This is a genomic window from Pseudomonas sp. NFACC13-1 (genome assembly GCF_900104425.1).
In the GTDB taxonomy this organism is placed as follows: domain Bacteria; phylum Pseudomonadota; class Gammaproteobacteria; order Pseudomonadales; family Pseudomonadaceae; genus Aquipseudomonas; species Aquipseudomonas fluorescens_AA.
Genome location: NZ_FMXV01000006.1, coordinates 112396 through 167464, shown reverse-complemented (window position 1 = coordinate 167464; position 55069 = coordinate 112396). Strand labels below are relative to the sequence as shown.

General features: G+C 61.8%; 55 protein-coding genes and 2 tRNA genes (2 of these 57 running past the window's edge). 24 read left to right on the top strand and 33 right to left on the bottom strand.

Translation table 11 applies throughout. The features are described 5' to 3' along the window. A protein-coding gene (locus tag BLQ55_RS10610) for a contractile injection system protein, VgrG/Pvc8 family (RefSeq protein WP_092253748.1) crosses the window boundary here: on the top strand, nt 1-279 show its 3' portion. Its footprint begins 738 nt before the window's first position; the window shows 279 of its 1017 coding nt (coding positions 739-1017); the start codon falls outside the window, past its left edge; its stop codon occupies nt 277-279. A 32-nt stretch (nt 280-311) separates the two neighbouring features. On the opposite strand, the gene BLQ55_RS10605 is transcribed toward BLQ55_RS10610, so the two are convergent. Further along, entirely contained in the window at nt 312-1124 is an 813-nt protein-coding gene (locus tag BLQ55_RS10605) for a lipopolysaccharide biosynthesis protein (protein ID WP_256326559.1), read from the bottom strand. Between the two features lie 276 nt (nt 1125-1400). On the opposite strand from BLQ55_RS10605, the gene BLQ55_RS10600 reads away from it, so the two are divergent. From BLQ55_RS10600 to recX, 5 genes are all read left to right on the top strand, one after another. Further along, on the top strand, nt 1401-1946 hold the full coding sequence (locus tag BLQ55_RS10600) for a glycoside hydrolase family 19 protein (protein WP_092253872.1): 546 nt from the start codon (nt 1401-1403) through the stop codon (nt 1944-1946). Then, on the top strand, nt 1943-2458 hold the full coding sequence (locus BLQ55_RS10595) for a lysis system i-spanin subunit Rz (protein WP_092253746.1): 516 nt from the start codon (nt 1943-1945) through the stop codon (nt 2456-2458). The genes BLQ55_RS10600 and BLQ55_RS10595 overlap by 4 nt, the downstream gene beginning before the upstream one ends. A 71-nt stretch (nt 2459-2529) precedes the next feature. Next, entirely contained in the window at nt 2530-3030 is a 501-nt protein-coding gene (locus BLQ55_RS10590) for a CinA family protein (protein WP_092205025.1), read from the top strand. Nucleotides 3031-3113: 83 nt separating this feature from the next. Further along, complete coding sequence (recA, locus tag BLQ55_RS10585) at nt 3114-4166, top strand: recombinase RecA (RefSeq protein ID WP_003198351.1); 1053 nt, start codon at nt 3114-3116, stop codon at nt 4164-4166. Between the two features lie 8 nt (nt 4167-4174). Then, nucleotides 4175-4642, top strand: coding sequence for a recombination regulator RecX (recX, locus tag BLQ55_RS10580; protein WP_053118941.1), 468 nt, complete (start codon nt 4175-4177; stop codon nt 4640-4642). Nucleotides 4643-4689: 47 nt separating this feature from the next. Here the strand turns inward: recX and BLQ55_RS10575 are convergent, their stop codons facing one another. Beyond that, entirely contained in the window at nt 4690-5808 is a 1119-nt protein-coding gene (locus tag BLQ55_RS10575; protein ID WP_092253744.1) for an LOG family protein, read from the bottom strand. A 455-nt stretch (nt 5809-6263) separates the two neighbouring features. Here BLQ55_RS10575 and BLQ55_RS10570 point away from each other — a divergent pair, with 455 nt between their 5' ends. Continuing rightward, nucleotides 6264-6458 (top strand): hypothetical protein, encoded by a 195-nt coding sequence (locus BLQ55_RS10570; protein ID WP_003198357.1) that lies wholly within the window; start codon nt 6264-6266, stop codon nt 6456-6458. Here BLQ55_RS10570 and BLQ55_RS10565 read toward each other — a convergent pair whose 3' ends face one another. Next, nucleotides 6459-6881 carry a quorum-sensing-regulated virulence factor family protein gene (locus tag BLQ55_RS10565; RefSeq protein WP_003198359.1) on the bottom strand — a complete coding sequence of 141 codons (423 nt, stop codon included), beginning with the start codon at nt 6879-6881 and terminating at the stop codon, nt 6459-6461. A 184-nt stretch (nt 6882-7065) separates the two neighbouring features. On the opposite strand from BLQ55_RS10565, the gene BLQ55_RS10560 reads away from it, so the two are divergent. The 3 genes from BLQ55_RS10560 to BLQ55_RS10550 all read left to right on the top strand — a co-directional run bounded on the left by BLQ55_RS10560 (nt 7066) and on the right by BLQ55_RS10550 (nt 9114). Then, nucleotides 7066-7812, top strand: coding sequence for a tRNA-uridine aminocarboxypropyltransferase (locus BLQ55_RS10560; protein WP_092205022.1), 747 nt, complete (start codon nt 7066-7068; stop codon nt 7810-7812). A 213-nt stretch (nt 7813-8025) separates the two neighbouring features. Further along, the gene (gene erdR, locus BLQ55_RS10555; RefSeq protein ID WP_092205021.1) at nt 8026-8679 is read left to right on the top strand and encodes a response regulator transcription factor ErdR; all 654 of its coding nucleotides are present in this window, start codon (nt 8026-8028) and stop codon (nt 8677-8679) included. A 72-nt stretch (nt 8680-8751) separates the two neighbouring features. Continuing rightward, nucleotides 8752-9114, top strand: coding sequence for a diacylglycerol kinase (locus tag BLQ55_RS10550; RefSeq protein ID WP_053118952.1), 363 nt, complete (start codon nt 8752-8754; stop codon nt 9112-9114). A 4-nt stretch (nt 9115-9118) separates the two neighbouring features. Here BLQ55_RS10550 and BLQ55_RS10545 read toward each other — a convergent pair whose 3' ends face one another. After that, a complete protein-coding gene (locus BLQ55_RS10545) occupies nt 9119-10045 on the bottom strand; it encodes a LysR family transcriptional regulator (protein ID WP_176814201.1) in 927 nt (308 codons plus the stop codon). A 121-nt stretch (nt 10046-10166) separates the two neighbouring features. On the opposite strand from BLQ55_RS10545, the gene fpr reads away from it, so the two are divergent. Continuing rightward, complete coding sequence (gene fpr, locus BLQ55_RS10540) at nt 10167-10946, top strand: ferredoxin-NADP reductase (RefSeq protein ID WP_003184787.1); 780 nt, start codon at nt 10167-10169, stop codon at nt 10944-10946. 209 nt (nt 10947-11155) lie between these two features. Here fpr and tsaA read toward each other — a convergent pair whose 3' ends face one another. From tsaA to rimO, 5 genes are all read right to left on the bottom strand, one after another. Further along, nucleotides 11156-11854: a tRNA (N6-threonylcarbamoyladenosine(37)-N6)-methyltransferase TrmO gene (gene tsaA, locus BLQ55_RS10535; RefSeq protein WP_092253740.1), complete on the bottom strand. Its 699-nt coding sequence runs from the start codon at nt 11852-11854 to the stop codon at nt 11156-11158. Nucleotides 11855-11980: 126 nt separating this feature from the next. Further along, complete coding sequence (locus tag BLQ55_RS10530) at nt 11981-12442, bottom strand: YehS family protein (protein ID WP_053182473.1); 462 nt, start codon at nt 12440-12442, stop codon at nt 11981-11983. A gap of 59 nt (nt 12443-12501) precedes the next feature. Then, nucleotides 12502-13212, bottom strand: a complete 711-nt coding sequence (locus BLQ55_RS10525; RefSeq protein ID WP_092253738.1) for an rRNA pseudouridine synthase — start codon at nt 13210-13212, stop codon at nt 12502-12504. A gap of 83 nt (nt 13213-13295) precedes the next feature. Then, nucleotides 13296-13769: a GNAT family N-acetyltransferase gene (locus BLQ55_RS10520; RefSeq protein WP_072410535.1), complete on the bottom strand. Its 474-nt coding sequence runs from the start codon at nt 13767-13769 to the stop codon at nt 13296-13298. 237 nt (nt 13770-14006) lie between these two features. Next, on the bottom strand, nt 14007-15347 hold the full coding sequence (rimO, locus tag BLQ55_RS10515) for a 30S ribosomal protein S12 methylthiotransferase RimO (protein ID WP_003198379.1): 1341 nt from the start codon (nt 15345-15347) through the stop codon (nt 14007-14009). A gap of 335 nt (nt 15348-15682) precedes the next feature. Between rimO and BLQ55_RS10505 the strand changes: the two genes are divergently transcribed. Then, nucleotides 15683-17524: a potassium transporter Kup gene (locus tag BLQ55_RS10505; RefSeq protein ID WP_371128527.1), complete on the top strand. Its 1842-nt coding sequence runs from the start codon at nt 15683-15685 to the stop codon at nt 17522-17524. 258 nt (nt 17525-17782) lie between these two features. Here BLQ55_RS10505 and BLQ55_RS10500 read toward each other — a convergent pair whose 3' ends face one another. The 4 genes from BLQ55_RS10500 to BLQ55_RS10485 form a co-directional block, all read right to left on the bottom strand. Next, nucleotides 17783-19072 (bottom strand): virulence factor family protein, encoded by a 1290-nt coding sequence (locus BLQ55_RS10500; protein WP_092205015.1) that lies wholly within the window; start codon nt 19070-19072, stop codon nt 17783-17785. Further along, entirely contained in the window at nt 19072-21714 is a 2643-nt protein-coding gene (mprF, locus tag BLQ55_RS10495; protein WP_092253736.1) for a bifunctional lysylphosphatidylglycerol flippase/synthetase MprF, read from the bottom strand. The genes BLQ55_RS10500 and mprF overlap by 1 nt, the downstream gene beginning before the upstream one ends. A gap of 153 nt (nt 21715-21867) precedes the next feature. Further along, nucleotides 21868-21944 (bottom strand) — tRNA-Met (locus BLQ55_RS10490). 231 nt (nt 21945-22175) lie between these two features. Then, a tRNA-Met gene (locus BLQ55_RS10485) sits at nt 22176-22252 on the bottom strand. Nucleotides 22253-22535: 283 nt separating this feature from the next. Between BLQ55_RS10485 and dinB the strand changes: the two genes are divergently transcribed. Continuing rightward, nucleotides 22536-23603, top strand: a complete 1068-nt coding sequence (gene dinB / locus BLQ55_RS10480) for a DNA polymerase IV (protein ID WP_092205438.1) — start codon at nt 22536-22538, stop codon at nt 23601-23603. Nucleotides 23604-23755: 152 nt separating this feature from the next. Here dinB and BLQ55_RS10475 read toward each other — a convergent pair whose 3' ends face one another. The 4 genes from BLQ55_RS10475 to BLQ55_RS10460 form a co-directional block, all read right to left on the bottom strand. Continuing rightward, entirely contained in the window at nt 23756-24709 is a 954-nt protein-coding gene (locus BLQ55_RS10475) for a hypothetical protein (protein ID WP_092253734.1), read from the bottom strand. 17 nt (nt 24710-24726) lie between these two features. Continuing rightward, a complete protein-coding gene (locus tag BLQ55_RS10470; protein ID WP_092253732.1) occupies nt 24727-26442 on the bottom strand; it encodes a proline--tRNA ligase in 1716 nt (571 codons plus the stop codon). 129 nt (nt 26443-26571) lie between these two features. Further along, entirely contained in the window at nt 26572-28131 is a 1560-nt protein-coding gene (locus tag BLQ55_RS10465; RefSeq protein WP_092253730.1) for an AmpG family muropeptide MFS transporter, read from the bottom strand. 44 nt (nt 28132-28175) lie between these two features. Further along, nucleotides 28176-28529 (bottom strand): MGMT family protein, encoded by a 354-nt coding sequence (locus BLQ55_RS10460; RefSeq protein ID WP_092205442.1) that lies wholly within the window; start codon nt 28527-28529, stop codon nt 28176-28178. 153 nt (nt 28530-28682) lie between these two features. Here BLQ55_RS10460 and BLQ55_RS10455 point away from each other — a divergent pair, with 153 nt between their 5' ends. Continuing rightward, nucleotides 28683-29690: a DUF481 domain-containing protein gene (locus BLQ55_RS10455; RefSeq protein ID WP_092253728.1), complete on the top strand. Its 1008-nt coding sequence runs from the start codon at nt 28683-28685 to the stop codon at nt 29688-29690. A 201-nt stretch (nt 29691-29891) separates the two neighbouring features. Here the strand turns inward: BLQ55_RS10455 and BLQ55_RS10450 are convergent, their stop codons facing one another. Further along, the gene (locus tag BLQ55_RS10450; protein WP_002554837.1) at nt 29892-30101 is read right to left on the bottom strand and encodes a cold-shock protein; all 210 of its coding nucleotides are present in this window, start codon (nt 30099-30101) and stop codon (nt 29892-29894) included. Between the two features lie 354 nt (nt 30102-30455). Here BLQ55_RS10450 and dcd point away from each other — a divergent pair, with 354 nt between their 5' ends. Beyond that, nucleotides 30456-31022: a dCTP deaminase gene (dcd, locus tag BLQ55_RS10445; protein ID WP_003184751.1), complete on the top strand. Its 567-nt coding sequence runs from the start codon at nt 30456-30458 to the stop codon at nt 31020-31022. A gap of 102 nt (nt 31023-31124) precedes the next feature. Next, on the top strand, nt 31125-31331 hold the full coding sequence (locus BLQ55_RS10440) for a hypothetical protein (protein WP_092253726.1): 207 nt from the start codon (nt 31125-31127) through the stop codon (nt 31329-31331). 36 nt (nt 31332-31367) lie between these two features. Here the strand turns inward: BLQ55_RS10440 and pdeM are convergent, their stop codons facing one another. From pdeM to BLQ55_RS10385, 10 genes are all read right to left on the bottom strand, one after another. Beyond that, nucleotides 31368-32024: a ligase-associated DNA damage response endonuclease PdeM gene (pdeM, locus tag BLQ55_RS10435; RefSeq protein ID WP_092253724.1), complete on the bottom strand. Its 657-nt coding sequence runs from the start codon at nt 32022-32024 to the stop codon at nt 31368-31370. Continuing rightward, entirely contained in the window at nt 32024-34510 is a 2487-nt protein-coding gene (locus BLQ55_RS10430) for a ligase-associated DNA damage response DEXH box helicase (protein ID WP_092253722.1), read from the bottom strand. Before BLQ55_RS10430 ends, pdeM begins: the two co-directional genes overlap by 1 nt. Before the next feature lie 201 nt (nt 34511-34711). Next, nucleotides 34712-35476 (bottom strand): ABC transporter ATP-binding protein, encoded by a 765-nt coding sequence (locus BLQ55_RS10425; protein WP_092205446.1) that lies wholly within the window; start codon nt 35474-35476, stop codon nt 34712-34714. A gap of 13 nt (nt 35477-35489) precedes the next feature. After that, complete coding sequence (locus tag BLQ55_RS10420; RefSeq protein WP_092205447.1) at nt 35490-36608, bottom strand: succinylglutamate desuccinylase/aspartoacylase family protein; 1119 nt, start codon at nt 36606-36608, stop codon at nt 35490-35492. A gap of 27 nt (nt 36609-36635) precedes the next feature. Beyond that, nucleotides 36636-37346, bottom strand: a complete 711-nt coding sequence (locus BLQ55_RS10415) for an ABC transporter permease (protein ID WP_060738926.1) — start codon at nt 37344-37346, stop codon at nt 36636-36638. Then, a complete protein-coding gene (locus BLQ55_RS10410; protein ID WP_092205464.1) occupies nt 37343-38071 on the bottom strand; it encodes an ABC transporter permease in 729 nt (242 codons plus the stop codon). Before BLQ55_RS10410 ends, BLQ55_RS10415 begins: the two co-directional genes overlap by 4 nt. A 57-nt stretch (nt 38072-38128) precedes the next feature. After that, nucleotides 38129-38911, bottom strand: a complete 783-nt coding sequence (locus BLQ55_RS10405) for a transporter substrate-binding domain-containing protein (protein WP_092253719.1) — start codon at nt 38909-38911, stop codon at nt 38129-38131. Between the two features lie 311 nt (nt 38912-39222). Further along, nucleotides 39223-40911 carry an ATP-dependent DNA ligase gene (locus tag BLQ55_RS10395; protein ID WP_092253715.1) on the bottom strand — a complete coding sequence of 563 codons (1689 nt, stop codon included), beginning with the start codon at nt 40909-40911 and terminating at the stop codon, nt 39223-39225. Continuing rightward, complete coding sequence (locus BLQ55_RS10390; protein WP_092205451.1) at nt 40908-41939, bottom strand: ligase-associated DNA damage response exonuclease; 1032 nt, start codon at nt 41937-41939, stop codon at nt 40908-40910. Before BLQ55_RS10390 ends, BLQ55_RS10395 begins: the two co-directional genes overlap by 4 nt. Before the next feature lie 206 nt (nt 41940-42145). Then, nucleotides 42146-44596: a penicillin acylase family protein gene (locus BLQ55_RS10385; protein ID WP_092253713.1), complete on the bottom strand. Its 2451-nt coding sequence runs from the start codon at nt 44594-44596 to the stop codon at nt 42146-42148. 207 nt (nt 44597-44803) lie between these two features. On the opposite strand from BLQ55_RS10385, the gene BLQ55_RS10380 reads away from it, so the two are divergent. Next, on the top strand, nt 44804-45361 hold the full coding sequence (locus BLQ55_RS10380; RefSeq protein ID WP_092253711.1) for a cysteine hydrolase family protein: 558 nt from the start codon (nt 44804-44806) through the stop codon (nt 45359-45361). Between the two features lie 141 nt (nt 45362-45502). Here BLQ55_RS10380 and BLQ55_RS10375 read toward each other — a convergent pair whose 3' ends face one another. The 4 genes from BLQ55_RS10375 to BLQ55_RS10360 form a co-directional block, all read right to left on the bottom strand. After that, nucleotides 45503-45706 carry an SEC-C metal-binding domain-containing protein gene (locus tag BLQ55_RS10375; protein ID WP_003198420.1) on the bottom strand — a complete coding sequence of 68 codons (204 nt, stop codon included), beginning with the start codon at nt 45704-45706 and terminating at the stop codon, nt 45503-45505. A gap of 5 nt (nt 45707-45711) precedes the next feature. Continuing rightward, nucleotides 45712-46197 (bottom strand): LEA/WHy family protein, encoded by a 486-nt coding sequence (locus tag BLQ55_RS10370; RefSeq protein WP_060738920.1) that lies wholly within the window; start codon nt 46195-46197, stop codon nt 45712-45714. Nucleotides 46198-46266: 69 nt separating this feature from the next. Beyond that, nucleotides 46267-46755 carry a YchJ family protein gene (locus tag BLQ55_RS10365; protein ID WP_092205465.1) on the bottom strand — a complete coding sequence of 163 codons (489 nt, stop codon included), beginning with the start codon at nt 46753-46755 and terminating at the stop codon, nt 46267-46269. 2 nt (nt 46756-46757) lie between these two features. Next, nucleotides 46758-47255 (bottom strand): DUF6231 family protein, encoded by a 498-nt coding sequence (locus BLQ55_RS10360; protein ID WP_060738918.1) that lies wholly within the window; start codon nt 47253-47255, stop codon nt 46758-46760. A gap of 192 nt (nt 47256-47447) precedes the next feature. On the opposite strand from BLQ55_RS10360, the gene BLQ55_RS10355 reads away from it, so the two are divergent. From BLQ55_RS10355 to BLQ55_RS10340, 4 genes are all read left to right on the top strand, one after another. Then, a complete protein-coding gene (locus tag BLQ55_RS10355) occupies nt 47448-48146 on the top strand; it encodes a PA1041 family peptidoglycan-binding anchor lipoprotein (protein ID WP_092205454.1) in 699 nt (232 codons plus the stop codon). A 90-nt stretch (nt 48147-48236) separates the two neighbouring features. Beyond that, nucleotides 48237-48962: a PA1041 family peptidoglycan-binding anchor lipoprotein gene (locus BLQ55_RS10350; protein ID WP_092205455.1), complete on the top strand. Its 726-nt coding sequence runs from the start codon at nt 48237-48239 to the stop codon at nt 48960-48962. Between the two features lie 146 nt (nt 48963-49108). Beyond that, nucleotides 49109-49381, top strand: coding sequence for a DUF1145 domain-containing protein (locus BLQ55_RS10345; protein WP_092205456.1), 273 nt, complete (start codon nt 49109-49111; stop codon nt 49379-49381). After that, nucleotides 49374-50132 carry a hypothetical protein gene (locus tag BLQ55_RS10340; RefSeq protein ID WP_092253709.1) on the top strand — a complete coding sequence of 253 codons (759 nt, stop codon included), beginning with the start codon at nt 49374-49376 and terminating at the stop codon, nt 50130-50132. Before BLQ55_RS10345 ends, BLQ55_RS10340 begins: the two co-directional genes overlap by 8 nt. A 125-nt stretch (nt 50133-50257) precedes the next feature. Here the strand turns inward: BLQ55_RS10340 and BLQ55_RS10335 are convergent, their stop codons facing one another. Further along, the gene (locus tag BLQ55_RS10335; protein WP_092253707.1) at nt 50258-50722 is read right to left on the bottom strand and encodes a DUF2269 family protein; all 465 of its coding nucleotides are present in this window, start codon (nt 50720-50722) and stop codon (nt 50258-50260) included. 99 nt (nt 50723-50821) lie between these two features. Here BLQ55_RS10335 and dinG point away from each other — a divergent pair, with 99 nt between their 5' ends. From dinG to BLQ55_RS10320, 3 genes are all read left to right on the top strand, one after another. After that, the gene (gene dinG, locus BLQ55_RS10330; RefSeq protein ID WP_092205459.1) at nt 50822-52966 is read left to right on the top strand and encodes an ATP-dependent DNA helicase DinG; all 2145 of its coding nucleotides are present in this window, start codon (nt 50822-50824) and stop codon (nt 52964-52966) included. Nucleotides 52967-53203: 237 nt separating this feature from the next. Continuing rightward, a complete protein-coding gene (locus tag BLQ55_RS10325; RefSeq protein WP_092253705.1) occupies nt 53204-54349 on the top strand; it encodes a serine hydrolase domain-containing protein in 1146 nt (381 codons plus the stop codon). Between the two features lie 117 nt (nt 54350-54466). Next, nucleotides 54467-55069, top strand: partial view of an OmpA family protein gene (locus tag BLQ55_RS10320; RefSeq protein ID WP_092253703.1) — the 5' portion only. It continues 534 nt past the right edge of the window; the window shows 603 of its 1137 coding nt (coding positions 1-603); its start codon is at nt 54467-54469; its stop codon lies off the right edge, out of view.

Below are 55069 nucleotides of genomic sequence, written 5' to 3'. Positions count from 1 at the left end.
GCGCCGTTCAAGACCCTGCGCCAGCGCTTCCAGAGCGCCGACGATGCCCGCGCCGCCGCTGAAGGAGAGGTACGTCGGATGCTGCGCGAAGCGCTCAAGGTGACGATCGAGTGCCCGGGTAACCCAGGGCTGTCCGCCGAGGGCATCGTACTGCTGGATACCACCTGGCCGGATTTCATGCGCGGTCGCTGGTCGATCGACAAGGTTACCGCCAGTGGCGACCGGGAAAAAAGCTATCGCTGCTTGATTGATGCAACCTGCCTGGATGCCAAGGCGTGACGTCCACCCATGAGGGCGGTTTTGGCCGGTATTTATCTGGACGCAAGCAGTCGCTTCGCATCATCGACGCTGACTTTCTGGATGATGTGCGTGGGAACCCGGGAGGTGGCGGATAAGTTGTAGACCTGGAAGCGTTCGTCGATGACGGCGTCCGCCATCAGCTTCAAGGACGGCAGGATTCGGGTGTGATAGTGCTGGTCCAGGCCGCAGGGGGAACGTTTGCCTTGGGCCGTTTCATAGAATCGGCCTGCGGCCTGGTTCAAGTCGAAGCCTACGAGGAACACCTTGTTGAACCCCAGGTGGTAGGCGATCTGCAGGGCCAGGTACATGACGGTTCGCGCATCGAAGCAGCCGGCGGCGATGTTTTTGCTGAAGCCGATGTCTTTGCTGCGTTTGCTCAGGAAAGATGTTTTCCGGACGAACGACTCCTCTCTGTCAAATAACGTCGCCAGGAAGGAGGCCCTCGGGGCTTTCTTCAGGCTCAGGGTGCGTCCGCGTGGCTGGGTTTCAATGACTTCGAATTGGTCTTCCCATAAGGCAACGTTTTCGCTGAGCCCCATGGCCGTGGCAAACAGCTCGGGTTGCTGACGGGGAAAGTCATTATCGGAGCAGACATAGAAGAACGGTTTTATATCGGTGTCGGCGAACATCGATATGGCGCCATTCATGGTGATCATCGGGATGTCTGCAAACTCACGGATGGGGAAATGCTTCGCCGAATTGCCTGAGGCGATAATAAAGACCGGCCCGCTTTTTGTGTTTCTCAATTCACCAGGTGAGATTCGCCTTGGCAGGGAGGCGGGAGGATCCTTGCTACACGATCTATCTGAAATTTCCTTGCTCATCTGTCTTTCCTTGTTCAGATCATCGTTTGTGCGGTGACTATTCGAGTACGTGGCCTTGCCGTTGAAGGGTAGGGTTGGATGCTGGGAGGTTTCCAGATTTTCCTCGATATCTCAAGGTGTTTGAGGCGGTTACGATCTGCTAATCGACTGAAATCATTGCTTTTTGTTCAGCGCAGCTTCGTGCAGTTTCGCTCTGAATACAGTGCCGGTTCAACATCGCCATCGCCAAGATTGGATTTTTCGACGATGTTCGTCAAACGCGTCAAGGAGAACGCCATGCCCATCACGCCAGCACAACTGCTGCGTATCCTCCCCAATGCCGGCGCGAATGCCGGCATTTTTACACCTGTCCTCAATGTAGCCATGGGCTGTCGCCAGATCGTCGGTCCCAAGCGTGTCGCCGCGTTCCTCGCCCAGGTTGGTCATGAGTCAGGGCAGTTGCGTTATGTACGAGAGTTGGGCAACGCCGCCTACCTGGCGAAATATGACACCGGCCCGCTGGCCCTGCGCCTGGGTAATACGCCCGAGGCAGATGGCGATGGCCTGAAGTACCGCGGCCGGGGTTTGATCCAGATTACCGGCCGGGCCAATTACCAGGCCTGTGGTGAAGCGCTGGGCCTGGATCTGGTCAAGACCCCCGAGCTGCTGGAGCAACCCCAGTGGGCTGCACATTCGGCGGCCTGGTTCTGGTCGATCAATGGGCTCAATGCTCTGGCTGATGCAGGGCACTTCGACAAGATTACCCAGCGGATCAATGGTGGCCAGAATGGCGCGGCAGATCGTCGAGCCCTGTATGCACAAGCGCTGAAGGTGCTCGAATGAGCCCGCTCCTGCTACGGCTCGCTCCGGCGGTCGGGCTGGCGCTTTCGCTGGCGGCCGCTGGTGTGGCGTGGAAAGTCCAGGACTGGCGCTATGGCAACACCTTGGCGGAGCAAGCCAGGCTACAGGCCGAGACCCTGAATCGATTGACCCTCGCAGCGGCCGCTTCGCAGCAGCATGAAGCCGACAGGCGCCTGGCCCTGGAGCGGCAGCTGTCCGCCAGTGAACAAACCCATTACCGAGCCTTGAGCGATGCCCAACGTGACCAGGATCGCTTGCGCGATCGCCTTGCTACTGCCGATGTCCGGCTGTCAGTCCTCCTCGACGCCAACGATGTTGCCGCCGGTTGTGCAGTGCCTGCCGCCACCGGCGCCAGCGGCCTGGATCATGGCGCCCCACGCGCCCGACTTGACCCGGCGCATGCTCAACGAATTATCGCCATCACCGACGCCGGTGATCGCGGACTGATTGCCTTGCAGGCCTGTCAGGCCTATATCAGAGCGCTGGGTCGGTAATCCGGCGAGCCTTGCAAGCGTCGACTGCTCGTGTACGGTAGGCCTCAATCGCGTGGAATCAGGAGAGCACCATGGACGACATTACCGAACTGGCCGCTGAATTGGGCAGACGCCTGCAGTTGCTCAATGCCCACGTCACCACGGCCGAGTCCTGTACGGGCGGCGGGATTGCCGAGGCGATTACCCGGATTCCCGGGAGCTCCGCCTGGTTCGAGGCCGGTTATGTCACCTATTCCAATCGCCAGAAGAGCCAGCAACTGGAGGTGCCAGCCCAGTTGTTCGAGAAGGTCGGGGCGGTCAGCCGAGAAGTGGTCGAGGCCATGGCACAGGGCGCCCAGCGCAAAAGCCTGGCGCGTTTTGCCGTGGCGGTCAGCGGGGTGGCCGGACCGGACGGGGGTTCGCCGAGCAAACCGGTGGGCACCGTATGGCTCGCCTGGGCCGTTGGCCAGACGCTGATCAGCGAGCAGCGCTTCTTTTCAGGCAACCGCGACGAGGTCCGCCGACAAACGGTGAAGGCCGCGCTAGAGGGGCTGCTGCAACATGCCGCTGTAGAAATCTCAAATCAGGGGTAGGCGATCCTCGATCGCTGTGGAATAATACTGGCTACTTATACAGGTGTTGGCCGTCAGGCCTTATTGATTACGTGAGGACTTTAATGGACGACAACAAGAAGAAAGCCTTGGCTGCGGCCTTGGGTCAGATCGAACGTCAATTCGGCAAGGGTGCCGTAATGCGTATGGGCGATCAGGACCGTCAGGCTATTCCTTCCATCTCCACCGGCTCCCTGGGCCTGGACATTGCGCTTGGCATCGGCGGTCTGCCAAAAGGTCGAATCGTTGAAATCTATGGTCCTGAGTCGTCCGGTAAAACCACACTGACCCTGTCCGTGATCGCCCAGGCCCAAAAAGCCGGCGCGACCTGCGCCTTCGTCGACGCCGAACACGCCCTGGACCCGGAATATGCCGGCAAACTGGGCGTCAACGTCGACGACCTGCTGGTTTCCCAGCCGGACACCGGCGAGCAGGCCCTGGAAATCACCGACATGCTGGTGCGTTCCAACGCGGTCGACGTGATCATCGTCGACTCCGTGGCGGCACTGGTGCCAAAGGCTGAAATCGAAGGTGAAATGGGCGACATGCACGTGGGCCTCCAGGCTCGCCTGATGTCCCAGGCCCTGCGCAAGATCACCGGTAACATCAAGAACGCCAACTGCCTGGTGATCTTCATCAACCAGATCCGTATGAAGATTGGCGTGATGTTCGGCAGCCCGGAAACCACCACCGGTGGTAACGCACTGAAGTTCTACGCCTCGGTTCGCCTCGATATCCGCCGTACTGGCGCGGTGAAAGAAGGTGATGAGGTTGTCGGCAGCGAAACCCGCGTCAAGGTCGTGAAGAACAAGGTGGCTTCGCCGTTCCGTCAGGCCGAGTTCCAGATTCTTTATGGCAAGGGCATCTACCTCAATGGCGAGATGATCGACCTGGGTGTGTTGCACGGTTTTGTCGAGAAGTCGGGCGCCTGGTATGCCTACAACGGCACCAAGATCGGTCAGGGCAAGGCCAACTCGGCCAAGTTCCTGGCGGATAACCCGGAAGTTGCCGCTGCCCTCGAGAAGCAACTGCGTGACAAACTGTTGAGCCCGGTTGCAGACGTCAAGTCCGTGGCTAATCGCGAGACCGCTGACGATCTGGCTGACGCTGACATCTGATCGATCCGATGACCGCCGTACTCGATACCCTCGTCGCGGTGCGGCGAACCGCGATGGACCTGCTCGCCAGGCGCGAGCACGGTCGGGTCGAGCTGACGCGTAAACTGCGTCAGCGCGGCGCGCCCGATGAGTTGATCGACACGGCCCTCGACCGTTTGACTGAAGAGGGCCTGCTGTCGGAGTCCCGTTACCTGGAAAGCTTCGTCGCTTATCGCGCCCGCTCCGGCTATGGTCCTTTGCGCATTCGTGAGGAGTTGGGCCAGCGCGGTTTGCAACGCCCGGATATCGAACTCGCCTTGCGCGAAAGCGGTATCGATTGGCAGGAGCAACTGACGGACACCTGGCGTCGCAAGTTCTCAGGGCATTTGCCCATCGATGCACGAGAGCGAGCCAAGCAAGGGCGTTTCCTGGCGTACCGAGGCTACTCCATGGAAATGATCAACCGCTTGTTCAGCGGTCGCGGCATGGATGATTAATTAAAAAACGGCCCGCTATTTCGATAGCGGGCCGTTTTTTTATGGGCTCAGGTTACCTTGATCGGCTCCCAGGTAAGGGGATGGGGCTTTTGGGCGGGTTGGGCCCAGTTTTCCGGCAGGTTGATGTAGTCCACCAATTCCCTCAAACGACCATGATTACGGGCGTTGAAGGTGAACGTCAGACGTGTCAGGTGACTGAACCGGGCCTCGTCGTGCTCTTCACCGCTGTAGTCATGTTGATGAAAACAATCGTTCAGGCACAGGTCGGCGAAATCTACCTGCATCCGCTGCAGTGCCTGTTCGCTTAGCTTGTGATTCATGCGGATCACGAACTGATGCTTGAGCCAGCGACTGGAGTGGAAGTTGCGGTAGAACTGATTGATCTCTTCCACGGCCTCTTCGGCGTTGTACACCAGGCGCATGAGCTTCATGTCGGTGGGCAGGATGTAGCGATTTTCTTCCAACTGCTCGTGGATAAAGTCCAGGGCGCTTTGCCAGAATCTGCCCCCGGGAACATCCAGCAGGACCACCGGTACCAGTGGGCTTTTGCCGGTCTGGACCAGCGTCAGGACTTCCAGCGCCTCGTCTAGCGTGCCGAAACCGCCAGGGCAGAGCACCAGTGCATCGGCCTCCTTGACGAAAAACAGCTTGCGGGTGAAGAAGAAGTGGAATGGCAGCAGGTTCGACGTGCCTTCAACGGTCGGGTTCGCGTGCTGTTCGAAAGGCAGGGTGATATTGAAGCCCAGGCTATGATCACGCCCCGCGCCTTCATGGGCAGCGGCCATGATGCCACCGCCGGCACCGGTGATGACCATCATGTCCGAGCGGGCCAGCGAAGCGCCCAATTCTCGGGCCAGGCCGTACAGTGGATGTTCGATAGGCGTTCGGGCCGAGCCGAAAACCGTGACCTTGCGTCGACCCTTGAATTGTTCGAGCGTACGGAAGGCGTGTTCCAATTCCCTCAGGGTCTGCAGCGTGATCTTGGCATTCCAGCGGTTGTGATCTTCCTGTGCCATGCGTAGCACAGTCAGGATCATGTCACGGTAAATGGGGAGGTTGGGGCTGTTGGGAGACACCAGGTTGAGTTGTTCTTCGACCTTGCGGGTAAGGTCGTGGCCGAGGTTCTCAAAATGACGACTGAGCAGGTCATTCGGTTTATAAGGCATTCAACTTCTCCTTCTTAACAGGACCCTGGCCCGGATGAGAGATTCATCAGGGCCACGACACCTCGTGTGTCGCCGTCAGCCCAGGCAGCGGCCTGGAAGTTGACCTGGCTTGATGCGGTCTGCAGCAAGGCGACCAAGCCATCCAGCGGGTTCTGTTTTTCCCTTTTGATAAAAACAAGCACGCCAAGGTGTTGGGCGGGCAGCCTCTTTCTGCCCGATGCAAATACTCAGAACACTTCTGAATCTAGCCGATCTTTGCTGTCCTGATCATGGCGCTCAAAAGTGACCGTTGGCAACCGCTGGATAAGTGCACCGCCCTATAGCGCCGCTCGTCAGATTGCCGGCCGGGTGCGTGCCGCTCTGATTTACTGATAACAAGCGTGGCAATGCAATTTGGCGCTCAGGGCTGGTGCTACGTGATGGATTGAAGCGGATCGGGCATGGAGGCGGGAGAGATGACCAGGGTGACTCTGGAGCTCGACAGGCAGTTGTACTTGATGCTGTTGGAATCGGCGCAGGCCAATCGAGTGAGTCTTGAGGAGGAATGCTGTCGTCGACTGGGAGGGCGGGCATGGCGCTCGCGCTACCTTCAGGCGCTGGTGGCGGAACTGCGCGCCGACGATGAGCAGCGGCGCGCAAGCTCGGGTTGATTACTTCTTCGTCTTGGCAGGTTTCGGGCAATCCGATTCCTGGAAGCGCTCGGTCGCGACCGGGCGGTTGGTCTTAACCTCGGTGAATTCGTAGCGCATTGTCGCGCCCTTGGCCATCAACTTGCGAAAGCCCGGATTGGTGCACACCGTGGAGCCCAACTGGAAATACACGGCCTTGGGGTCTGCGCGCATTTTCTGGGCATGGCTGCTTTGCACGCTGAGGTGGTTGATCAGCTCGGTGCCTTCGACGGTATACCCCTGGTCGAGAATGTCTTCGTTGATCGCCCGTGGCGTACCGACGCTACTTTCCTTGGCAACGTTCTGCAGCATCTTGTTCAGTTCGAGTTCTTTCAGCGACGCAGCCTGAGCGCTGAAGGACGTCGCCAGCAGAACGGCAACGGTAGGGACGATAAGGCGCAGCATGAAACTCTCCTGGTTCAGTGACTGGTGGTTCGACCGATCACATGACTGTGCGTTCAGTGGCCGGGGATTATAGGTGAGCCTGGGTGGACGGTACAGGCTCGTGCGCTCTGGTAGACTGCCGGCCTTTATTGCCCTGCCGAGTGTTGTTCGTGTCGAGTTTTCCTGTCTGCCGGCGTCGCCCGCGATGAATCACGCCCCTAACGCCGTAGCCCGCCTGCGCGATCAGCGCATCGATGAAGGGATCAAGCCGATCCAGGCCCGAGGCTGGCGCGCGCCCCGGTGCAGCGCCTGCCGGGTGATCGAGAGCCATTGCCTGTGCGCCTGGCGTCCGAGCGTCGAAACCCGTTCCGGGGTCTGCCTGATCATGACCAACAAGGAAGTGTTCAAACCGAGCAACACCGGTTGGCTGATCGCCGATGTGGTGCGCGACAACCATGCGTTCATCTGGTCGCGCACGGAGATCGATGAGCAACTGCTGGCGTTGCTGAACGATCCGCAATGGCAGCCGTACCTGGTGTTTCCGGGTGAATACGTCGAGCCATCGCGGGTCACCCACACGGTGGACCTCGATCAATCCAGGCGCCCGTTGTTCATTCTGCTGGACGCGACCTGGACGGAGGCGCGGAAGATTTTCCGCAAGAGCCCGTATTTCGACCGGCTGCCGATCCTGAGCCTGCTGCCCGACAAACTGTCGCGCTATCGTTTGCGTCGTTCGACCCGCAGCGAGCACCTGTGCACTGCGGAAGTGGCGGCGTTGTGTCTGGAGTTGGCGGGGGACAGCGACGCCGCGTCGGCCCTGGATGCCTATTTCGATGTGTTCAGCCAGCATTACCTGGGCGCCAAGGGGCAGCAGCAGGTCAACGTATCGACCCCGGCCCATGCCGAGTTGCAACCCTTCATTCGTACACCGCACACGGTATTGGCTCAATAGTGGCCCATACTGGACTCAGGGGCGGCCTTGCTGCTTGACCACCCCGGCTTCGCTGGGCATGCTTGGCGCCGACCAGGTCGCCGCCGTGTTTGAAACGTCATGTCTGGCGCTGCACGTGCCCCTGTGGATGGCGCCGCAGGGTGGTGTCTTGAGTTGTCTTGGCGAGGCGCGAATGCATCGAGCCTGCCATAAAAAAACAGGATCATTTGAAAAATGGCCACATACGAAATCCTGATTGCCGATGATCACCCGCTCTTTCGCAGCGCGTTGCATCAGGCAGTGACCCTGGGCCTCGGCCCGGATGTCCGATTGACGGAGGTGGCCAGTATCGCGGAACTGGAGGTCCAGTTGACGGCGAAGTCCGATTGGGACCTGGTGCTGCTGGATCTGAACATGCCCGGTGCCTATGGTTTTTCAGGGCTGGTGCTGTTGCGCGGCCAATACCCGCAGATCCCCGTGGTGATGGTCTCGGCCCAGGAAGAGGCGTCAGTGATGGTCAAGGCCCGGGAGTTCGGCGCCAGTGGCTTCATCCCCAAGTCCAGCTCCCTTGAAATGATTCAAAAGGCCGTGAAGGCGGTCCTGGACGGCGATGTCTGCTGGCCGCCCCAGGCGTTTGAAGCCGTGAGCGTGTCCGAAGAAGCCAAGGCCGCCAGCGCGGGCCTGGCCAGCCTCACGCCGCAGCAGTTTCGAGTGTTGACCATGGTCTGTGAAGGCCTGCTGAACAAGCAGATTGCTTATGAACTGAACGTATCGGAGGCCACTATCAAGGCCCACGTCACGGCGATATTCCGTAAACTGAACGTGCGCACCCGGACCCAGGCGGCCTTGCTGCTGCAACAACTTGAGTCAATTTCGCCGCAGGCTTAAAGCGCCGCTTCACGCTTTTTTGACCGGGTTTGAATTAGTTTCTCCACTCCTTTTCGATCAGTTGCTCACTCTATGTCACCTTTTAAAGGCCAGACCGGCCTGAAACGCATCCTCAACGCCTCCGGCTATTCCTTGGACGGGCTGCGCGCGGCTTTTGTCGGCGAAGCGGCTTTCCGTCAGTTGGTGTTGCTCAACGTCGTATTGATTCCGTTGTCCTTCTTCCTGAACGTCAGCCGTGTCGAACAGGCGCTGCTGATTGCCGTGTGCCTGCTGGCATTGATCGTGGAATTGCTCAACTCGGCGGTGGAGGCGGCCATCGACCGCATCTCCCTGGAGCTGCACCCGTTGTCGAAAAACGCCAAGGACATGGGCAGCGCTGCCCAGTTCGTCGCCCTGACAATGATCGCGTTGGTGTGGGGCCTGATCCTGTTGTAACGGCTCAGGCAATGGCCGGCAGCACGATTTCGTCACTGCGCTGGGCCCCGGCGGTGAACGCCCGGCACAATTCGAGAAATTCGCGCATGGCGGAGGTCTGGTACTTCTGTTTGTGCCAGATGAAATAGAACTGCCGCGCCAGGTCCATGTCCGGTGTTTCCACCGCGACGAGGCTGCCGCGGCGGAAGGCGTCGCGCAGGGCCAGGCGTGAGATGCAGCCAATGCCCAGGCCGGATTCAACGGCGCGCTTGATCGCTTCGGTGTGTTCCAGTTCCAGGCGGATGTTCAATGCGCTGCGGTGGTGGCGCATGGCCTGGTCGAAAGTCAGTCGCGTGCCCGAACCTTGTTCCCGCAGAATCCAGGCTTCATGGGTCAATTCTTCCATGGTCGCCTGGCCGCGCTCGGCCAGCGGATGTTGAGGGGCGCAAAACACCACCAGCTCGTCCTCGACCCAGCTTTGCACTTCGATGTCCGGATGGCTGCAGTCGCCTTCGATTAGACCCAGATCAATTTCATAGTGGGCAACCTGGTGCACGATATTGGCAGTGTTCTGCACGTGTAGCTTCACCTGGCTTTCCGGATGGCGCTGCATGAACCCGCCGATCAACAAGGTCGCCAGGTAATTGCCGATGGTCAGCGTCGCGCCGACCGCCAGTGAGCCGAAACCGGACTTGCCATTGAGCAGGTCTTCGATCTCCTTGGCCTGGTCCAGCAGCGCCACGGCCTGGGGCAGCAGCTGTTTGCCCAGGGCATTGAGGCTCAGGCGTTTGCCGGCGCGGTCGAACAGCTGGCAGCTCGATTGCCGCTCCAGTTCGGTGATGGAGGTGCTGGCCGCCGACTGCGACAAGTTGAGCTGGCCCGCAGCGCGAGACACGCTTTCCTGCTGGGCGACGGCGACGAAGACTTGAAGTTGACGTAGAGTAAATCGCATATCGATATAACCGATAACCCTTATCTTAATAATCCATTTAACAGATATTGTCGCCGCCATTAGAATGCGATGCAATTGCGCAGGTTATCGGCGCAGGCATCATTCCCAGGAGTCCCCGTACATGAGCAACATGAACCACGAGCGTGTCCTCAGTGTTCATCACTGGAACGACACTCTGTTCAGCTTCAAGTGCACCCGCGATCCGGGCCTGCGCTTCGAGAACGGTCAGTTCGTGATGATCGGCCTGCAACAGCCCAACGGCCGCCCGCTTATGCGCGCTTACTCGATTGCCAGCCCGAACTGGGAAGAGCATCTCGAATTCTTCAGCATCAAGGTGCCCGATGGTCCGCTGACTTCCCAGCTGCAGCACCTGAAGGAAGGCGACGAGATCATCATCAGCAAGAAACCCACCGGCACCCTGGTGCTGGACGATCTCAAGCCGGGCAAGCATTTGTACCTGCTCAGCACCGGCACCGGCCTGGCGCCGTTCATGAGCGTCATCCAGGACCCGGAAACCTATGAGCGTTTCGAAAAAGTGATCCTGTGCCACGGCGTACGTTACGTCAATGAAGTCGCTTACCGCGAATTCATCACCGAGCACTTGCCGCAGAACGAGTTCTTCGGCGAAGCCCTGCGTGACAAGCTGATCTACTACCCGACCGTGACGCGCGAGCCGTTCGAGAACGAAGGCCGCCTGACCGACCTGATGCGCAGCGGCAAGCTGTTCCGCGACATCGGCCTGCCACCGATCAACCCGCAGGACGACCGCGCCATGCTGTGCGGCAGCCCGAGCATGCTCGACGAGACCAGTGAAGTGCTCAACAGCTTCGGCCTGACCGTTTCGCCGCGTATGCGCGAGCCGGGTGACTACCTGATCGAGCGGGCGTTTGTAGAGAAGTAAGCCTCGGCATCTGCGGTGGCCTATAGACCGCCATCGCGAGCAGGCTCGCTCCCACAATGGAATCTGTGTGAACACAAATCTCGTGCTCACTGCGGATCGAATGTGGGAGCGAGCCTGCTCGCGATGGCCGCGACTCGGTCCAACTGACAGAACGTAAAAAAGCCCGCGCCGCCTGAAGAAGGCCGTGCGGGCTTTTTCGTTTCCGGGTTTTATTGAACGGCAGGAACGACTTCCAATACCCGGATCATCCCCGGTTGCGGGTAATGCCAGCGAACGTCCACATCCCAGAACTGCGCGCCATATTCCCGTTCGGCTGTGGGAATCTGGTACGCCGGGCGTGGGTCTTGGGCCAGGCATTGTTCGATCAGCTCCACCAAGGGTTCCTGCAGACGTATGGCATGGTCCTGGGCTTGTAGCAGGGCAGTGTCCGCCCATTGCACCGCAATCAACTCAGGCGCCGCACTGGCGATGCTGTTGGAGGCCGAGCCGATGATGTCGGCGTAGGGCACGTAGGGCTTGATGTCGAGCACCGGCGTGCCGTCCAGTAAATCGATCCCCGAGAGCCACAGGCGCCCGGCTTCGACCCGTTCCAGCTTCACGACCGACTGGCCAATGCCGTTGGGGCGATGGGTGGCGCGGGTGGCGAACACGCCCATGGACTTGTTGCCGCCCAGGCGTGGCGGTCGCACTTTCAAGCGTGGCTTGTCCTCCAGGGCCTGGTGGAACAGGAACAGCAGCCAGACATGGCTGACCTGCTCCAGGCCTTGCACCGCCTCGCCCTGGTCGAACGGCGCCACCAGCTCCAGCACACCGCGTGCGGCCGGAGCCAGTTGCGGTTGGCGGGGGATGGCGAACTTCTCCTTGAAGCAGGAGCGGACGAAGCCGATGGGAGAGACGCTGTAGGTCATGGGTTGGGATCGAGGCGGGATGGAGAGGGCATGATAACGCGAGAGCTGAAATCGACACGGTCCTCTGCGGCGAGGGAGCAAGCTCCCTCGTCACAAAAGCCCCCAGGATTCAGCTGTCCTTCAAAGTCAGCCGCGAACGCGCAGCGTCAGGCCCTTGAGGAAGTTGCGCAGCAATTGGTCGCCACACGGGCGGTAGTTGGTGTGGCCGAACTTGCGGAACAGCGCGCTCAGTTCCGGCTTGGACACCGGGAACTCGGCGGCCTTGAGGATGGCGTGCATGTCGTCTTCCTTCAGCTCGAAGGCCACCCGCAGTTTCTTGAGGATGATGTTGTTGGTCACTGGCACTTCGATCGGCTGGGGCGGACGGCTTTCGTCCTTGCCACGCTTGAAGATCACCAGGCCATCGAGAAAATGCGCCATGACCTCGTCAGGGCAGAACACGAAGCCTTCTTCCTCGTCTTTCTTGAGGTAGCCCGCCAGGTCCGCCAGGGAGACGTCCAGGCCACCCAGCTTGATGATCTCGATGACTTTCTTGTCGCTGATGTCGAGCATGTAGCGCACGCTGCGCAGTACGTCGTTGTGAATCATGTGTGCAGTCCTGATCAATCGGCAGTGGGCGCCTGCGTTCGGTGCGGCGCCGGAAAAAATTAGAATTTCTCTTTGGCGGACAGATAGCGCCACTGGCCCAGCGGCACCTTGCCAATGGACACGCCGCCGATGCGGATACGGCGAATGGCGACGACCTTGAGCCCGACCGCCTGGCAAAACAGAGCGATCACGCCGGGCTGCGGGTTTTTCATGGCAAAGCGCAGGCGGTTCTCGTTCTGCCAGCTGGCCTTGACCGCCGGCAGCTCCTTACCCTTGTAGGTCAAGCCATGGTTCAGGCGATTGAGGCCATGGGCGACCATGTCACCTTCGACTTCCACCACGTATTCCTGCTCGATCTTGGCGGCGTCGGCGGTAAGCTTGCGCAAGATCTTCCAATCCTGGGTGAACACCAGCAGCCCGCTGGCGTTGGCTTGCAGGTCGGCACTGGCGGTCAGGCGCAGGAAATGGCCCTTGAGCGGCCGCTTGCCGAAGCGATGTTCTTCGCTCAGGGTCTGCGGTCCAAGGGAGGCCATCGCGGCGTCTACGTCCATGCCTGCCGGGGCGTTCAGCAGGAGTGTCACCGGCTCCGGCGCGGTGGCCTTGGCCTCGGCGTCGAGTTCGACCTTCTGGGTCGTTACCTTGAACTGCGGCTCGTCGATCACTTCGCCATCCACGGTGACCCAGCCGCCCTCGATGAACAGCTCAGCCTCGCGACGGGAACAGCCGACGAGTTCGATGAGGCGTTTGGAGAGACGAATCGGGTCAGTCATGACGGGGGCCGTAACAAAAAGAGGGTGGGCATTGTACCTGCCTGGGGCCGGTTAATCGCGGGTCCATTTGCCTCATGCAGCTTTTAGCCGCGTCCGGCCTTCAGGTCGGGCTGCTTGTAGCGCATGTGCAGCAGTGGGTAAGGCTGGTTCATGCCATCTTTTGCCGAGCGCCCGACCACTTCGAAACCTTGCTTGAGATAAAAGCCCAAGGCTTGCGGGTTCTGTTCGTTGACGTCCAGTTGATTGGCGTTCAGGTGTTCCATGGCGTAGCGCAGCAACAGCTTGCCCAGGCCCTGGCCACGGTGTTGCGGGGCGATGAAGAGCATCTCGACCTTGCCAGCCGCGACACCGGCGAAGCCGGTGATCCGCTGGCGCGCGTCCCGGGTGCAAATGAGCATCACCGCATCCAGGTAACGGGTGAGCACCAGGTTTTTCAGCAGTTCGATGTAGCTGTCTGGCAGAAACTCATGGGTGGCCCGAACCGACGCCTCCCAAACCTGGGTCAGTTCCTGGTAATCGCTCGGTTTCGGTGTATGGATGACCGAATGCTGGCGCATGTCCGCCTGTTCCTTGTGCTGGATGTGCTGGGTTTCTCCATACGATAGCCGTAAAAAAGCCCCGCATCCTGTGAGGATGGCGAGGCTTTTCAATTTTTCGGCGATGAACGAACCTGTGGGAGCCGAGCTTGCTCGCGATAGCGTCGTGTCAGCCAACATTCATGCTGATTGATGCACCGCCATCGCGAGCAAGCTCGGCTCCCACAAGTATTGCAGCAGCCTGTAAAGCGCGGCAGATCAACCGATCTGTTCAGCCCACAAGTCATACTCATCGGCATCGGTCACCTTGCACCAGACCTTGTCCCCTGGCTTGAGGTTGCTGCCGTTGTCGATAAAGACGTTGCCGTCGATTTCCGGCGCGTCGAAGAAGCAGCGGCCCACGGCGCCTTGCTCGTCCACTTCATCCACCAGCACTTCGATTTCACGGCCGATGCGCATTTGCAGGCGCGCCGAGCTGATGGCCTGCTGGTGCGCCATGAAGCGTTCCCAACGGTCCTGCTTGACGTCGTCCGGCACCACGTCCAGGTCCAGATCGTTGGCCGGTGCGCCTTCCACAGGGGAATACTGGAAGCAGCCAACACGGTCGAGCTGGGCTTCGGTCAGCCAGTCCAAGAGGTACTGGAAGTCTTCTTCGGTTTCGCCGGGGAAGCCGACGATGAAGGTCGAGCGGATGATCAGGTCCGGACAGATTTCGCGCCAGTTCTTGATGCGGGCCAGGGTCTTGTCTTCGAAAGCCGGGCGCTTCATGGCCTTGAGGACTTTCGGGCTGGCGTGCTGGAACGGGATGTCCAGGTACGGCAGGATCTTGCCGGCCGCCATCAGCGGGATCAGCTCGTCGACATGCGGATACGGGTAAACGTAATGCAGGCGGACCCAGACGCCCAGGGTGCTGAGGGCTTCGCACAGTTCGGTCATGCGGGTTTTCACCGGCGCGCCGTTCCAGAAGCCGGTGCGGTATTTCACGTCGACGCCATAGGCGCTGGTGTCCTGGGAGATCACCAGCAGCTCCTTGACGCCGGCCTTGACCAGGCGCTGGGCTTCGTCGAGCACGTCGCCCACCGGGCGGCTCACCAGCTTGCCGCGCATCGACGGGATGATGCAGAAACTGCAGCTGTGGTTGCAGCCTTCGGAAATCTTCAGGTAGGCGTAGTGGCGCGGAGTCAGCTTGATGCCTTGTGGCGGCACCAGGTCGATCAGCGGGTTGTGGTCCTGGCGTGGCGGCACCACGTCATGCACGGCGTTGACCACCTGCTCGTACTGCTGCGGCCCGGTCACGGACAGCACGCTTGGGTGCACGTTGCGGATGTTGCCTTCTTCCACGCCCATGCAGCCGGTGACGATGACCTTGCCGTTTTCCTTGATGGCTTCGCCGATCACTTCCAGGGACTCGGCCTTGGCCGAATCGATGAAGCCGCAGGTGTTGACCACGACCACGTCGGCGTCCTGGTACGTGGACACGACGTCATAGCCTTCCATGCGCAGCTGGGTCAGGATGCGCTCGGAGTCGACCAGAGCCTTCGGGCAACCCAGGGATACGAAGCCAACCTTCGGATTGGCTGGCGCGGTAGTGGTGGACATGTCTAACCTCGGTGTAAGGGGGATCGTCTCTTGCCGAGACAGGGCGCCTGGCGCGCCTCTGATCAAAAAGTGCGCAATTCTATCCAGGGTCGACGCACTTGACCAGCTTTATACCGGGAAATGCGACGAGTGCTGCGCTATGCTTCGCGCCTTTGCGTTCTGGCGATTGCTACAGTCAATAAAACGTCTGTAACAATGCGTAAAACAGCGCATGCTGCCTCAACAAAGCATAGTGCTTCGTTCAAGAAGACAGGTCTGGGAAACGGGAGTGTTGGATGGGTCATGCAAGTAGTCAGGTGGCAGGTGCCGAGCATTCGGCAGCGAAGCCGCTGAGCATGCTGGTCGCGGCGGTCGGAGTGGTTTATGGCGACATCGGTACGAGCCCGTTGTACACCCTCAAGGAAGTGTTTTCCGGTGCCTATGGCGTGCCTGTCAATCACGATGGGGTGCTGGGGATCCTGTCGCTGATTTTCTGGTCGCTGATCTGGGTCGTGTCGATCAAGTACATGATGTTCGTGCTGCGCGCCGACAACCAGGGCGAGGGCGGGATCATGGCGCTCACCGCCCTGGCGCGGCGAGCCGCGGCGGGAAGGGCGCGACTGCGGACATTCCTGGTGATCTGCGGCTTGATCGGCGCGGCGCTGTTCTACGGCGACAGCATGATCACGCCAGCGATCTCCGTGCTCTCGGCCATTGAAGGTCTTGGCCTGGCGTTCGAAGGCATCGATCACTGGGTGGTGCCCTTGTCGCTGGTGGTGCTGGTGGGGTTGTTCCTGATCCAGCGCCACGGCACTGCACGGATCGGCACCCTGTTTGGCCCGATCATGGTGACCTGGTTCCTGGTGCTTGGCGCCCTGGGCGTGTACGGCATCGCTCAACATCCGGAAGTGCTGCAGGCGGTGAACCCGGCCTGGGCCGTGCGTTTTTTTATGGTTCACCCGGGCATGGGCGTGGCGATCCTCGGTGCCGTGGTGTTGGCGCTGACCGGCGCCGAAGCGCTGTACGCCGACATGGGGCACTTCGGCCGCAAACCGATTGCCCGTGCCTGGTTCATCCTGGTGTTGCCGGCGCTGGTGCTCAATTACTTCGGCCAGGGTGCGTTGTTGCTGGGCGACCCGGAAGCGGCGCGCAACCCGTTTTATCTGCTGGCGCCGAGCTGGGCGCTGCTGCCGTTGGTGGGCCTGTCGACCCTGGCCACGGTGATTGCCTCGCAAGCGGTGATTTCCGGCGCGTTCTCCCTGACGCGCCAGGCGATCCAGCTCGGTTACATCCCGCGCATGTACATCCAGCACACCTCCAGCGCCGAGCAGGGCCAGATCTACATCGGTGCGGTGAACTGGTCGCTGATGGTGGGTGTCGTGCTGCTGGTGCTGGGTTTCGAATCTTCCGGCGCACTGGCTTCGGCCTACGGCGTGGCCGTGACCGGTACGATGCTGATGACCACGGTCCTGGTGTCCGCCGTGATACTGCTGTTGTGGAAATGGCCGCCGCTGCTGGCTGTTCCGGTGCTACTCGGTTTCCTTTTGGTGGACGGCCTGTACTTCGCCGCCAACGTGCCGAAAATCATCCAGGGCGGTGCGTTCCCAGTCATCGCCGGTATTGCCTTGTTCGTGCTGATGACCACCTGGAAGCGCGGCAAGCAATTGCTGGTAGAGCGCCTGGATGAGGGGGCGTTGCCGCTGCCGATCTTCATCAGCAGCATCCGCGTGCAGCCGCCGCACCGGGTCCAGGGCACCGCCGTGTTCCTGACCGCGCGTTCGGACGCCGTGCCTCACGCGCTGTTGCACAATCTATTGCACAACCAGGTGCTGCATGAGCAGGTGGTGCTGCTGACCGTGGTGTACGAAGACATTCCCCGGGTGCCACCGCAGCGGCGCTTCGAGGTCGATGCCTATGGCGAGGGGTTCTTCCGGGTGATCCTGCACTTCGGTTTCACCGACGAACCGGACGTTCCGCAGGCGCTCAAGCTCTGTCATCTCGATGACCTGGACTTCAGCCCGATGCGCACCACCTACTTCCTCAGTCGCGAGACCGTCATCGCCTCCAAGCTTGAGGGCATGGCCCGCTGGCGCGAGATACTGTTCGCCTTCATGCTGAAAAATGCCAACGGTAACCTTCGCTTCTTCAACCTGCCGTTGAACCGGGTGATTGAACTGGGGACGCAGGTCGAGATGTAGCATCAGGAAAACAAAAGCCCTCGTTGCCTTGCGGCGGCGGGGGCTTTTTTGTGGGCGACACACAGGCTGATGCCAAAGTGAAGCCCCTGTGGGAGCTCGCTCACGATCGCGGAGTGTCAGTTTGCAAAGATGTTGAGCATGACACCGCTATCGCGAGCAAGCTCGCTCCCACAGGAGGGGCCTGTGTAAATCCCGCAGCGACAAAAAAGCCCCGGCAACCGCAAGGCTGCCGAGGCTTTTTGTCAGGCGTGTATCGACTTACTGTTCGGCAACCTTGTTCTGCCGCTCGTTGATCTCGTCCACCAGGCGCTTGGCCAGGGCCGGGTAGTTTTCGTCGAAGTGATGGCCACCGGGCAGCTTGATGGCTTCGCCAACGGCTGTCTTGTCGGTGCAGCCACTTTCGTCGGCTTCTTCACCGCCATAGATGCACACCACTTTATCGGCCGGCAGCTTGGCCATTTCCGGGCCGGTGGCGGCTTCGGTGCCGGCGTTGCCGAGCCAGCCTTCGACTTCGATCTCGAAGCTGCCGGTGCGGGCGAAGGCCAGCAGGATGATCGCATCGACTCGTTGTTGCTCGGTGGCCGGCAGGCGGTTGTAGATGGCCGGCAACACGTCGGCGCCGAAGGAGTAGCCGGTCAGGATGAAGCGCTTGGTGCCCCAGATCTGCCGGTAGTGCTGCATCAGCTCGGTCAGGTCCGCCGCGCTCTGCTCCGGGCTCTTGTGTTGCCAGTAGTAGCGCAGGGTGTCGATGCCGACCACCGGGTAGCCGATCTTGGCCATTTCATCGGCGACGTCGCGGTCCAGATCGCGCCAGCCACCATCTCCGGAGAGAAACAGGGTGACGGTGTCCCGTGTCTGGCTGGCCGGGACTTCCACTACCGGGATGCTCAGGCCGCCCTTGGCCTTGTCAGTGCCCACCAGGATCTTGCGCAGTTCGTTATTCAGCACTTGTGGCAGGTTGATATCGTAGTCGCTGATGCTGGTCTCGGCATTCGATTGGTCCCGTACGAAACCGGCGCTGGTGTCGTCAGGGTTATCGTTCCAAGCCACCAGCCAATGGCCGTGGGTTGCCTTTTTGGGCAGCAGATGGGTGCAGCCGGGTTTTTCCAGGGCCAGGTCCACTGAAACGGCCTTGGCCTTGTCGTCCTTCTGTTCAGCCAGCCAGCGCCAGGCCAGCACGGCGCCAGGGCCGATGCCGCTGACCAGCGTGGCCGGGCCCTGGAGCTCTCTCAGGCCGGCCTGCAGGGCACGGCCTTGCAACATGCAGTCCTTGGGCAGGATCACCTGGACGATCTGGGCCGAGCCGCTGCGGCTGAGGGTCGTCAATTGCGTGTCGTTGAGCTTCTGGTCTTCATTGACGGCCACCAGCACCCGGGCACGTGCCTTGGTGCCGGGAGTGACCCGGGTCAGCGCTGCGCCATCGGCGGGCGCCAGTTGTTCAAGGGTTGGTTGCGGGGCCGGGCGGTTCCAGTACCAGTAACCGCCACCGAGAATCACGGCCAGCACCAGCAGGGCGGCCACTACATATCGCCAGGAGCGTTGCATCATCAGCGTTTCACCAGTCCGGTCAGGCCGCCCGCAATCAGGGCGGCAGTATCGGCCAGCGCCACCAGCGGATCGAGTCCGGCGGGCACGGCCATGTAACGAGGTTCCCAGTCAGGCTGGAATTTGTCTTTGAAGCGGCGCAGCCCCTGGAAGTTATAGAGCTGCTCGCCACGGCGGAACACCATCGAGCCCAGGCGCTGGGTCAACGGCGCACCGCGTCGCGGTTGCAGGCCCGACAGCGGGACCATGCCGAGGCTGAAGCGGGCGTAATCATGGTTTTTATAATGCTGGATGAGGCCGACCATCATGAACTCCATGGTCAGTTTCGGCGCCTCGGGGTGGGCGCGCATCAGGTCGAGGCTGGCCAGTTCGTGGCTGTGGGTTTCCAACAGGTTGGCGAACGCCACCGGCCGGCCTTCGAAACGAATCACTGCGATGCGGAAATGCTTGAGGTAGTCATCGCTGAAACGCCCCAGGGAGAAACCTTTTTCCCGCACGTTCTTGCCAGTCAGCCAGGCATCGGAAATGACCTTGAGCTCATCCATCGGCGCCTGGCCCGGTTCGTGGATCTCCAGCGACAGGCCGTCACGGGTGCCGCGGTTCCAGGTGTAGCGCAAGTCCTTCATCTCTTTGCCCTTGGCTTCGAGATCGAAACGCTTGAGGTCGACCCGTGCTTCCTCGCCCAGCTTGATGGCCGTCAGGCCGATGTCCATGTAGTACGGCAGGTTTTCGGCGCGCACCTGATAGAACACGGGACGGGCGTGGTAGATGTCGCACAGGTCGCGGAACTGCCAGATCATTTCGGCCCGTTGCTGGGTCGGACCGATCGGGTCATACAGCGCCACCAGGCTGCGACCACGGCGGGCATACATCAGGAACGCCTCGTCGTTGGGGTGGAACAGCAGCGCCTTGTCACCGGTCAGGGCCAGGCCGCCGTCGGGTTGCGAGGAGGTCATGAGAATCGTCTTGGCCCGCTCCAGTTCCTCTGCCGTCGGCAGATGGATCACCGGACGCGCGGTGCGCAGCAGCCAGGTCAGGGATACCACCACCAGCAGCACTGCGGCGCCCAGTAGCGAGCGCAGGCCGCGAGGGGCGTCAGCATCGAGGGTGAACTGCCACCACAGTTGGTGGCTGTAGGGCACGTCCTGATAGGCAAACAGCAGCAGCCAGATCGACGCGCCGAGCACGCAGAGGCTGGCGATCAGGAACAGCGGGGAAAACGGCAGTTCAGTCAGGCGGCTCGGACGATAAAAGGAGCGCCGGAATACCGCCAGCAGGGCGGCCGTCAGGGTCAGTAGCGTGGCTTCTTCCCAGTCGAAGCCCTTGAGCAGCGAGAGCAGGGCGCCCACCAGCAACAGAACCGTGGTCAGCATCCAGGCGGCCGACAGGCGACGGCGCAGGCCCTGGGCGAGCAACAGGCACAACACGCCCACCAGGCTGGCGCCAAAGTGCGAAGCGTCCACCAGTCGATGGGGGATCAGGAAGCCGATGTGCTCCAGGCGGGTGTCGATTTCCGGTGTCACGCCGGAAAACAGCAGCACCACGCCCGAGAGAAACACCAGCACCGCCAGGATCGGCGCGGCGAAACCCGACGCCGCCCGCAGGCTCTGGCGGGTCTGGAACAGCCGTTGCGCCTCGTTGATCAGCAGCAACACGCAGGCCACCAGCATCGGCAGCAGCACGTAGATCAAGCGATACAGCAACAGCGCGGCGGCCAGCGGTGCGGCACCGAGTTTGTCGGCGAACGCGGCCAGCAGGATCGCCTCGAATACCCCGACCCCACCCGGTACATGGCTGAGTACGCCGGCAGCCAGGGCCAGCAGGTACACCAGCAGGAAAGCGCCGAACGGCGGTGCCTCGGGCAGCAACAGATACAACACGGTGGCGGCCGCGGCGACATCCAGCGCGGTGATCACCAGTTGCAGGAAAGTCAGGCGTCGACCCGGCAGGCGCAGCGTGCGACGCCCGGCCTTTACCAGAAGGCTGTCCCGATGCGGCTGTTCCGGCAGGCGCCGGCGGTAAATGCCGATGGCCAATACGCTGGTGAGCAGCAGCACCGCCGCGGCAATGGTCCCCAGCAAGGCGGCAGGCAAGTGCAGCGCGGCAGACGCGGCGGGCAGGTTGCTGAGTGTCGCCAGGGCCGCCAGCGGCGGCAACGCGCAGCCCAGGGACAGGCTGGCGAACAGCGTCATATGGGCGACATCCGATGCCCCCAGGCCATGGCGCGCATACAGGCGGTAGCGAACCGACCCTCCCGACAGCAGCGACAGGCCAATGGCGTTACCGATGGCGAACGCGGTGAACCCGCCCAGGACCATGGTTTGTGGCGGCAGCGTCACACCGGCGTAACGGCTGGCGGACCATTCATAGCCCAGAAGAATGATGAAGCCGACGACCGTGGCGGCGATCGCACCAAGCAGGGCGGGCCGGGGCACTTCAAGAATCGAGTCGTGCAGAGCGTACAGATCGAGTTCGCTCAGCAGATGGCGGCAAGCAATCAATGCAATCGCAAACAGCAGCAGCGTGACCGCGAGGCCGATGGGCTGGCGGTACTGGCTGATCCGATCCAGCCAGCGCAGTCGCTCGGCTTTGATCGGTTGTGTCGCAGTAACGGAGTCTTGCGGGTCAGACGAGTGGGCGCGCATCAATCACCTCTTGAGCTATGCGCGACAGGATGGGGGTATCCAGCCAAGTTACCAATCCCCGCGAAGGAAAATAATTACAAAATCTTTGTAATGTAGAGCTTTTTTCGCCAGACGCAAAAAAGGCCACTCTTTCGAGCAGCCTTTCTTGGTGTTTGGTTGCGGGAGCCGGATTTGAACCGACGACCTTCGGGTTATGAGCCCGACGAGCTACCAGACTGCTCCATCCCGCGTCTGTGTGGCGGCATTCTACAGGCGAACGCCCGAGTGTCAACCGTTAAAAGATGCGGGGGGCAAATAAACGGCCGATCCGTCCCTTGCCTCCCTAAATGCGCGGAATTAAAGGGAAATTGTCCTACAACTTGCAGTGCGTAGGGTGTCGCAAGCAGCGAGTCTCTGATCGTGTGGTCAAAAACGAGCACGCACAAAAAAGGCCACTCTTTCGAGTAGCCTTTTTTGATGTTTGGTTGCGGGAGCCGGATTTGAACCGACGACCTTCGGGTTATGAGCCCGACGAGCTACCAGACTGCTCCATCCCGCGTCTGTGTGGCGGCATTCTACAGAGGAACGAGCCGCTGTCAACCCCGGCGTCAAAAAAACCTGTTCCGCTTCAAGCGCTTAGCCTTGCGTATGGGCATTGTGACGACGCTGTGACGCAGGCCTGGCAAGGGCTGAAGCTCTATTGGAGGGGGCGTTGCGATTGAAGAAGTAAATATGTGTAGGTGTTTTCGGAACCCGACGAAGGATCTTTCAAACTACTGGTGCTATATACAGGTGCCGGTGCGATACTGGTGGTCCGATTCGTCCCACACCCCTGTTTTTCTATGACTCAACGTAAAATCATCCATGTCGACTGTGACTGTTTCTATGCCGCTATCGAGATGCGCGATGATCCACGGCTGGCCGGCAAGCCCATGGCGGTGGGGGGATCGGCGGATCGACGGGGTGTGATTGCCACCTGCAACTACGAGGCGCGGGCCTACGGCGTGCGCTCGGCCATGTCTTCCGGCCACGCCTTGAAGCTCTGTCCGGACCTCACCATCGTCAAGCCACGGATGGAGGCCTATCGGGAAGCGTCGAAGGAAATTCATACGATTTTCAGCGATTACACCGACCTGATCGAGCCACTGTCCCTGGACGAGGCCTACCTGGATGTCTCTGCCAGTGCCCATTTCGGCGGTAGCGCCACCCGCATCGCCCAGGACATTCGCCGACGTGTTTCCAACCAGTTGCACATCACCGTGTCCGCCGGCGTCGCGCCGAACAAGTTCCTGGCCAAGATCGCCAGTGACTGGAAAAAGCCCAACGGATTGTTTGTCATCACCCCGGACCAGGTCGAGGACTTCGTCTCGGCCCTGCCGGTCAGCAAGCTCCACGGTGTGGGCAAGGTCACCGCCGATAAGCTGAACCGGCTCGGTATCGTCGATTGCCTGCAGTTGCGTCAGTGGGACAAGCTGGCGCTGGTGCGCGAATTCGGCAGTTTCGGTGAGCGGCTCTGGAGCCTGGCCCGGGGGATCGATGAGCGTCTGGTGCACAACGACAGCCGACGGCAGTCCATCAGCGTCGAAAATACCTACGATGTCGACTTGCCCGACCTGGTGAGTTGTCTCGACAAACTGCCGGAACTGATGGAAACCCTCAAAGGGCGCATGGCGCGGATCGACAGCAGTTATCGACCGGGCAAGCCGTTCGTCAAAGTGAAGTTTCACGACTTCACCCAGACCACACTGGAACAGGCCGGGGCAGGGCGGGACCTGGGCAGTTACCAGTTGCTGCTGACCCAGGCGTTCAACCGGGGCGGCAAACCGGTGCGGTTATTGGGGATCGGGGTGCGGCTGGAAGATTTGCGGGGAGGGTTCGAGCAGTTGGAGTTGTTCGAGCGGCGAGACTGATGATGAGTGTCCTGTTTGGCGCGGTCCTTGTGGCAAGGGAATCCTGTGGGAGCAAAGCTTGCTCGCGAAAGCGTCCTTGAGAACGTCATCGCGGGCAAGCCTTGCTCCCACAGGTCTTGCCCTCACACAATCCCCTTGTCGCAGGGGATATTTCAGTTAGTGCCAGGATCCGCCACCAACCGCCCGCCATCCTTGGTCAGGGCTTTCATGAACTCGGTCTGCAACTCCGGATCGTTGCGCGTCAGTTCGATCAGGCTCTGCTCCAGTTCGCTGGCCTCTTCTTCAAGCCCCAGCTCCGACAGGCGCTTGACCCGATGAACCCATTGGCTCACCTCGTCGTCTTCCAAGTCGTCGTAGATCAACGCATGAGCTTCCACCAGCTTGCTGCGCAAGGTGCTGCTGATGCTCAGGGATGAGTCGGTGTGCACTTCGTCCTGGGCATCCGTCACGCTGATCTGCAATTTGCCGAACTGGCTCAGGTCCTGCTCGGCGAACGGACTTTCCAGCAGGTTCAAGCGCAGCACGCCGTTACGGTCAGTGCTCAGCTCGAAGGTCTGCCGGGCGGCCTTGACCTCCACCGGGCGTTCGCTCCAGGGCAGGCTCGAGTGTTCCGTACGCTTGTCGCGCTGGACTTCGTCGATGCCCGCCAGGTTCTGCTGGGCACGGCCATGGGAGGGGACGTTCATGAACGGGTTGAGCCCGGCGAAACCGTAGCTGATCCAGTCACGGGTCGCCGTGTCCGGCAGGTTGCCGAGGGCGAACACATTGACCACGTTCGCACCGATGCCAGCCACGACGGCCACCGCGCCCAGGGGAATCTCGTAGAGCTCCCGCCAGGGTTGGTACGGTGTGTAGCGATCGTAATGGCGGGTAACCTCGAACTCGGTGACTTCGAAGGTTTTCTGCTCGTTGATGCGCACCCGACGCTGCGGCAGGTCGAGCACCTTGGGTTCGCCCACGTCGATTTGCAGGCTGTGGTCGAGCAATTTGCGCTCGACCCGCTCTTCGTGCTCGCTGCGTTGTGACATTTGGTTGGCACAGCCGCTGACCAGCAGGGCGCCGCACAGGGCGGCGCCACCGAGGCCTAAGGTGTTTCGCTTGAACATGACGTCTCTATCTGGTGTCAGCGGCGGATACGGGCCTGGAGGAACGACAGCACGTCGGCGACCGGCAGCGCTTGCGGCTCGGCCTCGGTGCGGCTCTTGTATTCCAGGTTGCCTTCGGCCAGGCCACGGTCACTGACGACGATCCGGTGGGGGATGCCGATCAGTTCCATGTCCGCGAACTTGATGCCGGGGCTGGTTTTCTTGTCGCGGTCGTCCAGCAGCACTTCGAAGCCGGCGGCCGTCAGTTCGGCGTAGAGCTTGTCGGTGGCTTCGCGCACCAGGTCGGTTTCATAGCGCAGCGGCACCAGGGCCACCTGGAACGGTGCCAGCGTGTCGCTCCAGATGATGCCTTTCTCGTCGTTGTTCTGCTCGATGGCGGCGGCCACCACGCGGGAAACACCGATGCCGTAGCATCCCATTTCCAGGGTGACCGGCTTGCCGTTCTCGCCCAGCACTTCGCACTTCATCGCCTTGCTGTACTTGTTGCCCAGCTGGAAGATGTGCCCGACTTCGATGCCCCGCTTGATTTCCAGGGTGCCCTTGCCGTCGGGGCTCGGGTCGCCGGCCACGACGTTGCGCAGGTCCGCGACGGTTGGAACCGGCAGGTCGCGTTCCCAGTTCACGCCGAAGTAGTGCTTGTCGTCGATGTTGGCGCCGATGGCAAAGTCGCTCATCAATGCCACCGAACGGTCGATGATGATCGGCAGTGGCAGGTTCAATGGGCCGAGGGAGCCGGCACCGGCGCCGATGGCGTCGCGCAGCTCGGCTTCGGTGGCCATGACCAGCGGGCTGGCGACGCCTGGCTGATTGGCGGCCTTGATTTCATTCAGTTCGTGGTCGCCACGGACGATCAGGGCAATCAGCTTGCCGGCTTCTTCCGCCCGCACGATCAGGGTCTTGATGGTGCGCTCGATCGGCAGGTTGTAGCCTTCCACCAACTGGGCAATGGTCTTGGCGTTCGGCGTGTCCACCAGGCGCAGCTCTTCGGTCGGCGCGGCGCGGGACGTTTCCCGAGGGACGGCTTCGGCCTTCTCGATGTTCGCGGCGTAGTCGGAGCCGTTGCTGAAGACGATGTCGTCTTCGCCGGACTCGGCCAGTACGTGGAACTCGTGGGAACCGGCGCCACCGATGGAACCGTTGTCGGCTTCGACCGGACGGAATTTCAGGCCCAGGCGGGTGAACACGTTGCAATACGCCTGGTGCATGCGGTCATAAGTGACTTGCAGCGAAGCCAGGTCGGCATGGAACGAGTAGGCGTCCTTCATGATGAATTCGCGACCGCGCATCAGGCCGAAGCGTGGACGGATCTCGTCACGGAACTTGGTCTGGATCTGATACAGGTTGATCGGCAGCTGCTTGTAGCTGCTCAACTCGTTGCGCATCAGGTCGGTGATCACTTCTTCGTGGGTCGGGCCTGCACAGAAGTCGCGACCGTGACGGTCTTTGATGCGCAGCAGTTCAGGACCGTATTCTTCCCAGCGCCCCGATTCCTGCCACAGCTCGGCTGGTTGGGTGCCCGGCATCAATACTTCCAGGGCGCCAGCGGCGTCCATCTCTTCACGAACGATGGCTTCCACCTTGCGCATGACGCGCAGGCCCATCGGCAGCCAGGTATACAGGCCAGAAGCGAGCTTGCGGATCATGCCGGCACGCAGCATCAGCTGATGGCTGATCACGACGGCGTCGGAAGGCGTTTCTTTCTGTGTGGCGAGCAAATATTGACTGGTGCGCATGGTTGACCGTTGTCGGTTGCTGATGACGAGAAGTGACGGAGCATTGTACGGGCGAGATGCCCTGGCGTACAGGCGCGTGGCCGGTCGCCAGGTGCGAACGTCGGTTTGCCCGGCGTTTGCTGAAGTTTCCTACGACTCTTCCGCTGGCCGGGTGGGCGCCGGTTCCTCGGTGGGGGGCGAATCCTGGCGACGGTTCTCCTGGAACCAGTGCAAGGCGATCAGCAGCAGGGTCGGCACGCCCAGCAGGGCGGTGATCAGGAAGAAATTGTGGTAGCCGAACTTTTCCACCATCACTCCTGAATAACCACCGATCAAGCGCGGCAGCAACAGCATGATCGAGCTGAGCAGGGCGTATTGGGTGGCGGAGAATTTCAGGTTGGTCAGGCTCGACAGGTAGGCGACGAACGCCGAAGTGGCCAGGCCGGAGCTGAAGTTGTCCAGGGAGATGGTGACAATCAACATCTTCAGGTTGGCGCCCATGTCGGTCAGCATCAGGAAGAGGATGTTGGTGGCGGCCGAGGCGACACCGCCGATGAACAGGATGGGCAGGATGCCGAAACGTACGATCAGCAGGCCGCCCATGCCGGCGCCGACGAGGGTCATGATCAGCCCGAAAATCTTGCTGACACTGGCGATCTGGTCCTTGGTGAAGCCTTGGTCGATGTAGAACACGTTGGCCATGACGCCCATGACCGTGTCGGACATCCGATAGGTTGCGATCAGCCCGAGCAGCAGCAGGGCCTGCCAGCGATAACGCAGGATGAAATCGTTGATCGGCGTCAGCACCGGCGCCAGTCCGCGCCGGCCCATGGTCGACAGGCACAGGGCGGTCAGGATGGTATAGAGGATGGCCCGCAGGAAGGCGCGGTCTTCGAGCAGCAGGTCGAGCAGGCTGACGCCCTCGAACAGCACGCTGGCGAAGTCGGTGTTGAACAGCTGGGTGAACATCGCCGGGACGGAGACCAGCAGCACGATCAGCACGAATACCGACGCCAACTGATGCACGAAGGTGTAGCGCCCTGCCTGCAATTGGGTGCGCAGCGGCACCGGCGGCTCGCGCATGAACAGTGAGGTGAGGAGCGCCGGGATCATCAAGACGCCGAACAACAGGTAGGTACCGGCCCAGGCCGAGTGTTTGTAGCTGAAACCAGTGGAGCCGAAGCCTTCGGCGAAGAACAGGGCGCCGGCGGTGGCCAGTAGCGCAGCGATGCGGTAACCGGACATGTAGCTGGCGGCAAGGGCGGCCTGGCGGGTGTCGTCGGCGATCTCCAGGCGATAGGCGTCGACGGCGATGTCCTGCGTCGCGGAGGCGAAGGCCACGATCACGGCGATGGCGATCAACCATGACAGATGTTTTTGTGGGTCGCAGAAACCCATGCCGATCAGGCCGAGGATCACCAAGGCCTGGGAGAGCACCAGCCATGAGCGACGGCGCCCCAGTTTACCCAGCAGCGGCAGGCGCCATTGGTCGAGCAGTGGCGACCAGACCCATTTAAAGGCGTACGCCAGGCCGATCAGGCTCGCGTAGCCGATGGTTTCGCGGGCCACGCCGGCTTCGCGCAACCAGACCGAAAGCGTGGAAAACACCAGCATGTAGGGCAAGCCGGCGGCGAAGCCAAGCAGCAACAGCACGAGCGTTGAGGGACTGGCATAGGCGGCGAGGGCGGCGCGCCAGGTTTTACGGGGCATGGGCTGGAGTCTGCCTCAAAAATTGCGAAAACAAAGCGCGCACTCTAACCGCTGTGCTCTACCGGGCGCCAGCCATGGCGCTGAATATCAACACGATTGTTCAGGACACTGATCCCTTCCAGGCGCAGGCGTGCGCGCTGTTCATCCCCTGAGGCGCTGCCTGCCGGCAGGCTGATCCGACCACCGGCACCCAATACCCGATGCCAGGGCAGCTTGGTGTCGCCTGGCAGTTGGCTGAGGGTTCGCCCGACCCAGCGCGCCGCACGCCCCAGGCCGGCCATTTCGGCGAGCTGGCCATAGGTGACCACCTTGCCGGCCGGCACTTGTGCCAGGGTCAGGTAAAGGGTGGTGCGGCGGATTTGCGCGGCGTTCTCGGTGGCCGCTGGGGTGTCACGCATAAAAGGTTCCCAAGGATGTCCGTCCGTAGATTAATTCCTACAAGGCTGGTTGAGAAATGAACTCATCATCCATATGCAGGTCAGTCGTTGCTGAGGTGTCATCCTGGGGGATAATGCCGCCTTTTCACTGAAAACTTGAGCCCATTATCGCTTATGTTGTCTAGAACCCTGCTATGCCTAGCTGTCACCAGCGCCTCCATGCCTTTGCTTGCCGATACCGTCTGGTTGAAGAACGGCGACAAGCTCAGCGGTAAAATCACCGTTTTCGATGGCGGCAAATTGCTGATCCAGACCGATTACGCCGGCGCGGTTCCTATCGATTGGAAACAGGTCAAGACCCTCGAGAGCGACCAGCAATTGCTGGTCAAGCAGGATGCCTACACGGGTGAGAAAGCCAAGGCCCTGCATGCCGCCGAGGACGGCAAGGTCACGCTAGCAAACGGTGATGCGCCCAAGACCGTCGAACTGGCCAGTATCCAGCAGATCCTCAAGCCCAAGCCGGTGGTCGAGGACCTGGTGTGGAAAGGCAATATCGATGCTGCGCTGGATTATCAGCGGGCGGAAAACGATACCGATGATTACGACATCGACTTCAAGACTTCGGCGCGCCATGGCAGATGGCGGCACACCGCCGAAGGCGAATACAACCGTGAATTCCAGGATGACGTGGTTTCCGCCGACAACTGGAGGCTGGAGTATTCCCTCGACCGGTTCCTGACGGATAAATGGTTCTGGCAAGGTCGCCTGAACTACAAGCGTGACAAAGTCGAAGACCTGGCCCGCCAGCGCGTCGTGGGTACCGGCCCGGGCTACCAGTTCTGGGATGACGAGCTGGGGGCGTTCTCCCTGGGTTCGCTGTTGAACCGCACCGACTACGAATACCGCGACGGCGGCAAGGACAACTTCTATTCCGTGGCCATGAAGTGGGACTACAACCGCTACCTGATCGGCAAGCGCGTCGAGTTCTTCACCAACGGCGAAGTGGGCAAACCCCTGTCCGACGTGGCGGATTACGCCTACGACGCTGAAGTGGGGCTGCGCTACAAGGTCACTGACTGGGCGTCGCTCAACCTCAAGGCAGAGAAGGATGTCATCGAGGGCACTGAAGACAGTGACTTGAGCAAGACGCGGTACACGGCTGGCTTCGGCGTGACCTGGTAATTCGGGCTCACCACTCACTCACACACACCTGTGGGAGCGAGCTTGCTCGCGATAGCGGTCTGTCAGCCAACGTTGATGTTGCTGATCCACCGTTATCGCGAGCAAGCTCGCTCCCACAGTTTTTTGTGCGCTGGCAAAAACTGACAGGCACAAAAAAGCCCCGCTTTTGAGGGCGGGGCCTTTTACTAAAGCAAGTGCAAGTTAGATAACTTGAACTTCTTCAGCTTGCATGCCTTTCTGACCGCGGGTAGCGATGAAAGAAACCTGTTGGCCTTCTTTCAGGCTTTTGAAGCCGTCGGATTGGATAGCTTTGAAGTGAACGAACAGGTCGTCACCGGATTGTGGGGTGATGAAGCCGAAGCCTTTTTCATCGTTGAACCACTTAACGGTACCGGTTTGGCGATTAGACATGGTGTAACTCCTTGAACAAAGATAACTGCGACTCAGGAAGAACCCTGGCCGAGACTGAGTGCAAAGAGCAGGAAAAATTCTTGTAGATGGTTGGATCGAAATTCAACATATCGTGTAGAGATTCTCAGTGACACAAGCAACACAGTGGCGCCACCTTAACCCTTTTTCCAGAATGTGCCAATGGTCTTTGCGAAGGTTTCTCTTAATTGGTGACTGACGGCGCGGGCGATAGCCGGCAGGACCCGGAAATCAAGGTGGATCGGCGAGATTTGCGCGCCGCGCTTTGAACCCGGCCCCGTGCCCCGGTAAGATGCCGGACGTATTTTTTCCACCTCGCTATTTCAGGAAACCGCCATGAGCATCAAATCGGACAAGTGGATTCGCCGCATGGCGCAAGAGCACGGCATGATCGAGCCCTTCGTCGAGCGCCAGATGCGTGGCGAAGGCGCCGACCGGCTGATCTCCTTCGGTGTCTCCAGCTACGGCTACGACGTGCGCTGCGCCGACGAATTCAAGGTGTTCACCAACATCAATTCGGCCACCGTCGACCCGAAGAACTTCGATGAGAAGAGCTTCGTCGACGTCAAGAGCGACGTTTGCATCATCCCGCCGAACTCCTTCGCCCTGGCCCGCACCGTCGAATACTTCCGCATTCCGCGCAACGTGCTGACCATCTGCCTGGGCAAGAGCACCTATGCTCGTTGCGGCATCATCGTCAACGTCACGCCGCTGGAACCCGAGTGGGAAGGCCACGTGACCCTGGAATTCTCGAACACCACGACCCTGCCGGCGAAAATCTACGCCAACGAGGGTGTGGCGCAGATGCTGTTCCTTGAATCCGATGAAGAATGCGAAGTCTCCTACAAGGATCGTGGCGGCAAATACCAGGGCCAGCGCGGCGTGACGCTGCCGCGTACCTGAATCTGACGAGCTGTTTGGAATTCCTGAGCGGGCAGACACTCTATTGCGTGTACTGCCCGTTTTTTGCGTCAGCGCAGCGGGCCTTCGCTCAGGAGTTGCTCTATGAAGATCGATCCGCGAATCAGTGCCGAACTGGCAAGGCTTGAGCCCAATCAGATCGGCGTCATGGCCTGGTCATTGCTGGCCCATCCTACCGAAGCGGCAGGCGGCATCCCCGGCCAGCCCGATCCCGATACGCCCAACGAACAGCCTACCGAACCCGGCGAACCCACTCTGCCGGACGAGCCGCCTCCTGCGCCTGTCGCCTGATGAGGCGTTGGCCCGCCAGCGGAAGCACAGAGTGCTTCAGCTGACGGGCCATATTTCGTTATCGCCGATGACAAAAATCCTGCAATCGTTGTCTTGCTCGACTCGATAACCGCCCGTGAACGCGCCGAAGGCCGGTAGCAGGCTGATCTCGCTGCCCAGCCGAAAGCAAGCCAGGCGCAGGCGTTGCCGGCCCTTGCCGCTCAGATGGTAGACCGGGTGCACGTGGCCGGCCAGCACATGGCGGCTGGGGTGGGGCCTGGGCTCGTGTTGCACGGCGAAAGGGCCCAGTAGCAACGGCTCCGGTACGACGCGAATGTTCAGCGCTGGAGGTGGGTCGCCAGCGCGTTTGTCGTGGTTGCCACGAATCAGCGTCATGGCCAGGTGCGGATGTCGCTCACGCCAATCGGAAAGTGCCTTCAAGGTGCCGGGCGCATGGGAGCCGGGACCGTGGAGAAAATCTCCGAGAAAGATCAACTGTCGACACGCCAGCCTGGCCAGCAATGCATCCAGCACCGCGATGTTGCTGGCGGTGGTGCCGTGGGGCACCGGTTGCCCGAGGCGGCGATAAGCGGCGGCCTTGCCGAAATGAACGTCGGCCACCATCAAGGTTTCCTGGGCGGGCCAATACAAGGCTTTTTCCGCAAGCAGCCAGAGCGCTTCGCCGGCCACGCTGACAGGATACGGCGCTGGCATCAGGCGTCACCGCGATCGGCAGTCTTTTCCAGCTCGCTGACCATCCGCCGGATGCGGTCGGCGAGTTTTTCCGAACTCATGCTTTCCCGGAACCGCTCCACCAGCAGCGGGAACCCGAGTGGGGTGGGGCGCTTGATCATGTGCAGGTCCAGCTTCAGGGTATTGAGGCGTTGCAAGGTCTGCTCCAGTCGACGGATATCCAATTCTTCACGCAAGACTTCCTCCCCGGCCTGGGCCAGCAACAGATTGTCGGCGTCGTATTGTTTGAACACTTGGAAGAACAACCCGCTGGAGGCCTGGACTTGCCGGGTGCTTTTGGGCGCACCGGGGTAGCCGGCGAACACCAGCCCGGCGATCCGGGCGATTTCGCGAAAGCGCCTCAGGGCCAGTTCCCCGGCATTGAGGCTCGCCAGCACGTCGGCCAGCAGTTGATCGACGCTCAGCAGGCTCGGGGTCAGGTAGTGCGACCAATCCACTGCCGTGGCGCTGAGCAGTTCCAGGCCGTAGTCATTGACCGCAATGGAAAACGTCAGCGGCTGTTGCCGACTGACGCGCCAGGCCAGCAGGCTGGCCAGGCCCAGATGCACCTGGCGCCCGGCAAACGGGTACAGGAACAGATGCCAGCCCTCCCGGGACTTGAGGGCTTCGGCCAGCAAGGTGTGCTGCGTGGGCAAACCGGACCAACGTTGCTGGGTCAACAGCAGGGGTTGCACGGCTTGCATCTCCGGGCCCTCGAAGCGGCCCGCGGCGGCTTCGCTCAAACGGGCCACGACGGCGGCCGCCAGTTCGCTGGAAAGTGGCATGCGCCCGCCGTTCCAGCGTGGCACAGCGGCCTTCTTGGCCTGGCTGCGTCGCACATAGGCGGTCATGTCTTCGACCCGGACCAATTCCAGCAGTCGCCCGGCAAACAGGAAACCGTCGCCGGGTCGCAGGCGGGCGATGAAGCCTTCCTCGACCCTGCCCAGGGTCTTGCCACCGCCGCCCTTGCTCCAGAACTTCAATTGCAGGCTGGCATCGCTGACGATGGTACCGATGCTCATGCGGTGACGCCGGGCCAGGCGGGCGTCGGGCACGCGCCAGACCCCGTGTTCGTCCGGTTCGACCCGTCGGTAATCGGGGTAGGCGGTCAATGACAGGCCGCCGTGGCGTACAAACGCCAGGGCCCAGGCCCATTCGGCCGGGTTGAGGTCGCGGTAGGCCCAGGCACCCCGCACCTCCTCGAACAATTGGTCGGGAACGAAGCCGCCGCCCAGGGCCATGCTCACCAAGTGCTGCACCAGGACGTCCAGCGGCTTGTGCGGCGATTCGCGAGGTTCGATGCGCCGCTGGGCCACGGCGTCCTGCGCGGCGGCGGCTTCGATCAACTCCAGGCTATGGGTCGGCACCAGCGTCACCCGTGAGGTCCGCCCCGGTGCGTGACCAGAGCGCCCGGCCCGTTGCATCAGCCGCGCCACCCCCTTGGCCGAGCCGATCTGCAGCACCCGTTCCACCGGCAGGAAGTCCACCCCCAAGTCCAGGCTGGAGGTGCAGACCACCGCTTTGAGCTGGCCATCCTTCAAGGCCTGCTCCACCCAATCCCGGGTGTCACGCGACAGCGAGCTATGGTGCAGGGCGATCAGCCCGGCCCAGTCGGGTCTCGCCTCAAGAAGCGCCTGATACCAGATTTCCGACTGTGCCCGGGTGTTGGTGAAGACCAGGCAACTGCGGCTGGCGTCGATTTCAGCAACGACCTGGGGCAGCATCTTCAGGCCGATGTGTCCGGCCCACGGGAAACGTTCGAGGGCCGGGGGCAGCAACGTGTCGACCTGCAGCGCCTTGCTGTCGGCCCCCTGCACACTGATCCCGTTGCCTTGCGGTATCAATACCTGCCCGGCGTGGGCTTGGTTACCGAGGGTTGCGGACACACCCCAGACAATGAGTTCGGGATGCCAGTGCCGCAAGCGCGCCAGGGCCAGTTGCAACTGCACGCCACGTTTGTTGCCGAGCAATTCGTGCCATTCATCCACGACCACCATGCGCAGGGTCGAAACGGCAGCTTGCGCATCGGCCCGGGCGAGCATCAGGGTCAGGCTTTCGGGCGTGGTGATCAGCGCGGTGGGCAGGCGACGGCCCTGGCGGGCGCGCTCGCTGGCGCTGGTGTCGCCCGTGCGCAGACCGACACTCCACGGCACTTGCAGGTCTGCCAGGGGCGCTTCGAGGGCTTTGCCGGTGTCGGCCGCCAATGCGCGCATCGGCGTGATCCACAGGACAGTCAGTGGTTCGGCCGGCGGCTTGCGTTTGCGCGGTTTGTCCGGCGGCGGTTTCGAGCGGGCGAAGCGGTCGAGGGCGGCGAACCATACGGCGTAGGTCTTGCCGGCGCCGGTGCTGGCGTGCAACAGCCCGGACTCCCCCCGCCTGACCGCGGCCCATACCTGCTTCTGAAAGGCAAACGGCTTCCAGCCGCGGGCGCTGAACCACTGGTTTGCGAAGTTGTTGGATGTCCCCATGCCTGCCGGTGCGCCCTGAAAGTCCTTCTTCAGTGACCACGGCGGGATGTGAAAGGTTTTAACGCATCATGTAGGAGCTGCCCTGTAGGAGCTGCCTCGTGAAACGAGGCTGCGATCCTTTCCACTGCAATTGAGTCCCGAGCGAAGCATCAAGATCAAAAGATCGCAGGCTTCGCCAGCTCCTACGGGTTGCGTCGAGGTTTATTTCAAGTTGCCACTGAGGAACTGCTTGAGCCGTTCGCTCTTGGGATTGCCCAGTACGTCTTCCGGCGCGCCTTCTTCTTCCACCAGGCCCTGGTGCAGGAACAGCACCTGGTTCGAGACTTTACGGGCGAAGCTCATTTCGTGGGTCACCATGATCATGGTCCGGCCCTCTTCGGCCAGGCCCTGGATCACCTTCAGCACTTCGCCCACCAGCTCCGGGTCCAGGGCCGACGTGGGTTCGTCGAACAACATCACCTCAGGCTCCATCGCCAGCGCACGGGCAATGGCTACGCGCTGTTGCTGGCCGCCGGAAAGGAATGCCGGGTACTGCTCGGCAACCCGCGCCGGCAGGCCGACCTTGTCGAGATAACGACGCGCACGCTCGTCGGCTTCCTGCTTGCTCACACCCAACACCCGGCGCGGCGCCATGGTGATGTTTTCCAGCACGGTCATGTGGCTCCACAGGTTGAAATGCTGGAACACCATGGCCAGGCGCGTGCGGATGCGTTGCAGTTCGTCGGCGTCGGCCACGTGCATGCCGTGGCGGTCCTTGATCATCTGGACCGGCTGGCCGTCCAGGGTCATGGCACCGTCGTTGGGTTGCTCCAGGAAATTGATGCAACGCAGGAAGGTACTTTTGCCCGAGCCGCTGGCGCCGATGAGGCTGATGACGTCGCCGGTCTTGGCCTTGAGCGAAACGCCCTTGAGCACTTCATGTTCGCCATAGCTTTTGTGCAGGCCTTCAATGGTCAGTTTGTACATGGAGCATGCATCCTCAAGGCGAAAGTAGGTAGCCGCTGCGGTAGGCTTCGGTGCCGGCGACATGGGCGATCACCATGCCGGCCGTGGCCATGCGGCGCAGCGAACGGGCGTACAGCAGCCCGGCGTTACGGCAATGAACGGGGGTGACGGTGTCGTTGACCGGATCGATGACTTCCGCGATCAGTTGCCCCGCCTCCAGGTATTCGCCGGGCAGGGCGCTGTAGACCAGCAACCCGCCCACGGGTGTGGCCACCGGCTCGACCGCTGCCAGCGGCGTGGCCGGGTAGGGCAGTTCGGGCATGGGCATAGGTTCGCCGTCGATGGCGCCGAAGCGGATCAGGTATTCGATCAAGGCCTGGCAGTCGAGGCTCGCCAGGCCATGGTTGACGTCACCCTGGCCACGCAACTCCACGGTCACCGAAAAACTGCCCAGGGGAATCTCGAAGCGTTCGCCGAAGCGTTCCTTGAGTTGCCACCAGAGCAGGGTGAAGCATTCGTCGAACGACTGGCCGCCTGAATCGGTGGCGAGCAAACTGGCCTCGGCACCGATGTAGCGCGCCAATGGCTCGACCTGCGGCCAGGCTTCCGGTGTGGTGTACAGGTGGGCCACGGCTTCGAAGTCGCAATGCAGGTCCAGCACCATGTCGGCGTCGCAGGCCAGCCGTTGCAGGGCCAGGCGCAGGGATTGCAATTGCGTGCCGGGGGTCTGCCGGGCGAGGGCATCGCGCAGGCTGGTGCGGATCAGCATCAGGTTGTGCTGCGGATCGTCGGTGAGCAGCTCTTCGATTTCATTGCCGATTTCTTCGCTCAGGTCGACGAAGCGGCGGTTGAAGTTCTGCCCGCTTTCGGTTTCGTAGCGACCCAGGGGCACGTCCATCAGCACTTGTTCGAGGCCGATGGGGTTGGCGACCGGCACCAGCACGATCTCGTGGCGCAGGTGGCCCGACGCCTCGAGCTCGGCCAGGCGTTGCTTGAGGTGCCAGGCGACCAGCATGCCCGGCAGTTCATCGGCGTGCAGGGACGACTGGATATAGATTTTGCCGACGGCTTTTTCCGGGCCGAAGTGGAAGCTGTGGATCTTGCGTGCAGTCCCCGGTACCGGCGACAGCAGGTCATGGATCAGGTGGCGCATGTGCGTGTGTGTCCTGGAACAAAAGCCCTAGTGGGTCGGCCCGAGGAAGGCCAGCCATCGGCGTTCGGCGAGGCGGAAGAGGCCCACCAGCGCAAAGGTGACGGTCAGGTAGATCAACGCGGCGATCCCGAACGACTGGAACGTCAGGAACGTCGCCGAGTTGGCATCCCGGGCGACTTTCAACACGTCTGGAACGGTAGCGGTGAACGCCACGGTCGTCGAGTGCAGCATCAAGATGACTTCGTTGCTGTAGTACGGCAGCGAGCGGCGCAGCGCCGACGGCATGATCACGTAGGCGTACAGCTTCCAGCCGGTCAGGCCGTAGGCCTTGGCCGCTTCCACTTCGCCATGGTTCATGCTGCGAATCGCCCCGGCGAAAATTTCCGTGGTGTAGGCGCAGGTGTTCAAGGCGAAGGCCAGGATCGTGCAGTTCATCGCGTCGCGAAAGAAACTGTCGAGCATGGGCTGGGCGCGCACCGCCGCGATGCTGTAGATACCGGTGTAGCAGATCAGCAACTGGATGTAGAGCGGCGTGCCCCGGAACAGGTAGGTGTAGAACTGCACGGGCCAGCGTACGTAGAACTTGGGCGAAACCCGGGCGATGGACAGCGGGATCGACACCACGAAGCCGATCAGCAGCGAGGCGCTGAGCAGCCACAGGGTCATGGCCAGGCCGGTGATGTTGACGCCGTCGCTGTACAGGAATGGCCGCCAGTATTCTTGCAGGAGTTCGATCATCGCACCGCCTCCCGGGCTCCGGCGGCGTAGCGGCGTTCAAGCCTGCGCAGGATGAAATTGGACGCGCTGGTGATCAGCAGATAGATCAATGCCGCCAGCACCAGGAAGTAGAACAGCTGGTAGGTGCTCTTGCCCGCATCCTGGGCCGCCTTGACCAGGTCGGCCAGGCCGATGATCGACACCAGCGCGGTGGCCTTGAGCATCACCATCCAGTTGTTGCCGATACCCGGCAGGGCGAAGCGCATCATTTGCGGGAACACCACGAAGCGAAAGCGTTGGCCACGCTTGAGGCCATAGGCCGTGGCGGCTTCGACCTGGCCCCGGGGGACCGCGAGGATCGCGCCGCGAAAGGTTTCGGTGAAGTACGCGCCATAGATGAAGCCCAGGGTGATCACCCCGGCGCCGAATGGGTCGATCTCGATGTATTCCCATTCCATGAAGTCGGTAAACGAGGTCAGCCAGGTTTGCAGGCTGTAGAAGATCAGCAGCATCAGCACCAGGTCTGGCACGCCGCGGATCAGCGTGGTGTAGAGCTGGGCAGGGATTCGCAGCAGTTTGACGCGCGACAGCTTGGCACTGGCGCCCAGCAGGCCGAGCAAGACGCTCAACAACAAGGACAGGGCCGACAGCTTGATGGTCATCCAGGTGCCTTGCATCAGCAGCGGGCCGAAGCCCTGCAGGCTGAAGGCGGAGAGCCCCAGATTTTGTAGGAGTTGTTCGAACATGAAAGAGGCCTTTGGCAGGAAAGAAGCGCCCATCCGAGGCCGGATGGGCGCAGCGCATTATTTGCCGCTGTACAGATTCAGATCGCCAAAGTGTTTTTTCTGGATATCGGCGTACGTGCCGTCGTCGTGTAACGCTTTGATACCTTTATCCAAAAGGGCCTTCAGCTCACTGTTACCTTTCTTGATACCGATGGCGGTCTTGGCGGGCAGCAGTTCGCTGTCCACTGGCTTGCTGATTTCATAGCCTTCGCCTTTTGGCGACTTCAGGAAGCCCAGCTCAGCCTGGAGCATGTCCTGGATCGCCGCGTCGAGGCGGCCGGAGGTCAGGTCAGAGTAAACCTGGTCCTGGTTCTGATAGGCCTGGGTCTTGACGCCGGCCTTGTCCAGCACGGCCTTGGCGTAGGCTTCCTGGATGGTGCCTTGCTCGTAGCCGATGGTCTTGCCTTTGAGCGAGGCAACGTCTTCGCTCAGGCCCGAGCCCTTCTTGAAGACATAGGCCGTTGGGCCGGAGAACAGCTCGTTGGAGAAGTCGATGACTTTTTCCCGGGCCGGGGTAACGGTCATGGAGGAGATCACGCCGTCGAATTTGTTGGCCTTCAGGCCCGGGATCATGCCGTCGAAATCGCTTTCGACCCATTTGCATTTGACTTTCAGCTCTGCGCAGATAGCATTGCCCAGGTCGATGTCGAAACCGACCAGGCTGCCGTCGGCGGCTTTGGATTCAAACGGGGCGTAGGACGGGTCGACACCAAAACGCAATTCCTTGTATTCCTTGGCCGTGGCGACGCCAGCGGCCATGCACAACGCCAGTGCAGAAAGGGTCAGCAGTGCTTTTTTCATTATTCAATCCCTAAAACCAATATGAGCGCTTGTGGCGCGTAAGTATTGTTACCGGTGAAGGCGAGAACGGTATGACGGCATAAAGGTAGCAATTTCCGAACCAGAGTGCCGAACAAGTGTTTTAAAAGCATATGCGGCAGATGGTGGAACGCGGTGGTGCGTGGAGGAGATCGTACAACAAAAAGGTGCCCCAGGATGGGGCGGGCATGATAGGTCTTTGTGGGAGCAAGGCTTGCCCGCGATAAAGGTGACGCGGTCTACTGGAAAACGAGGCGCCTGCTTCGCGAGCATGCTTTGCTCCCACCGAGGTGCTATTTCAACAAATCCTGTAGCGTCGCCAACGTGTCGGCTTCATCGACGCCCTTGTCCTGGCGCCAGCGCAGCATCCGTGGAAAGCGCACGGCGATCCCGCTCTTGTGGCGCTTGGACAGGGCGATGCCTTCGAAGCCCAGTTCGAATACCAGGGTGGGGGTGACGCTGCTCACCGGGCCGAACTTCTCAACGGTGGTCTTGCGCACGATGCTGTCGACCTGGCGCATTTCCGCATCGGTCAGTCCTGAGTAGGCCTTGGCGAATGGCACCAGGGTGCGCTCGCGACTGTCTGGCGGGTTGTCCCATACGGCGAAGGTGTAGTCGCTGTAGAGGCTGGCGCGTCGGCCGTGGCCGCGCTGGGCGTAGATCAGCACCGCGTCGACGCTGAACGGGTCGATCTTCCATTTCCACCACACGCCCATGTCCTTGGTGCGACCGACGCCGTACAGCGCGTCGCGGGCCTTGAGCATCATGCCCTCGACACCGAGGCTGCGAGACGCTTCGCGCTGCCGGGCGAGGTCCAGCCAGTCCTGCCCGGTGACGATCGGCGACGGCAACAGCACCGGGCTGTGGATACGGGCGACCAGTGCTTCCAATTGTTCGCGGCGCTCGGTCTGGGGGCGGCTGCGCCAATCCTCGCCTTGCCATTCCAACAGGTCGTAGGCCATCACCGCCACGGGGGCGTCGTCGAGGATTTTCTTGCCCAGGGTCTTGCGCCCGATGCGCTGCTGCAACAGGGCGAAGGGTTGCACCGCCGGCTGCAACGGTGCGTCCGGGTCGAAGGCCTCCTCGGTGACCGACTGGGGGGCTTTCCAGACCACGATTTCACCGTCGATCACCGTGCCGTCAGGCAACGCTTGGGCCAGTGAATGCAATTCCGGAAATCGTTCAGTGACCAGGTCCTCGCCTCGCGACCAGACCCACAAATGGCCGTCGCGCTTGATCACCTGGGACCGGATGCCGTCCCATTTCCATTCCACCTGCCAGTCGCTGGCCGGCCCCAGCAGCGCGTCGAATTGCTCCACTGGCGCAGACAACGCATGGGCCAGGAAAAACGGATAAGGCTGGCCGCCGCGCTGGGCATGTTCATCGTCGGACTCGGCCGCGATCAGTTTGAGGTAGCTGGCGGCCGTGGGACGATGGGACAGGTCGGTGTAGCCCACCAGGCGTTGGGCCACCCGTTTGCTGTCCAGCCCGGCCATGGTCGCCAGGGCCCGGGTCACCAGCAGTTTGGATACGCCCACCCGGAAACTGCCGGTGATGAGTTTGATGCAAAGCATCAGGCTCGGCCGGTCGAGCTGCGCCCACAGCGCCGGAAGCCGTTCTGCCAGGACGTCGGGCGACTCACCGCGCAACGGCAGCAGTTTCTCTTCGATCCACAGCGCCAGGCCTTCATCGGAGCTATGGGGCGATTCGGGTAATACCAGCGAAATGGTTTCGGCCAGGTCGCCCACGGCCTGATAACTTTCTTCGAACAGCCAGAGCGACAACCCGGATACCTGGACCGCCAACTCCCGCAGGATTTTTACCGGCACCAGTTGCCGTGGACGCCCGCCGGACAGGAAATACACGGCCCATGCCGCGTCCTGGGGCGGGGCTTTGCTGAAATAGTCCTGCATGGCCGTGAGCTTGGCATTGCTGGAGGTGGTGGCGTCCAGTTCGGCGTACAACTCGGCGAAGGCTTTCATGGCGCTTCCTCAGCGCTGTCGGTGGCCGTAGCGAAGTCTTCTTCGTCGTCGCCGTATTCGGTGGTGAACCCTTGGGCATCGAGGCCTTGCTCGCACAAGTGGCGTACCAGTACGGCGACTGATCCATGGGTGACCATCACCCGTTCGGCGCCGGTCTGTTCGATGGCCCAGAGCAGGCCAGGCCAGTCGGCGTGGTCGGACAGCACGAAACCCCGGTCCACGCCACGCCGCCGACGCGTACCACGCAGGCGCATCCAGCCGCTGGCGAAGGCGTCGCTGTAGTCGCCGAAGCGGCGCATCCAGCTGCTGCCTCCGGCAGAGGGTGGGGCGATGACCAGCGCCTGGCCCATGATCGGGTCGTTCTTCTTGATATCGCCGGCATAGATCGTGGGCGGCAGATGAACCCCGGCCTCGCGGTAGACCCGGTTCAGCGGTTCCACCGCCCCGTGGGCCAGGATCGGGCCGAGGCTTTCATCGATGCCGTGGAGAATCCGCTGGGCCTTGCCGAAGGAATAGCAGAACAACACGCTGGCCCGGCCGACGGCGATGTTCCCGCGCCACCACTGGTTGATCTCGTCGAAAATCTGCCCCTGGGGTTGCCAGCGGTAGATCGGCAGGCCGAAGGTCGATTCCGTGATGAAGGTATGGCATCTCACCGGCTCGAACGGGGTGCAGGTGCCGTCAGGCTCGACTTTGTAATCCCCCGACGCCACCCAGACCTCGCCTTGATATTCCAGCCGTACCTGGGCCGAGCCCAGCACATGGCCGGCGGGGTGAAAGCTCAAGGTCACGCCATGGTGCGACAGGCGTTCGCCGTAGGGCAGGGTTTGCAGGTTGATGTCCTGGCCCAGGCGTGATCGCAGGATGCCTTCGCCGGGTGCCGCTGCCAGGTAATGTTGGTTGCCGCTGCGGGCATGGTCGCCGTGGGCGTGGGTGATGACCGAGCGTTCAACCGGACGCCATGGGTCGATGTAGAAATCCCCGGGTGGACAGTACAGGCCTTCGGGGCGGGCAATGACAAGATCCATGCAATCACCGGGACGATGGGCTTGTCAGGTAGAGGCGCTGGCGAGGGGGGAAGTTCTATCGGATTTGGGGGGACTGGCGCCATCGCGAGCAAGCTCGCTCCCACATTGGCTTTGTGTCGAATCGCAATACGGATTCAACACCGGCCCCTGTGGGAGCGAGCTTGCTCGCGATCGGGTGCGTAGCGCCCGCAAAAAAAAAGCTGCAGTTACTTGCCGGGCACCAACGTCAACCGCGTCTTGCCATACGCCCGATCGAAGTTCTGCGACTGCAACGGCAGACTCTGGTACTGCCCCTTGATCCACGGATCGATGCCATTGGCATAGTGCGGGCTGACCGGGTTGCCGGACTGGCCGGCGCCGTCCTGGATCATCAACGGTTCGGGCTGGCCGAAGTCAACGATAAAGCGCATGGCCGGCGCCAGGGTGGTGGTGAAGTCCTGGCCCCAGGCGAACGCCGCCGAGTTGAGCGTAGTGGCGTCGCCACCGGCCGGTAGCGGGCCGCGTACGATCTGGCCGGTGCTGTTCTTCCAGGCGTAGCGATGCAATTGGCCCCATTGCCAGGCCTTGTGGTCACCGCCCAACTGGCTGTCACCGGCGTTGATGGTGGCGGCCAGGCTGCGGGCGAGGATAACGGCCTTGTCTTCTTTCTGGGGTGTGCGCACATCGTCCCAGAACGGGCTGTCTTCACGCCCCAGCAGATGATCGGCCTGGGCCGAGTAGGACAATTGGCCGTTGGCGACCAGCGCCTGCCACGCCGGGCTGCTGTCCGGGCCCAGTTCGTCGAGGAAAATCTGCTTCATGCTTTCCTGCAGGAACAGCTCATAGATCGCCGCGTCGGCGGAGGTCGGGCTGAGCCGGCCATCGAATGCCATCAAGCGGCTATAGGCTTCGCGAGCCTTGGCCCGGTCAGCCACCGGCAGGGCTTCGATGGCCTGTTTGAGCGGTTGGCTCATGCCCGGCGCTTCGAAGACTTGCTTGAGCTTGGCCGCGAACGTCGTGGTCTGGTCGTATTGCATGGCGGTCAGGCTGCGGGTGTCGTGCTTGCCTGCGCCGGCCAGTTCGGCCATGCGTTCGCCACGCTCCGGCGAAGCCCAGGAGTTGGACAACTGCATGCCGTAGCCATGGGGGATGACCCGTTGGTTGGCCGTGCCGAGCCAGCCTTGGGCCGGGTCTTGATCGTAGGGGTGCAGCATCGGGTCGGCGTAACCGTCCCAATCGTAGCGACCGTCCCAACCCGGCGATGGCAACAGGCCCTCGCCTTCACGGCGGTTCGGGTAGCGCCCGGTGACTTGCCAGCCGATATGGCTGGCGTCGGCAAAGACCAGGTTCACCGCCATGGCGCGGATTTCCCGGCTGGCGTCGGACGCTTTCTCGACGTTCTGCGCCCGGGACAGGTCGAAGAAGGCGTCCAGGGTCTTGTCGTCGCTGAAACTCGGCGTCTGCAAGGCCAGGCCGAAGCCGTTGGCCATGGCGGTGCCTTGGGCGCTGTTGAGCAACGGGCCGTGGCGGGTCTCGAACACCGCTTCACGAATCGGCCGCTGGCCTTTGATGAAGTAGGTTTCGTTGCGCACGATCGCCGGTTGCCATTTGCCGTTGACCTCGTAGGACAGGCCATTGCCCTGGCGGCGGATTTTTTCCAGGAACAGATCCTGGTTGTCCCCCAGCACGCTGGTCATGCTCCAGGCCACTTTGCCGTTGAACCCGGCCAGGATCATCGGGATGCCCGCCACGGAAATCCCGGCCGCCTGGTACTTGGGCGCACGGATCTGTACCGGGCTCCACAGCCCCGGCATGCCCAGCGGCCCGTGGCTGTCGCTGGCCAGCAGGCTCTTGCCGCTGCGGCTGCGTTGTGGCGCGATGGCCCAGTTGCTTGAAGACGCAGCACCCAACAGGTTCAACCCGGCCAATTGCTGGGTGGCCTTGCTGATTTCGTTCAGGCCCGGGATCTGGCCATTGAGGCGCAGGCCCTGGAGCTTGTCGGCCTCGGCCACGGGCAGTTGCTCGTCCGGATAGGACGGGCTCAGCCAGGCGAGTTTGTCGTTGGTGACGGTCTGGGCCAGCACCAGGCTGGCGATTTCTTCCGGCAGGTTGGCTGACTGGCTGAAGTTCAGCAGACAGAACATCAGCGCCGAATCTTCCGGTTTCCAGTATTCAGGTTTGTAACCGGTGGCGGCCAGGTCCGACGGCAACTTGTCGCGGTAGCGGAACAGGTAGGCGTTGACGCCACGGGCATAGACTTCGAAGAAACGCTTGAGCCGAGGCGAAGACGCCTTGTACAGCTCGTCGGCGTTTTTCTTCAGGTTGACGGCGCGCATGTAGCGGTCGACCTCCAGCCGTTCGGCGCCGGACATCTCTGCCAACCGTCCCTGGGCCAGCAGGCGCAGGGTCACCATCTGGGTGATACGGTCGCTGGCGTGGACGTAGCCGAGGGTGAACAAGGCGTCATGGAAGCTGTTGCTTTCGATCAGCGGCATGCCTGTGGCGTTGCGGCGGACCGAGACGTTCTGCGCCAGCCCCTTGAGCGGTTGCACACCGGACGTGGGCGGGACCGTGTCCTGGGCATTCCAGGTCTGGCATCCGCTCAAACCGAGCACACTGGCCACCGCGGCGGCAACACCGAGCCGGGGGATGAAGGAAATAGAGGCTGGCGAGGCCATGGCAAAGCTCCTGCGGGAGGGGGGTGGCACCAATAAAGGCGCTACGTTAGTGAGCAGGCGGAGGCCGCGCAAGCGGGGGCGAGGGTTATTTGTTGATTTGGCGATGAAAGCCCGGGACCGGGTCATCGCTTTTGTTCGAAGGCTTGCCTGTTGGAAGGGGTGATGCTCAAGTGTGCAACAGACAAAGACCAAGCAAGAGAAACCGGCATGGAGCTACAGAACGACGCGGCGCTGATCCTCATCGATCAACAAAAAGGCATCCTTCACCCCAGGCTCGGCCCTCGCAACAACCCCGAGGCAGAGCTGCGCATGCTGGAACTGCTGGCTTTCTGGCGACACACGGCGCGCCCGGTGATTCACGTCCACCATCTGTCCCGCTCGCCGGACTCGGTGTTCTGGCCGGGGCAGTCGGGGGTGGAGGTCCAGCCACGGTTCGAGTCGAAGGCAGGGGAATGGTTGGTGCAAAAGCAGGTGCCGGATGCGTTCAGTGGCACCCACCTGGAGCGAGACCTGCGCCAAGCCGGAATCAGGCAACTGGTGATCGTCGGTGTGGCGACGCATAACTCGGTGGAGTCCACGGCGCGTACGGCCGGCAATCTGGGATTCGACACCTGGGTGGCCGAGGACGCCTGCTTCACCTTCGACAAGAACGATTACTTCGGCAACGCCCGTTCGGCAGCCGAAGTGCATGCCATGTCCCTGGGCAACTTGCACGGTGAGTATGCGACGGTGGTGGGTGTGAAGCGGATTCTGCAGGCGGGCTGATGGACAGGTACTGACAGCGCCGGCCTCATCGCGAGCAAGCTCGCTCCCACAGGGCAATTGCGCTGAGGCGCAGAACTCTTGTGGGAGCGAGCTTGCTCGCGATGACGGTCTAACAGGCGAAAAGCTTTTTCGCCCAGCCCTTCAGGCCCCGTGGCACTTCTTGAATTTCTTGCCATTGCCACATGGGCAAGGGTCGTTGCGACCGACATCCTTCAGGGCGTTGCGCACCGGTTCCTGGTGGGCGTGGCCGCAGTTCGGGCCGTGGACGTGGCCGTGGTCATGGTCGTGATGATGGTCGTGATCGTGGTTGCAATCAGGGCCGTGGACGTGGGGTTGCTGGGTCATCGGGGTTACTCCGCAATTAAATCGGCGGCGATTATCACGCCATTGCGTTCAAGGTGCACGTAGTGGGCGATGAATAATCCGGTTTCCAGCTCACCTTCCAGGCGATAGGGGATCTGTTCCCGGGGTTTCTCCAGCAGCTTGACCACTTCCCGCACCTGTGGCCACAGGTTGGTGCGCACCGGCACCTTGAAGTAGGCGCTGTGCTTGGGGCGCACGGTGAACCAGTGCTCATGCTCACCTTCGGTCAGCAACAGGTCGCCCAGGTGGATGCGGTAGGTCAGGCCGCGAACGGTGAGGTCGCTGTCGCCGGGGTTGTCGACGCGAAAGTGCAGCGTGAACCTCTGCTCCACCAGCCGGGCCCGCACCACCTCGACTTTGACCAGGTGCACCTGCGGTTCCGGGGCTTCTTCACCTCGCCAGGATGCACAGCCGCCGAACCCAACGAACAGCAGCAGGCAGGTGATGCGCAACAAGAATGATGGAGGGGTCATGTCCGTGCCTCTGGTTTATCCCCAGTCTAGCCCCTTGGGGCGATGGGCGAGCGTCGGACGTTTCCTAAATCAGCGATTGAAGTAGCCGGCGCAGCACTTCTTGAATTTGTGCCCGCTGCCGCACGGACAGCTGTCGTTGCGTCCGGTCTTGACCGGCACGGTCGGATCGATGAAGTACCAGCGCCCGTCGTTCTGCACGAACGAGGACTGTTCGCGGTGGCTGTGCTCGCCCTGGCCGTCGTGCCAGCGTGCCGTGAACGTGACGAAAGCGTGTTCCGGTTGACCGCCGAACACTTCGCTGCTTTCCACGTCCAGCCCCAGCCAGGTGCTGTTGGCGCTCCACTCGCGGATGGACTGGCGATCGAGGCCTTGTTGCTGGGCGGGCAGGGTGGTGGCGACCAGATAGTCCACCAGGCCCAGCACATAGGCGCTATAGCGCGAGCGCATCAAGGCTTCGGCGCAGGGCGCCGGATGACCGTCGTGGTAGTGGCCGCAGCAGGCCTCCAGTGAGTTGCCACTGCCGCAGGGACAAATGGGCGAGTGCGAGCTTGTGTTCACGGTTACCACCAATATTTTCCAAAGTTTTCCGGGTTGGCCCAAAAACGTGAGTTGAGCCAGTCGGGGACCTGTTTGTATTCAAGCAGATCGTAGGTGAACAGGGTCAGCACCTGATCTTCGCGCTGGAATCGCTCACTGGCTTGCAGGGCCAGGGAAAAAAAGTCCGTCTCCTGCCAGCCGCAGGCGTTGAGGTCGGCGAGCACGGCGATGCGGCTGGCGTTGAGATTACGGATGCCGCCCAACAGGTTCAGACCCTCGCGCTTGGGCAAATGCTCCAGGCAATCGAGCGCCAGGGCCAGGTCAAAACGTCGCGCCGCCACGTCCGCCGGCAGTGCACCGGGGCCGGCGTGGACCACTTCGGTGTCGGGGTGGGCCTGCTGGAATGCTTCGAGTGCGGGAAAGCCGCTGGCACCGATCAGCAGCAGTTTTTGCGGGGCGTAACGGTCAAGCACGGCCGCCAGGGCTTGCTGGGGGGTACGCGAAGAAATGGCAACGGTCATCGAAGTTCCTCAGTCAGAACCACCACGATAGCCTGCCCGGACAGCATGGCCTAGAGCGGTTTGTCTCTGAACGTGCGGAATCTTCGCAAACACGGGGCGAAAACCCGCGATTGCTCAGGCTGGCGCAGATACGAAGACGGGTCTTTACTCCCCTGAATCGGCGCCAAGCCGATCCCTCAAGGAGAAAACCCGATGAGCATAGTTCGGACAGCGTTACCCCTGGTTCTGCTAACCAGTGTGTTGACTGGTTGCGCAGGTTTGCAGAAAACCGACTGGCCGATCTGTGCGGCCACTGGCGGTGTGGTCGGCGCGGGATTGGGCGCCATCGAAAGCAGTTCCTGGATCGGCCCGGGAGCGCTGGTGGCCGGCACTGTGGCGGCGGGCTGGTGCTGGGCCCATGGCGACGGCGACGAAGACGGCGATGGCGTGCCGGACAGCCGTGACAAGTGCCCGGGCACACCGAAGGGCGTGCAGGTCGATGCCGACGGTTGCCCGCCACCCGCCCCGGCGCCGGTGGTTGTTGAAGAAGTCGCGGTGGTCAAGGAAGAAACCATCGTGATCCGCGACGTGCACTTCGAATTCAACAAAGCCACGCTGACCCCGGCCGACAAAGAGGTACTGAGCACGGTCGCCACCCGGCTGAAACAGGAAACGTCCACCGCGCAATTGCGGGTCACCGGCCATACCGATAGTGTCGGCAGCGATGCCTACAACCAGAAACTGTCGGAGAAACGGGCCAACTCGGTGGTGCAATACCTGGTCGAAAACGGCGTACCGCGCGCCAGTTTCGTCTCGGTGTCCGGTGCCGGCGAGAGCCAGCCGGTGGCCGATAACAAGACCGCCGATGGCCGCGCGATGAACCGTCGCACGGAAATCAAGATAAACCGCTGAAACCCTTGTCATCCGCGGCTTGTCGAGTTGCGGATGCGGGTCTTTACTCCTGTGTGACCGGTATGGGCCGGTGACACAGGAGCCTTCACCATGAACCTTCTAATCAGGGCCGCCTTACCGGTACTGCTGGCAAGCAGTCTGTTGTCCGGCTGCGCCACTCACAGCGACGGCAGCGCACCGCTCAATCAACGCACCTGGCCAATCTGTAGCCTGATCGGCGGCGTCGTCGGCGGCGGGTTGGGGGCCATTGAAAGCAGTGGTTGGGCCGCCGGCGGCGCCGCATTGGGGCTGCTGGGCGGTGGCTTGATCTGCTACGCCCAGGATGGCGATGAAGACGGCGACGGTGTGTTCGACCGCCGCGACCGTTGTCCCGATACCCCGGCCAATACGCCGGTCGAGCATCACGGTTGCCCGGTGCCGCAATACCCGGCCAGTGCGCCGCCGGTCGAACCGCCAGCACCAGCGAGCGAGGTCATCACCCTCAACGACGCGGGCAAGGTGCTGTTCGATTTCGACAAATCCGACCTCACCGCAGACGCTCGAAGCCAGCTCGATGGGCTAATGGGCAAACTCAGCCATGCCAATGTCGCCAGCATTCGGGTGGTGGGCCACACCGACAGTGTCGGCACTGATGCCTATAACCAAGGGCTGTCCGAGCGTCGGGCCAGCAGCGTCGTGGAGTATTTGCTGAGCCAGGGGCTGGCCCCCGGCAAACTCACCAGCGAAGGCAAGGGTGAAAGCGAGCCGGTGGCCGACAATGAGACCGATGAAGGGCGGGCGCAGAACCGTCGGGTTGAATTGCATATCCAACGCTGAGGCGCGGCCCAGGGCTGCCGGGTCGTCGGGAGGACGATCCGGTGGGCCAGGGCCCTGGCTAGATTAAATTTACCGGACCCCCTGGCTTATCCTGCGCGCAAGCCGTTACTGTGCGGGCAAAGAATAATGCTCGATCAGGGGGGCGTATGAAGGTGTTTTGGGGGCTGGGGCGCTTGCTGACCCTGCTGTTCTGGCTGGTGGTGCTGGTCAATCTGGTGGTGCCGTTCGTCCATCCGCTGCATTTGCTGGTCAATGTCGCCGGCGCGTTTCTGCTGGTACTCCATCTGCTGGAACTGTTGTTGTTCCGGGCCAGTTTCCGTGGCCGCCCCGCGCCTGGCCGCGATCGCCTCAGAGTGCTGCTGTTCGGCATCTTCCACGTGCAAACCCTCCCGACCGCACCAGAGGCTTCCCATGCGTAAACTGTGTCTGCTTGCCGCACTCATCTGCCCATGGGCTTCGGCCCAGGTGCTCCAGGTCGAAGGCCATTCGTTGATGCGCCTGCCCAATACCACCAGCACCCTGACCCTGGAACGACTGGACGTGGCCGATTACGGCACGTTGCTGGTGCCTTCCAATGTCACTGAATTGACCATCGATCAGTTGCACCTGGGGCGTGAAGCGCGGATCGCCATCGTGCCGGCGCAGCAGGTACTGGAAATGAAAGTGGCCCAGGCTGAATTGGCCGAGGGCAGCCAGATCACGTCACGCGGCGCCCCGGGGACCTACACCAAGGCCGCGCGGCCGGGGCGTGATCTGAACCTGCATTTCACGGTGTTGAATGCGCCGTTGTTGTCGGTGGACGCCCGTGGCGGCACCGGTGCACCGGGTTTTGTCGGTCTTGACGGTGCCAATGGCCAGGCGCCGGGTTGCACCTGGGGTTCGGCCGGTCGCGGTGCCGACGGCAGCAATGGCAGTGATGGCCAGCCGGGAGCCGCTGGCGCGCAGGTACGCCTCGAACTGCCCCGGGCCTACCCTGCCGAGCAGATCAAGGTGACGGTGGACGGCGGTGCCGGTGGCGCGGCGGGGCACGGCGGCAAACCCGGGGCGGGAGGCAAGGCCAAGGGGTGCCTGGTCTACACCGCCGATGGCGGCAAAAGCGGCCGTCCTGGCGCCGATGGCCAGCCAGGGCCTGCCGGGGCGGCGGGGACGGTGACGGTGCAGCGGTTCTGACGAAAAATCTGATCTGAACCTGTGGGAGCGAGCTTGCTCGCGATGGCGTTGTGTCAGTCGGTGAAGTATTGCCCGACATGCCGTCATCGCGAGCGAGCTCGCTCCCACAGGGCTTTATGTGATTTTCAGAACATCGGTCGCGCCGCACCAATCGCCACCACCAGCAACCCGATCAACAGATTGCTTCCCACCAACCGCCGGATCTTCCCCAGCACCGCCGCACCCGTCGGCCAGTCCTGAGCCGTCACGGCGTTGCGCAATGCGGGCAGCTGCAAGCCCTGGATGCGGATAAACAGCGCCGTCATCACCACATACAACCCCATCATCACCTGCACATAACGCGGCGCGGTTTCGAAACCGGCGAAGCGCAGATGGATCAGGCCTACGCCGCTGATCGGCAAAAGCACGACCGCGACCCAGACCCAGACGAAAAAACGCTGAAACACTTCTACCCACAACTTGAGCCGGGCAGGGCCCTCAAGCGCCGTCGTTGCGGCGGGGCGCAGGATCATCCAGGCGAAGAACATGCCGCCAACCCAGACCAGGGCCGCCAGTAAATGCAGGGTGTAGACAAGGGCAAAGGGTGTCATTGGGTTACTCCGTTCTGCGCAGGATTCATTAGCGGGGTATGATAGCCGCCGATCCGAACCACTGAAAATTTATCCAGCGTTTTTAGCGCCCGACCATTCATGATCAGCACCGAACTCAAAACCACGATCCAGGGCGCCTATTCGCGTTTTCTCGAAGCCAAGAGCCTCAAGCCGCGATATGGCCAGCGCCTGATGATTGCCGAAGTGGCAAAAGTCCTGGGCGACATCGACACCGACGACGAAGGCCGGCGCAGCGGCGAGCCCGCCGTCGTGGCGGTGGAGGCCGGCACCGGTACCGGCAAGACCGTGGCCTATAGCCTGGCGGCGATTCCCACCGCCAAGGCCGCCGGCAAGCGCCTGGTGATCGCCACGGCCACCGTCGCCCTGCAGGAGCAGATCGTCTACAAGGACCTGCCCGACCTGATGCGCAACAGTGGGCTGAACTTCACGTTCGCGCTGGCCAAGGGCCGCGGGCGCTACATGTGCCTGTCCAAGCTCGACATGTTGCTCCAGGAAGGCCAGGCGCAGACCGCCACGGCCCAGTTGTTCGAAGAAGAAGGCTTCAGGATCGAGGTGGATGAAGCCAGCCAGAAGCTGTTCACCAGCATGATCGAGAAACTGGCGGGCAATAAATGGGACGGCGACCGCGACAGCTGGTCCACGGCGCTGGAAGACGCTGACTGGTCCCGCCTGACGACCGACCATAGCCAGTGCACCAACCGCCATTGCCCGAACTTCGGCCAGTGCGCCTTCTACAAGGCTCGCGAAGGCATGGGCAAGGTCGACGTCATCGTCACCAACCACGACATGGTCCTGGCCGACCTGGCCCTGGGCGGCGGTGCGGTGCTGCCGGACCCGCGCGACACGATCTACGTGTTCGACGAAGGCCATCACCTGCCGGACAAGGCCATCGGCCATTTCGCCCATTACACCCGGCTGCGTTCCACCGCCGACTGGCTGGAAACCACCGCCAAGAACCTCACCAAGCTGCTGGCCCAGCATCCGTTGCCGGGTGACCTGGGCAAGTTCATCGAGCAAGTGCCCGAGCTGGCACGGGAAATCAAGACGAATCAGCAGTTCATGTTCACCGCGTGCGAGCAAGTGGCCGATTTCAAACCCGGCGAAGACGTCGAGGGCCGCGAGCGGCCACGCCATCGCTTCGTCGGCGGTGTGATTCCTGAGCACATGCGCGAAATGGGCATCGAGCTCAAGAAAGGTTTCGCACGCCTGACCGACCTGTTCACGCGCCTGACCGACCTGCTCAAGGAAGGCATGGACGGCGAGGTCAACATCGGTATCGCCAGCAACCAGGCCGAGGAGTGGTACCCGCTGTTTGGCAGCCTGTTGTCCCGATCCCAGGGCAACTGGGAGCTGTGGACGGCATTCACCGCCGAAGACCCGGAAGACAACCCGCCGATGGCGCGCTGGCTGACCCTGGCCGAAAGCGGTTCGCTGTTCGACATCGAGGTCAATGCCAGCCCGATCCTGGCCGCGGAAATGCTGCGGCGCAACCTGTGGAACGTGGCCTATGGCGCGCTGGTGACGTCCGCCACGTTGACCGCCCTGGGCACGTTCGACCGCTTCCGCATGCGCGCTGGCCTACCGAAGAAAGCCGTGACCGCCGTGGTCCCGAGCCCCTTCCATCACGCCGACGCCGGCGTGCTGCGGGTGCCCGACCTCAAGGCCGACCCACGGGATGCCGCCGCCCACACTGCGGCGATCATCCGCGACCTGCCGGAACTGGTGGAAGGCTCCCGGGGCACGCTGGTGCTGTTTTCCTCGCGCAAACAGATGCAGGACGTGTTCGATGGCCTTGATCGTGACTGGCGCAAGCAGGTGTTCATCCAGGGCAACCTGTCGAAGCAGGAAACACTGAACAAGCACAAGGCACGGGTCGACGGTGGGGACTCCAGCGTGCTGTTCGGCCTGGCGAGCTTCGCCGAAGGCGTGGACTTGCCCGGTGCCTATTGCGAACACGTGGTGATTGCCAAGATCCCGTTCTCGGTTCCCGACGACCCCGTGGAGGCGGCGCTGGCCGAGTGGATCGAGGCCCGCGGTGGCAATCCGTTCATGGAAATCTCCGTGCCGGACGCTTCGCTGAAACTGGTCCAGGCGTGTGGCCGCTTGCTACGTACCGAAGAGGATCGCGGCACCATCACTTTGCTTGACCGACGGCTGGTCACCCAGCGCTATGGCAAGGCAATCCTCAATGCATTGCCGCCATTTCGGCGGGAGATTTCCTGAGGCTGCTGCGATTTCACGGTGAAACCATGTATTTGTGGGAGCAAGGCTTGCCCGCGATGAAGGCACCTGGGTCTCAGAAAGACCTCACAGGCCTCGTCGCGGGCAAGCCTTGCTCCCACAGGTTCTTCTTGCCACAGGGGCATGCTTAGCCAGCCGTCCTGTGGCGGTTCCCAAATGACCTAATGCCTGAAACAATGCCAGCCACTCTAAAAAGTCTTTGTTTCAAGGGAGTTGCGGGTGCAGATTCAAGGCCATTATGAGCTTCAGTTCGAGGCGGTGCGTGAAGCGTTCGCGGCGCTGTTCGATGATCCCCAGGAACGTGGCGCGGCGTTGTGCATCCAGGTGGGTGGTCGCACGGTGATCGACCTGTGGGCCGGTACCGCCGACAAGGATGGCCATGAAGCCTGGCACAGCGACACCATCGCCAACCTGTTTTCCTGCACCAAGACATTCACCGCCGTCACCGCCCTGCAACTGGTGGCCGAAGGCAAGTTGCAGTTGGACGCCCCGGTAGCCCGCTATTGGCCAGAGTTTGCTGCGGCCGGCAAGCAATCCATCACCCTGCGCCAACTGCTTTGCCACCAGGCTGGGCTGCCGGCGCTGCATGAATTGCTGCCGCCCGAAGCGCTTTATGACTGGCAAGCCATGGTCGATGCCCTGGCTGCCGAAACACCTTGGTGGACGCCGGGCGAAGGCCACGGTTATGCCGCGATCACTTACGGCTGGCTGGTGGGTGAGCTGTTGCGCCGGGCCGATGGTCGAGGGCCGGGGGAGTCCATCGTCGCCCGCGTCGCCAAGCCGTTGGGCCTGGATTTCCACGTTGGCCTGGCCGACGACGAGTTCCATCGCGTGGCCCACATCGCCCGTGGCAAAGGCAACGCCGGCGATGCGGCGGCCCAGCGCCTGCTGCAGGTGACGATGCGCGAACCGACGGCCATGACCACACGGGCCTTTACCAACCCACCGTCGATCATGACCAGCACCAACAAGCCGGAATGGCGGCGCATGCAACAACCAGCGGCCAATGGCCACGGCAATGCCCGCAGCCTGGCCGGGTTCTATGCGGGGTTGCTGGACGGCAGCCTGCTGGAAGGTGAAATGCTCGACGAACTGACTCGCCAGCACAGCTTTGGCGAGGACAAGACGTTGTTGACCCAGACCCGTTTCGGCCTGGGTTGCATGCTCGACCAGCCGGATGTGCCGAACGCGACCTACGGCCTCGGCCCACGGGCGTTCGGTCATCCGGGGGCCGGGGGCTCCATCGGGTTTGCCGATCCCGAACATGATGTAGCGTTCGGTTTCGTGACCAACACGCTTGGGCCTTACGTTTTGATGGACCCGCGCGCGCAAAATCTTGCGCGGGTGCTTGCCACTTGTCTATAAAGCGCCATTGAAGGCCATGGACACAGGAACCTCGTGTCCTTTTAAGTTTCGAAGCGTCTGTTTATGCGGCCAAGACATGGCCTTGTTTTTTCATTTAGATCATTTTGTGGATATCCAATGTCATCGAATAAAACCCTCGCTCTGGCGCTGTGCTTCGCTATCACCGGTTGCGCACAAAACCCACAAAATGATGCCGAGGGCAGCGGCGGCTGGTGGCCGTTCGGCTCTTCCGACAAGGTGGCGGCCAAGGAAACGGCGCCAGCGGCGCCCCTGAAGCCTGCCGCTGTCGCACCGCAAGCCAAGGCCGAGAGTGCCAGCCACTGGTGGTGGCCGTTCTCTTCCGAGGAAACCGCCGCAGACGCCGCCAGAAAAGTCGAAGCAAAGGCAGACGCGCAAGCCAAGCCTGAGGCCAAGGCGCCGACAGCTGTTGCCAAGGCCGAAGCCGAAAGCAATGGCAAGTGGTGGTGGCCGTTCGGCGGCAAGGACCAGGAAACCGCCAAGGCGGTGCCGATGCCCGATCCGAAAGTCACCCAGGCCTGGCTCGACGACTACGAGCCGAAGCTGCGCACGGCGATCCAGGACAGCAAGCTCGAACTCGAGCGCCGCGACAATGTGCTGGTGGTCACCGCGCCCGTGGACAGTTCCTTCAACCCGGACCGTCCGGCGATGCTGCTGCCCGTGACCCTCGGCCCGTTCACCCGCGTGGCGAAGCTCCTTGAA

Bases quoted from the DNA above. Each gene is read 5' to 3' on its own strand.
- BLQ55_RS10605 (WP_256326559.1), bottom strand. From the start codon at position 1,124: ATGAGCAAGGAAATTTCAGATAGATCGTGTAGCAAGGATCCTCCCGCC.
- BLQ55_RS10600 (WP_092253872.1), top strand. From the start codon at position 1,401: ATGCCCATCACGCCAGCACAACTGCTGCGTATCCTCCCCAATGCCGGC.
- BLQ55_RS10595 (WP_092253746.1), top strand. From the start codon at position 1,943: ATGAGCCCGCTCCTGCTACGGCTCGCTCCGGCGGTCGGGCTGGCGCTT.
- BLQ55_RS10590 (WP_092205025.1), top strand. From the start codon at position 2,530: ATGGACGACATTACCGAACTGGCCGCTGAATTGGGCAGACGCCTGCAG.
- recA (WP_003198351.1), top strand. From the start codon at position 3,114: ATGGACGACAACAAGAAGAAAGCCTTGGCTGCGGCCTTGGGTCAGATC.
- recX (WP_053118941.1), top strand. From the start codon at position 4,175: ATGACCGCCGTACTCGATACCCTCGTCGCGGTGCGGCGAACCGCGATG.
- BLQ55_RS10575 (WP_092253744.1), bottom strand. From the start codon at position 5,808: ATGCCTTATAAACCGAATGACCTGCTCAGTCGTCATTTTGAGAACCTC.
- BLQ55_RS10570 (WP_003198357.1), top strand. From the start codon at position 6,264: ATGACCAGGGTGACTCTGGAGCTCGACAGGCAGTTGTACTTGATGCTG.
- BLQ55_RS10565 (WP_003198359.1), bottom strand. From the start codon at position 6,881: ATGCTGCGCCTTATCGTCCCTACCGTTGCCGTTCTGCTGGCGACGTCC.
- BLQ55_RS10560 (WP_092205022.1), top strand. From the start codon at position 7,066: ATGAATCACGCCCCTAACGCCGTAGCCCGCCTGCGCGATCAGCGCATC.
- erdR (WP_092205021.1), top strand. From the start codon at position 8,026: ATGGCCACATACGAAATCCTGATTGCCGATGATCACCCGCTCTTTCGC.
- BLQ55_RS10550 (WP_053118952.1), top strand. From the start codon at position 8,752: ATGTCACCTTTTAAAGGCCAGACCGGCCTGAAACGCATCCTCAACGCC.
- BLQ55_RS10545 (WP_176814201.1), bottom strand. From the start codon at position 10,045: ATGCGATTTACTCTACGTCAACTTCAAGTCTTCGTCGCCGTCGCCCAG.
- fpr (WP_003184787.1), top strand. From the start codon at position 10,167: ATGAGCAACATGAACCACGAGCGTGTCCTCAGTGTTCATCACTGGAAC.
- tsaA (WP_092253740.1), bottom strand. From the start codon at position 11,854: ATGACCTACAGCGTCTCTCCCATCGGCTTCGTCCGCTCCTGCTTCAAG.
- BLQ55_RS10530 (WP_053182473.1), bottom strand. From the start codon at position 12,442: ATGATTCACAACGACGTACTGCGCAGCGTGCGCTACATGCTCGACATC.
- BLQ55_RS10525 (WP_092253738.1), bottom strand. From the start codon at position 13,212: ATGACTGACCCGATTCGTCTCTCCAAACGCCTCATCGAACTCGTCGGC.
- BLQ55_RS10520 (WP_072410535.1), bottom strand. From the start codon at position 13,769: ATGCGCCAGCATTCGGTCATCCATACACCGAAACCGAGCGATTACCAG.
- rimO (WP_003198379.1), bottom strand. From the start codon at position 15,347: ATGTCCACCACTACCGCGCCAGCCAATCCGAAGGTTGGCTTCGTATCC.
- BLQ55_RS10505 (WP_371128527.1), top strand. From the start codon at position 15,683: ATGCTGGTCGCGGCGGTCGGAGTGGTTTATGGCGACATCGGTACGAGC.
- BLQ55_RS10500 (WP_092205015.1), bottom strand. From the start codon at position 19,072: ATGATGCAACGCTCCTGGCGATATGTAGTGGCCGCCCTGCTGGTGCTG.
- mprF (WP_092253736.1), bottom strand. From the start codon at position 21,714: ATGCGCGCCCACTCGTCTGACCCGCAAGACTCCGTTACTGCGACACAA.
- dinB (WP_092205438.1), top strand. From the start codon at position 22,536: ATGACTCAACGTAAAATCATCCATGTCGACTGTGACTGTTTCTATGCC.
- BLQ55_RS10475 (WP_092253734.1), bottom strand. From the start codon at position 24,709: ATGTTCAAGCGAAACACCTTAGGCCTCGGTGGCGCCGCCCTGTGCGGC.
- BLQ55_RS10470 (WP_092253732.1), bottom strand. From the start codon at position 26,442: ATGCGCACCAGTCAATATTTGCTCGCCACACAGAAAGAAACGCCTTCC.
- BLQ55_RS10465 (WP_092253730.1), bottom strand. From the start codon at position 28,131: ATGCCCCGTAAAACCTGGCGCGCCGCCCTCGCCGCCTATGCCAGTCCC.
- BLQ55_RS10460 (WP_092205442.1), bottom strand. From the start codon at position 28,529: ATGCGTGACACCCCAGCGGCCACCGAGAACGCCGCGCAAATCCGCCGC.
- BLQ55_RS10455 (WP_092253728.1), top strand. From the start codon at position 28,683: ATGTTGTCTAGAACCCTGCTATGCCTAGCTGTCACCAGCGCCTCCATG.
- BLQ55_RS10450 (WP_002554837.1), bottom strand. From the start codon at position 30,101: ATGTCTAATCGCCAAACCGGTACCGTTAAGTGGTTCAACGATGAAAAA.
- dcd (WP_003184751.1), top strand. From the start codon at position 30,456: ATGAGCATCAAATCGGACAAGTGGATTCGCCGCATGGCGCAAGAGCAC.
- BLQ55_RS10440 (WP_092253726.1), top strand. From the start codon at position 31,125: ATGAAGATCGATCCGCGAATCAGTGCCGAACTGGCAAGGCTTGAGCCC.
- pdeM (WP_092253724.1), bottom strand. From the start codon at position 32,024: ATGCCAGCGCCGTATCCTGTCAGCGTGGCCGGCGAAGCGCTCTGGCTG.
- BLQ55_RS10430 (WP_092253722.1), bottom strand. From the start codon at position 34,510: ATGGGGACATCCAACAACTTCGCAAACCAGTGGTTCAGCGCCCGCGGC.
- BLQ55_RS10425 (WP_092205446.1), bottom strand. From the start codon at position 35,476: ATGTACAAACTGACCATTGAAGGCCTGCACAAAAGCTATGGCGAACAT.
- BLQ55_RS10420 (WP_092205447.1), bottom strand. From the start codon at position 36,608: ATGCGCCACCTGATCCATGACCTGCTGTCGCCGGTACCGGGGACTGCA.
- BLQ55_RS10415 (WP_060738926.1), bottom strand. From the start codon at position 37,346: ATGATCGAACTCCTGCAAGAATACTGGCGGCCATTCCTGTACAGCGAC.
- BLQ55_RS10410 (WP_092205464.1), bottom strand. From the start codon at position 38,071: ATGTTCGAACAACTCCTACAAAATCTGGGGCTCTCCGCCTTCAGCCTG.
- BLQ55_RS10405 (WP_092253719.1), bottom strand. From the start codon at position 38,911: ATGAAAAAAGCACTGCTGACCCTTTCTGCACTGGCGTTGTGCATGGCC.
- BLQ55_RS10395 (WP_092253715.1), bottom strand. From the start codon at position 40,911: ATGAAAGCCTTCGCCGAGTTGTACGCCGAACTGGACGCCACCACCTCC.
- BLQ55_RS10390 (WP_092205451.1), bottom strand. From the start codon at position 41,939: ATGGATCTTGTCATTGCCCGCCCCGAAGGCCTGTACTGTCCACCCGGG.
- BLQ55_RS10385 (WP_092253713.1), bottom strand. From the start codon at position 44,596: ATGGCCTCGCCAGCCTCTATTTCCTTCATCCCCCGGCTCGGTGTTGCC.
- BLQ55_RS10380 (WP_092253711.1), top strand. From the start codon at position 44,804: ATGGAGCTACAGAACGACGCGGCGCTGATCCTCATCGATCAACAAAAA.
- BLQ55_RS10375 (WP_003198420.1), bottom strand. From the start codon at position 45,706: ATGACCCAGCAACCCCACGTCCACGGCCCTGATTGCAACCACGATCAC.
- BLQ55_RS10370 (WP_060738920.1), bottom strand. From the start codon at position 46,197: ATGACCCCTCCATCATTCTTGTTGCGCATCACCTGCCTGCTGCTGTTC.
- BLQ55_RS10360 (WP_060738918.1), bottom strand. From the start codon at position 47,255: ATGACCGTTGCCATTTCTTCGCGTACCCCCCAGCAAGCCCTGGCGGCC.
- BLQ55_RS10355 (WP_092205454.1), top strand. From the start codon at position 47,448: ATGAGCATAGTTCGGACAGCGTTACCCCTGGTTCTGCTAACCAGTGTG.
- BLQ55_RS10350 (WP_092205455.1), top strand. From the start codon at position 48,237: ATGAACCTTCTAATCAGGGCCGCCTTACCGGTACTGCTGGCAAGCAGT.
- BLQ55_RS10345 (WP_092205456.1), top strand. From the start codon at position 49,109: ATGAAGGTGTTTTGGGGGCTGGGGCGCTTGCTGACCCTGCTGTTCTGG.
- BLQ55_RS10340 (WP_092253709.1), top strand. From the start codon at position 49,374: ATGCGTAAACTGTGTCTGCTTGCCGCACTCATCTGCCCATGGGCTTCG.
- BLQ55_RS10335 (WP_092253707.1), bottom strand. From the start codon at position 50,722: ATGACACCCTTTGCCCTTGTCTACACCCTGCATTTACTGGCGGCCCTG.
- dinG (WP_092205459.1), top strand. From the start codon at position 50,822: ATGATCAGCACCGAACTCAAAACCACGATCCAGGGCGCCTATTCGCGT.